The organism is Lactonifactor sp. BIOML-A5, from assembly GCF_009677585.1.
GTDB lineage: Bacteria > Bacillota > Clostridia > Lachnospirales > Lachnospiraceae > Lactonifactor.
The window spans coordinates 1-57,671 of the sequence record NZ_WKYV01000027.1 but is presented as its reverse complement, the minus strand read 5'-3'; the positions used below and the strand labels follow the sequence as shown (position 1 = coordinate 57,671).

At 45.3% G+C, this 57,671-nt stretch carries 57 protein-coding genes and 1 pseudogene (1 of these 58 running past the window's edge); 52 read left to right on the top strand and 6 right to left on the bottom strand.

Annotated elements, in window-relative coordinates:
- Positions 1-543, top strand: partial view of a TIGR02680 family protein gene (locus GKG41_RS18445; protein WP_154261316.1) — the 3' portion only. It extends 3,501 nt beyond the left edge of the window; only the last 543 of its 4,044 coding nucleotides appear in the window; its start codon lies beyond the left edge, outside the window; its stop codon occupies positions 541-543.
- Positions 533-1,834, top strand: coding sequence for a TIGR02679 family protein (locus tag GKG41_RS18440; protein ID WP_154261315.1), 1,302 nt, complete (start codon positions 533-535; stop codon positions 1,832-1,834). The genes GKG41_RS18445 and GKG41_RS18440 overlap by 11 nt, the downstream gene beginning before the upstream one ends.
- A 54-nt stretch (positions 1,835-1,888) precedes the next feature.
- Here GKG41_RS18440 and GKG41_RS18435 read toward each other — a convergent pair whose 3' ends face one another.
- The gene (locus GKG41_RS18435; protein ID WP_173015647.1) at positions 1,889-2,920 is read right to left on the bottom strand and encodes an ROK family protein; all 1,032 of its coding nucleotides are present in this window, start codon (positions 2,918-2,920) and stop codon (positions 1,889-1,891) included.
- 488 nt (positions 2,921-3,408) lie between these two features.
- Between GKG41_RS18435 and GKG41_RS18430 the strand changes: the two genes are divergently transcribed.
- The 32 genes and pseudogenes from GKG41_RS18430 to GKG41_RS18265 all read left to right on the top strand — a co-directional run bounded on the left by GKG41_RS18430 (position 3,409) and on the right by GKG41_RS18265 (position 33,185).
- Positions 3,409-5,082 (top strand): hydantoinase/oxoprolinase family protein, encoded by a 1,674-nt coding sequence (locus GKG41_RS18430; protein ID WP_173015646.1) that lies wholly within the window; start codon positions 3,409-3,411, stop codon positions 5,080-5,082.
- A gap of 47 nt (positions 5,083-5,129) precedes the next feature.
- Complete coding sequence (locus tag GKG41_RS18425; RefSeq protein WP_072849392.1) at positions 5,130-6,116, top strand: thiamine pyrophosphate-dependent dehydrogenase E1 component subunit alpha; 987 nt, start codon at positions 5,130-5,132, stop codon at positions 6,114-6,116.
- Positions 6,116-6,643 (top strand): hypothetical protein, encoded by a 528-nt coding sequence (locus tag GKG41_RS18420; protein ID WP_154261309.1) that lies wholly within the window; start codon positions 6,116-6,118, stop codon positions 6,641-6,643. The genes GKG41_RS18425 and GKG41_RS18420 overlap by 1 nt, the downstream gene beginning before the upstream one ends.
- A 51-nt stretch (positions 6,644-6,694) precedes the next feature.
- A complete protein-coding gene (locus tag GKG41_RS18415) occupies positions 6,695-7,069 on the top strand; it encodes a TnpV protein (RefSeq protein ID WP_001129922.1) in 375 nt (124 codons plus the stop codon).
- Between the two features lie 366 nt (positions 7,070-7,435).
- Positions 7,436-9,355 carry a tetracycline resistance ribosomal protection protein Tet(O) gene (tet(O), locus tag GKG41_RS18410; RefSeq protein ID WP_000691758.1) on the top strand — a complete coding sequence of 640 codons (1,920 nt, stop codon included), beginning with the start codon at positions 7,436-7,438 and terminating at the stop codon, positions 9,353-9,355.
- Positions 9,356-9,406: 51 nt separating this feature from the next.
- Positions 9,407-9,580, top strand: coding sequence for a cysteine-rich KTR domain-containing protein (locus tag GKG41_RS18405; protein WP_002779755.1), 174 nt, complete (start codon positions 9,407-9,409; stop codon positions 9,578-9,580).
- A 490-nt stretch (positions 9,581-10,070) separates the two neighbouring features.
- On the top strand, positions 10,071-10,580 hold the full coding sequence (locus GKG41_RS18390; protein WP_105116765.1) for a sigma-70 family RNA polymerase sigma factor: 510 nt from the start codon (positions 10,071-10,073) through the stop codon (positions 10,578-10,580).
- A 94-nt stretch (positions 10,581-10,674) separates the two neighbouring features.
- Positions 10,675-11,100, top strand: coding sequence for a sigma-70 family RNA polymerase sigma factor (locus GKG41_RS18385; RefSeq protein WP_000323895.1), 426 nt, complete (start codon positions 10,675-10,677; stop codon positions 11,098-11,100).
- Positions 11,101-11,183: 83 nt separating this feature from the next.
- Positions 11,184-11,658 (top strand): annotated as a pseudogene (locus tag GKG41_RS18380) (sigma-70 family RNA polymerase sigma factor).
- Between the two features lie 154 nt (positions 11,659-11,812).
- Entirely contained in the window at positions 11,813-12,838 is a 1,026-nt protein-coding gene (locus tag GKG41_RS18375; RefSeq protein WP_001170964.1) for an AAA family ATPase, read from the top strand.
- A 524-nt stretch (positions 12,839-13,362) separates the two neighbouring features.
- Positions 13,363-14,328: a MobV family relaxase gene (mobV, locus tag GKG41_RS18370; protein ID WP_001820668.1), complete on the top strand. Its 966-nt coding sequence runs from the start codon at positions 13,363-13,365 to the stop codon at positions 14,326-14,328.
- Between the two features lie 8 nt (positions 14,329-14,336).
- Complete coding sequence (locus GKG41_RS18365; protein WP_000743700.1) at positions 14,337-15,191, top strand: ParB/RepB/Spo0J family partition protein; 855 nt, start codon at positions 14,337-14,339, stop codon at positions 15,189-15,191.
- 45 nt (positions 15,192-15,236) lie between these two features.
- Complete coding sequence (locus tag GKG41_RS18360) at positions 15,237-15,467, top strand: PC4/YdbC family ssDNA-binding protein (protein WP_001206986.1); 231 nt, start codon at positions 15,237-15,239, stop codon at positions 15,465-15,467.
- Positions 15,468-15,538: 71 nt separating this feature from the next.
- Positions 15,539-15,730, top strand: coding sequence for a hypothetical protein (locus tag GKG41_RS18355; protein WP_001820669.1), 192 nt, complete (start codon positions 15,539-15,541; stop codon positions 15,728-15,730).
- 54 nt (positions 15,731-15,784) lie between these two features.
- A complete protein-coding gene (locus GKG41_RS18350) occupies positions 15,785-17,641 on the top strand; it encodes a recombinase family protein (RefSeq protein WP_001820670.1) in 1,857 nt (618 codons plus the stop codon).
- Positions 17,608-18,099, top strand: a complete 492-nt coding sequence (locus GKG41_RS18345; protein ID WP_154261307.1) for a transketolase C-terminal domain-containing protein — start codon at positions 17,608-17,610, stop codon at positions 18,097-18,099. Before GKG41_RS18350 ends, GKG41_RS18345 begins: the two co-directional genes overlap by 34 nt.
- A gap of 122 nt (positions 18,100-18,221) precedes the next feature.
- Complete coding sequence (locus GKG41_RS18340; RefSeq protein ID WP_072849396.1) at positions 18,222-18,488, top strand: biotin/lipoyl-containing protein; 267 nt, start codon at positions 18,222-18,224, stop codon at positions 18,486-18,488.
- A gap of 32 nt (positions 18,489-18,520) precedes the next feature.
- On the top strand, positions 18,521-20,293 hold the full coding sequence (locus GKG41_RS18335; protein WP_154261305.1) for a cobalamin B12-binding domain-containing protein: 1,773 nt from the start codon (positions 18,521-18,523) through the stop codon (positions 20,291-20,293).
- Between the two features lie 77 nt (positions 20,294-20,370).
- The gene (locus GKG41_RS18330; protein WP_154261303.1) at positions 20,371-21,048 is read left to right on the top strand and encodes a dihydrolipoamide acetyltransferase family protein; all 678 of its coding nucleotides are present in this window, start codon (positions 20,371-20,373) and stop codon (positions 21,046-21,048) included.
- 44 nt (positions 21,049-21,092) lie between these two features.
- Complete coding sequence (locus GKG41_RS18325; protein ID WP_154261301.1) at positions 21,093-22,103, top strand: lipoate--protein ligase; 1,011 nt, start codon at positions 21,093-21,095, stop codon at positions 22,101-22,103.
- A 2-nt stretch (positions 22,104-22,105) separates the two neighbouring features.
- Positions 22,106-23,623: an FGGY-family carbohydrate kinase gene (locus tag GKG41_RS18320; RefSeq protein WP_154261299.1), complete on the top strand. Its 1,518-nt coding sequence runs from the start codon at positions 22,106-22,108 to the stop codon at positions 23,621-23,623.
- A gap of 32 nt (positions 23,624-23,655) precedes the next feature.
- Entirely contained in the window at positions 23,656-24,321 is a 666-nt protein-coding gene (locus GKG41_RS18315; protein ID WP_154261297.1) for a hypothetical protein, read from the top strand.
- Positions 24,322-24,403: 82 nt separating this feature from the next.
- Positions 24,404-25,639, top strand: a complete 1,236-nt coding sequence (locus GKG41_RS18310) for an MFS transporter (protein WP_154261295.1) — start codon at positions 24,404-24,406, stop codon at positions 25,637-25,639.
- Positions 25,640-25,658: 19 nt separating this feature from the next.
- On the top strand, positions 25,659-25,982 hold the full coding sequence (locus GKG41_RS18305) for a cupin domain-containing protein (protein ID WP_154261293.1): 324 nt from the start codon (positions 25,659-25,661) through the stop codon (positions 25,980-25,982).
- A gap of 29 nt (positions 25,983-26,011) precedes the next feature.
- Complete coding sequence (locus GKG41_RS18300; RefSeq protein ID WP_154261290.1) at positions 26,012-27,352, top strand: hypothetical protein; 1,341 nt, start codon at positions 26,012-26,014, stop codon at positions 27,350-27,352.
- 60 nt (positions 27,353-27,412) lie between these two features.
- Positions 27,413-28,774 (top strand): dihydrolipoyl dehydrogenase, encoded by a 1,362-nt coding sequence (lpdA, locus tag GKG41_RS18295; RefSeq protein ID WP_154261288.1) that lies wholly within the window; start codon positions 27,413-27,415, stop codon positions 28,772-28,774.
- 161 nt (positions 28,775-28,935) lie between these two features.
- The gene (locus GKG41_RS18290) at positions 28,936-29,988 is read left to right on the top strand and encodes a DMT family transporter (RefSeq protein ID WP_154261286.1); all 1,053 of its coding nucleotides are present in this window, start codon (positions 28,936-28,938) and stop codon (positions 29,986-29,988) included.
- 13 nt (positions 29,989-30,001) lie between these two features.
- Positions 30,002-30,289 (top strand): hypothetical protein, encoded by a 288-nt coding sequence (locus GKG41_RS18285; protein ID WP_154261284.1) that lies wholly within the window; start codon positions 30,002-30,004, stop codon positions 30,287-30,289.
- 12 nt (positions 30,290-30,301) lie between these two features.
- On the top strand, positions 30,302-30,553 hold the full coding sequence (locus GKG41_RS18280) for a cysteine-rich small domain-containing protein (protein WP_226902085.1): 252 nt from the start codon (positions 30,302-30,304) through the stop codon (positions 30,551-30,553).
- Between the two features lie 74 nt (positions 30,554-30,627).
- Positions 30,628-31,770 (top strand): aldo/keto reductase, encoded by a 1,143-nt coding sequence (locus GKG41_RS18275; protein WP_154261282.1) that lies wholly within the window; start codon positions 30,628-30,630, stop codon positions 31,768-31,770.
- 11 nt (positions 31,771-31,781) lie between these two features.
- The gene (locus tag GKG41_RS18270) at positions 31,782-32,579 is read left to right on the top strand and encodes an MBL fold metallo-hydrolase (protein WP_173015645.1); all 798 of its coding nucleotides are present in this window, start codon (positions 31,782-31,784) and stop codon (positions 32,577-32,579) included.
- Positions 32,580-32,600: 21 nt separating this feature from the next.
- Positions 32,601-33,185, top strand: coding sequence for a sugar O-acetyltransferase (locus GKG41_RS18265; protein WP_154261279.1), 585 nt, complete (start codon positions 32,601-32,603; stop codon positions 33,183-33,185).
- 59 nt (positions 33,186-33,244) lie between these two features.
- Here GKG41_RS18265 and GKG41_RS18260 read toward each other — a convergent pair whose 3' ends face one another.
- Positions 33,245-34,081: an HAD-IIB family hydrolase gene (locus tag GKG41_RS18260; RefSeq protein ID WP_154261277.1), complete on the bottom strand. Its 837-nt coding sequence runs from the start codon at positions 34,079-34,081 to the stop codon at positions 33,245-33,247.
- A 112-nt stretch (positions 34,082-34,193) separates the two neighbouring features.
- A complete protein-coding gene (locus GKG41_RS18255; protein ID WP_154261275.1) occupies positions 34,194-35,060 on the bottom strand; it encodes an NAD(P)-binding domain-containing protein in 867 nt (288 codons plus the stop codon).
- A gap of 191 nt (positions 35,061-35,251) precedes the next feature.
- Between GKG41_RS18255 and GKG41_RS18250 the strand changes: the two genes are divergently transcribed.
- Positions 35,252-35,734, top strand: a complete 483-nt coding sequence (locus GKG41_RS18250; protein WP_154261273.1) for a flavodoxin — start codon at positions 35,252-35,254, stop codon at positions 35,732-35,734.
- 79 nt (positions 35,735-35,813) lie between these two features.
- Here the strand turns inward: GKG41_RS18250 and GKG41_RS18245 are convergent, their stop codons facing one another.
- Positions 35,814-36,740, bottom strand: a complete 927-nt coding sequence (locus GKG41_RS18245; protein ID WP_173015644.1) for an AraC family transcriptional regulator — start codon at positions 36,738-36,740, stop codon at positions 35,814-35,816.
- Positions 36,741-37,108: 368 nt separating this feature from the next.
- Between GKG41_RS18245 and GKG41_RS18240 the strand changes: the two genes are divergently transcribed.
- The 14 genes from GKG41_RS18240 to GKG41_RS18175 all read left to right on the top strand — a co-directional run bounded on the left by GKG41_RS18240 (position 37,109) and on the right by GKG41_RS18175 (position 53,350).
- Positions 37,109-38,494 (top strand): glycoside-pentoside-hexuronide (GPH):cation symporter, encoded by a 1,386-nt coding sequence (locus tag GKG41_RS18240; RefSeq protein ID WP_154261269.1) that lies wholly within the window; start codon positions 37,109-37,111, stop codon positions 38,492-38,494.
- A gap of 50 nt (positions 38,495-38,544) precedes the next feature.
- The gene (locus GKG41_RS18235; RefSeq protein ID WP_154261266.1) at positions 38,545-39,339 is read left to right on the top strand and encodes a TIM barrel protein; all 795 of its coding nucleotides are present in this window, start codon (positions 38,545-38,547) and stop codon (positions 39,337-39,339) included.
- A 69-nt stretch (positions 39,340-39,408) separates the two neighbouring features.
- Positions 39,409-40,545, top strand: coding sequence for a Gfo/Idh/MocA family oxidoreductase (locus GKG41_RS18230; protein ID WP_173015643.1), 1,137 nt, complete (start codon positions 39,409-39,411; stop codon positions 40,543-40,545).
- Positions 40,546-40,557: 12 nt separating this feature from the next.
- A complete protein-coding gene (locus GKG41_RS18225; protein WP_154261262.1) occupies positions 40,558-41,625 on the top strand; it encodes an alcohol dehydrogenase catalytic domain-containing protein in 1,068 nt (355 codons plus the stop codon).
- 19 nt (positions 41,626-41,644) lie between these two features.
- Positions 41,645-42,508, top strand: coding sequence for a transketolase (locus GKG41_RS18220; RefSeq protein WP_154261260.1), 864 nt, complete (start codon positions 41,645-41,647; stop codon positions 42,506-42,508).
- Positions 42,509-43,456: a transketolase C-terminal domain-containing protein gene (locus GKG41_RS18215; RefSeq protein WP_154261258.1), complete on the top strand. Its 948-nt coding sequence runs from the start codon at positions 42,509-42,511 to the stop codon at positions 43,454-43,456.
- 17 nt (positions 43,457-43,473) lie between these two features.
- Positions 43,474-44,628: an iron-containing alcohol dehydrogenase gene (locus GKG41_RS18210; RefSeq protein ID WP_154261256.1), complete on the top strand. Its 1,155-nt coding sequence runs from the start codon at positions 43,474-43,476 to the stop codon at positions 44,626-44,628.
- A 117-nt stretch (positions 44,629-44,745) separates the two neighbouring features.
- A complete protein-coding gene (locus tag GKG41_RS18205; protein WP_154261254.1) occupies positions 44,746-46,221 on the top strand; it encodes a sigma 54-interacting transcriptional regulator in 1,476 nt (491 codons plus the stop codon).
- Between the two features lie 299 nt (positions 46,222-46,520).
- A complete protein-coding gene (locus tag GKG41_RS18200; RefSeq protein ID WP_154261252.1) occupies positions 46,521-47,927 on the top strand; it encodes a trimethylamine methyltransferase family protein in 1,407 nt (468 codons plus the stop codon).
- Positions 47,928-47,953: 26 nt separating this feature from the next.
- The gene (locus GKG41_RS18195; RefSeq protein WP_154261250.1) at positions 47,954-49,189 is read left to right on the top strand and encodes an MFS transporter; all 1,236 of its coding nucleotides are present in this window, start codon (positions 47,954-47,956) and stop codon (positions 49,187-49,189) included.
- Between the two features lie 56 nt (positions 49,190-49,245).
- On the top strand, positions 49,246-50,430 hold the full coding sequence (locus GKG41_RS18190) for a winged helix DNA-binding domain-containing protein (RefSeq protein WP_154261248.1): 1,185 nt from the start codon (positions 49,246-49,248) through the stop codon (positions 50,428-50,430).
- Positions 50,431-50,584: 154 nt separating this feature from the next.
- On the top strand, positions 50,585-51,166 hold the full coding sequence (locus GKG41_RS18185) for an urea carboxylase-associated family protein (protein WP_154261246.1): 582 nt from the start codon (positions 50,585-50,587) through the stop codon (positions 51,164-51,166).
- A gap of 172 nt (positions 51,167-51,338) precedes the next feature.
- A complete protein-coding gene (locus GKG41_RS18180) occupies positions 51,339-51,977 on the top strand; it encodes a TetR/AcrR family transcriptional regulator (RefSeq protein WP_154261244.1) in 639 nt (212 codons plus the stop codon).
- A gap of 68 nt (positions 51,978-52,045) precedes the next feature.
- A complete protein-coding gene (locus GKG41_RS18175; RefSeq protein ID WP_154261240.1) occupies positions 52,046-53,350 on the top strand; it encodes an MFS transporter in 1,305 nt (434 codons plus the stop codon).
- Here GKG41_RS18175 and GKG41_RS18170 read toward each other — a convergent pair.
- Positions 53,309-53,818, bottom strand: coding sequence for a LysE family transporter (locus tag GKG41_RS18170; protein ID WP_347563343.1), 510 nt, complete (start codon positions 53,816-53,818; stop codon positions 53,309-53,311). The genes GKG41_RS18175 and GKG41_RS18170 overlap by 42 nt on opposite strands.
- A gap of 188 nt (positions 53,819-54,006) precedes the next feature.
- Here GKG41_RS18170 and GKG41_RS18165 point away from each other — a divergent pair, with 188 nt between their 5' ends.
- Positions 54,007-54,555, top strand: a complete 549-nt coding sequence (locus tag GKG41_RS18165; RefSeq protein WP_154261238.1) for an XRE family transcriptional regulator — start codon at positions 54,007-54,009, stop codon at positions 54,553-54,555.
- Here the strand turns inward: GKG41_RS18165 and GKG41_RS18160 are convergent.
- Positions 54,552-55,118, bottom strand: a complete 567-nt coding sequence (locus tag GKG41_RS18160; protein ID WP_154261236.1) for a DUF3795 domain-containing protein — start codon at positions 55,116-55,118, stop codon at positions 54,552-54,554. The genes GKG41_RS18165 and GKG41_RS18160 overlap by 4 nt on opposite strands.
- Before the next feature lie 354 nt (positions 55,119-55,472).
- Between GKG41_RS18160 and GKG41_RS18155 the strand changes: the two genes are divergently transcribed.
- Complete coding sequence (locus tag GKG41_RS18155; protein WP_154261235.1) at positions 55,473-56,333, top strand: tyrosine-type recombinase/integrase; 861 nt, start codon at positions 55,473-55,475, stop codon at positions 56,331-56,333.
- 424 nt (positions 56,334-56,757) lie between these two features.
- Positions 56,758-57,603: a hypothetical protein gene (locus GKG41_RS18150; protein WP_154261232.1), complete on the top strand. Its 846-nt coding sequence runs from the start codon at positions 56,758-56,760 to the stop codon at positions 57,601-57,603.
- Positions 57,604-57,671: the final 68 nt, after the last annotated feature.

The following is a 57,671-nucleotide window of genomic DNA, read 5'->3' as shown; positions in this document are numbered from 1 at the left end:
CTCACGCCGGAGGACATCGAAAGGGTTGCCTCTCATTTCAGGAGTAAGATTAAAACAGAAAAGCGCAGGCTGGAGGAGGAAGGCGGGGTGGTCAATTATATGGATCTGGTACGCGACGCGCTGGATTACCGCAAATGGTTCACCTTTCAAATGTCCTTTTACAGGAATCAGGAAGGAAAGAAGCCGCTGACCAACGCTGCATTCAACCGCTTCAGCGGCGGGGAAAAGGCAATGGCTATGTACGTACCTCTGTTTGCGGCGGTGAACGCACAGTATCAAAAAGCAGAGAACCGGGACCATCCGCGGATGATTGCCCTGGACGAGGCATTTGCAGGCGTGGATGACAAAAACATCAGCAGTATGTTTGAGCTGGTAGAAAAGCTGGAGTTTGATTATATTATGAATTCCCAGGCACTCTGGGGATGCTACGAAACTGTAAAAGGGCTGAAAATTGCCGAGCTTTTGCGGCCGCAGAACTCGCAGGTGATAACAGTCATTTACTATACCTGGAATGGACACGAAAGGATATTAGATGAGCAATAGTGGGGAATGCGGTGCTTACTTCAGGCAGCAGAAAGAGTTAAAAAGGCTGTTTGATGAGATGCGCAAAAAATGGCAGTCCTACGGGAGATGCGCGGGGACTATATGTCTGAAAAATTGCTCCGGGGAGGAGAGAAAGGCTCTGGAAAGAATGCTGGGCCAAACCTTTTGGGAGGCGGATGTAAAAATCACACTGAACCAGGTGGAAAAGGCCCTGCAGGACACCAGGTTTGCTCCAATTACCCTGGAGGAGTTACTGGAAGCCTACTTCCGGGAAAAAATAGTGACCAACAGCAATAAAAGGCAGGAGAAGATGCGGCAAAGAGAGGCTTTTTTCCATCAGGTGCAGCAATATTTCCGACAGAGAGGAGCCCACGGTGTCTGTCAATGGTATCAGAGGATGCAGGAGGAGCGGAGGTATGGGTATGCGGTGCTGAACCGGGAGCAGGAAAACAGTGAAAAAAATGCCTTTCTTCTGGCAAAATATGTGGGAGAGGCCCTTGCCTGGACCCAGGATAACACCCGGGGGGACATTCCTGTGGCGGTGTTGTCTGCAAAGATTACCGGGAATCCCCACTACTTTGACAGGGGAACCCCGGCCGGAACACTTTTGATCCATAGTCTCTGCTTTTCTCAAAGCCGGGAATATCCCGCCTCGGCCTATGAGTGGAAAGAATTGCTGACAGCGGCAGGGATTCTTCCGGATGATGTAGCCAGCATGGTAATCACATACGGCGTACATCTGAGAAAGAACGGAGGTCTGCATCCGGGGCCGGAGGTGTTTTATCATTTACAGGAGCCGTTAACTCTGACCAGTATGAACCTGATGGGGTGTGAACTGGCATTGGGGGAAAATGGACGCGCCTTTATTGTGGAAAATGAAATGGTCTTTCGCTATCTGTATGAAAAGGTGAGGAGGCAGAATATTACTCTGCTGTGTACGTCCGGGCAGATGCGCACCGCCGCACTGGAGCTGATTCGTCTTCTGGTTCAGGGGAAGACTGAGATCTATTACAGCGGGGATATCGATCCCGAAGGCCTGGGCATTGCAGACAGAATATGGCAAAGATACCCGGAAAATATCCGTATCTGGAGAATGTCGCCGGAAGATTACAAAAGAGGGTTATCAGAGGAGATGCTGGAGTCAAGAAGTATGTCACAGCTAGATACCATTCAGAATCCGGGTCTGGCTCAGACAGCTTTGCGTTTAAAAGAGATAAAAAAGGCAGCTTACCAGGAAAATCTTCTGCGGGAACTGCTGGGAGATTTGTCAGAAGGGCAGGGCAGCCTCTGAGGGCGTAAAAGGCTGCCGGACAGGAATGTTACAGAATTATAGATAAGGGATGGACTACGATTGCGAGTACGGTTCTTTATCGGTTAAAAGATTGGTGATAACACTTATGATTCCTGTCAAATATTCATCCGAAATATCCTGCTGTAAATGAAAATGGGGCAGTAACTGGGGCGGCAGTACCTTATTCACATTTTCCTGAATCTCCAGGACCAGCTCACTGGTAAAACGGAAGCCGCAAAGGATGATATAGCGGGGATCCGTAATGGTAATAATGGTAATGATGACTTTTGAAATCAGATCCACAAATGTGCTGTCGCCGGCACATTGTTCAATCAACTCTTTTCTTGAGGACACGTAAGGCAAAAAGTTGATCTCGCCGGAAAAGTTAGCGTTTCCGCGGATAAGATGTCCGTTCACCATAAAACCGGCTCCATACGTGTAATGTTCGGGCACATTTAGCAAGGCATAGTCTTTCAGACCAATATCCGAATGTGCCTGAAAATAACCAAAGGTTTTAAAATGCATCTCATTGTCAATAAATACCTTCACATGGTATTTTGTCTGTAATAAATCCCTTAAGTTCAGATGCTCCAGCTCTTCCATATCACAGTATAAAACCTCTCCGTGGACTACCATGCCTGGTATCCCCATTCCGATAACCTTAATTTTAGGCGTTTCTTCAAACTGCTTAGCGATTAAAGAGTCCAAAAATTCAAAGGAAAGCTGATGCAGAGGCTGCATGTAAGACTCTCTCGCCAGCACAGTGCCCTGGAGATTCACCGTAGCCAATTCAATTTGATTAAATTCCCCATTTGCCACAAGGGATATAGCCAAAGCCAGAGAAGTATTGGCATTGTAAATATATATTTTGGATGGGCGGCCGCCCTGGGACGGAGCCATATCTCCTTGTGAGAGTTCACCCGATTCCACTAACTCCCGGATGATATTTCCGCAGGTTGAAATACTTAAGCCTGTGAGCTGGGCTATTTCGTTGCGGGTTCCCTGGCCGATTTCCCGGAACGCAGAAATGACCAGTTCTTTATTCTGCTGTTTTAACAGCATTGTTGTTCTAATAGGTGTATTCATTTTATCCTCCAATAATAAGCCATAGAAAATACTTATGACAAGACTTATCATAAACGTAAAAACACAAATTGTCAAGACATAACAAGGCCATGTCAGATGGTTCATAGTTTTGAGTAAAATACAATAATTTAGTGTGCGCACAGGTATATGGAAAAAAAGAGACGTCGGAATACGGATTCCGGCGCTTTTTTTTGTCATGAAATCCGTAATAAATCTCAATTCATTCCAGGGGAATGCAAGTTACCCCCAGGTAAGGGCGCTGTCTCTGTACTGTGTTAAAAAGTTATCAAAAAATACAGCATTTACCAAAAATAAAAACTTTAATTAAAGTTAAAAAAACATATTGACAGAAAAGGGAGAATGAGATAAAATCTGTTTTATAATAAAACTTACGGCAAGACATAATTTAATACATAATGCAATATAAAACATTAATGGTGCCGAAAGAAAATGGACGGAAAAATTTAATAAGTCTGGAGGGTGGCAGGATGTCATATGTAGTTGGAATTGACACGGGGGGAACGTACACAGATGCGGTGTTATTGGACACAGAGATACAGGGGGCTGATTGCATTAAGCGTAAGGCGAAAGCAATTACCACTCATGAGAAGCTGGAGATAGGAATCAGAAACAGCATTGTGAGCCTGGGGTTGTCAAAGTCAGATATCAGCAAAATCGAAAAAGTGGTTCTGTCTACAACCTTAGCTACGAACGCAACGGTTGAAGGAAAAATTGGGCAGATAGGGCTTTTGATGATAGGCGGTGTACCGGTAGGGAAACTAGCTACTAATGAGTGTATCGCTGTGGAAGGCAAGGTCAATATCAAAGGACGGATTATAAGGGATATCGACAAGGAGGAGGTCAAACGGGCGGTAAAGGAACTGATGCCAAAGGTGAAAGCTTTTGCGGTATCCGGCCAGGCGAGTGTGAGGAACCCGATTCTGGAACAAAGAGTAAAAGCGGTAATCAAAAGCATCTGTGATTTGCCGGTGGTGTGCGGTCATGAACTTGTCTCAGAGCTTGGATATCTGGAGAGGACAAACACGGCAGTTGTGAATGCGGGACTTCTGCCGATTATTGATAATTTTGTGAAAGCAATTAAAACCATTCTGGATGAACAGAAAATCGGTGCACCTGTTTTTGTGGTAAAAGGCGACGGTACGATTGCTAAAATCGATGCCATCCGCAACACCCCCATTGATACCGTTTTATCCGGGCCGGCAGCAAGCATTATCGGGGCAATAAATCTTACGGGAGTAAAGAATGCGGTTGTGGTTGATATGGGCGGGACTACCACAGACATTGGGATTGTACGAAATAAAAGAGTGGAGCTTTCTAAAGACGGTGCGGTAGTGGGGGACTGGCAGATCCGGATCCGCTCTGCCCAGCTATATACATACGGCCTCGGCGGAGACAGCGCGGTAAAGATAGATGACGGGAAGATTGAGATTGGTCCGGAACGGCTGCTTCCCTCCTGCCGGGGAGGAGAACATAATGTAACCCCCACAGACGTGCTTCACTATACTGGTGAGTTTGTTGCGTGGGACCGGGTGAATGCAGTTGAGGCGATCCGGGAACAGGCTGCACTTGCGGAAACTTCGTCTGATGAATATGTGGAACAGGTGAGAGACGCTATCGCAGATAAAATCTACAACAATTTGAAAAGATTCCGAAGGATTAAATGTCCCATCTGTGCCATTGGTGCACCTGCAGAATCCTGGTATCGAATCGCCCAGAAACAATATAATTTTAACCTGATGGTTCCAAAGCACTATGAAGTGGCGAATGCGGTGGGAGCTGCAACCTCCGGTGTGAGTGTAGAGATAGAAGCAGTAATCCGTCTGGGGGAAGACAGCGGAGGATACTTAGTACATGCGGTAAATGAACGGTTTGAGTTTGATGAGCTGGAGGATGCCCTGCAAAAGGGCGTGGATGTCACAAAAGAGTATGCAGTTAGGCTGATTCAGGAACAAAATTTAGAAATCTCTTATATCAGGTATGAATGTCGGAATATGTATCTTGACGACGACCGGATTATGTATAAAGAGCTTGATGTGGACGAAGATGGAACTGTCGTAAGTGAGGATGACAGCGACTACGGTAAGTATCTGGAGACGCAGATCAAAGTGCTGGTCGGAGGAAAAATATTTGCTAATGCTTAAAGAAGGCTTTCTAGCTTTTTTAAAATAAAAATTTAAGGAGGAAGAACATGAATTTATCACACAAAAAGTTACTGGAAATGTATGAAACCATGCAGAAGATTCGCCAGTTTGAGTTCCAGACAGCGAAGAGCTTTGCAGAAGGAGATGTGCTTGGGTTTGTACATCTGTACATCGGGGAGGAAGCAATTGCAACCGGTGTATGTGCAAATCTCGTTGACGGCGACTACATCACAAGTACCCACAGAGGACATGGCCATATTATCGCAAAAGGCGCTGATATGAATAAAATGATGGCTGAGCTGTGGGGAAAAGAAACCGGATATTGCAAAGGAAAGGGCGGTTCCATGCACATTGCAGACACGGAGCTGGGAATCCTTGGAGCAAACGGTATTGTAGGGGGCGGCTTTACCCTGGCCACCGGAGCAGCATTCTCATCCATGATGCTGAAAACAGATAAGGTCTGCATCTGTTTCCATGGAGACGGGTCAACAGCAGAAGGCTCCTTCCATGAGGCCATGAATATTGCCACCCTCTGGAATCTTCCGGTTGTGTTCGTAAATGAGAACAACCTTTACGCAGTATCCTGCCGGATAACAAACGGCATGGCAAACGAGAACACCGCAGACCGTGCAGCCGGATACGCAATGCCAAGCGAAGTGGTAGACGGCAACGATATTTTAGCTGTCTGCGATGCTGCCAAGAGAGCGATCGATCGTGCAAGAAACGGTTATGGACCAACCTATATTGAGTGCAAAACGTACCGCTGGAGAGGCCATTTTGAGGGTGAACCGGAGAACTACCGCAATCCTGAGGAAGTGAAACTCTGGAAACAGCCGGATCATGACCCGATTCCAAGATTTGAAGAGTATTTAAAGGACAATGGTGTGGCTACTGATGAAGATCTTAAGGCTGTTCAGGAAAAGGTAAAGGGCATGGTAAAAGAAGCAGTGAAGTTTGCCGCTGAAAGTTCATTCCCGGCAAAAGAATCAGCACTTGAAGACGTGTACACAGATATTGTAGAGGAGGCGAGATAATGAGAAATATGTATTTTTCAGAAGCGGTAGCTGACGCAATCCGTTTTGAGATGGAGAAGGATCCTACGGTTTTCTGTATTGGTGAGGACGTTGGTTTTGTAGACGGTTCTATGGGCGCTACCAGAGGATTATACAAGCAGTTTGGAAAAGAGAGGGTTCGTGATACACCCGTGGCTGAGCAGATGATTGTTGGCCTTTCCGCAGGGGCTGCCCTTACCGGAATGCGTCCGGTAGCTGAGCTGATGTACAACGATTTTATGGGATGCTGTATGGATCAGATTATGAACCAGACTGCAAAATTCAGATATATGTACGGCGGGGGAATGAATGTTCCTATGACGCTGAGACTTACCAGCGGCGGCGGAATGCAGTGTGCCGCACAGCATTCCCAGTCTCTGGAGGCAATGCTGGTACATGTTCCCGGACTGAAGGTTGTATATCCTTCAACTCCCCAGGATGTGTACGGCCTGCTGCTGACCGCCATTGAAGATGACAACCCGGTCATGGTATTTGAGCATCAGATGTAGGACGGATTTTGCGGACATTCAAAATAAAAAAGAATGTGGAGGTAACAGACAATGGCAAAATCATTATTTGAGGAACTGGGCGGCAAATACGAAAGGCAAGGGGATTATTTGATACCGTGCTTAACTGTACCCGCCGAAGAAGAACAGGCAATAGGCATCTGGGGGCAACGGCATTTAGATTATCTAAAACAGTACCGTAAAGTTACATACACCAATCTTCTTACAAGCGGCAGGCTAAACGCCTACCTTGCCGACATCAACAGACAGGCACAGGAACGCTTTGAAAGGCTCATAGAGGGTATGAAACAGGCACAGGGCATAACGGAACAGCTAAAGGCAGAAAACGCCTTAGAATGGACAGGATGCCTCAATAACATAAGGGCTTGTGCGAGGGAGATTGTGGAAAAGGAAATTATTTTTGCATAAACAGATGATTAGTGGCAGGGGGAAATCCTGCCGCTTTTTCTGCTTTAGTTTGTCAGCTTGACAAATAAAGGGTTAAGGAATATAATTAGATTCAGTATTATACAAGGAGTTAATAAATATGCGGCAAGGTATTCTTAAATAAACTGTCAATTTGATAGTGGGAACAAAAAGTAGCAGTCCCGTTTCACTTTTAATATGGGGCTTAGTTTTTTGTACCCAGTTTAAGAATACTTTTATCATGTAATTTTATATGCCCGAAAACATATAAGTGTTTTGGGGCTATTGGAGTTATTTACCCAGTGATAGGAGTATTTATCACTGGGTATTTTTATGCCCTTTTTTGGGTGTTGATAGGAGGAAAATCACATGAAAATAATTAACTTAGGCATTCTGGCTCACGTTGACGCAGGAAAGACAACATTAACGGAAAGTTTATTGTATACCAGTGGTGCAATTGCAGAACTAGGGAGCGTAGATGAAGGCACAACAAGGACAGATACAATGAATTTGGAGCGTCAAAGGGGAATCACTATCCAGACAGCAGTGACATCTTTTCAGTGGGAGGATGTAAAAGTCAACATTATAGATACGCCAGGCCATATGGATTTTTTGGCGGAAGTATACCGTTCTTTATCCGTATTAGACGGAGCAGTATTATTAGTTTCTGCAAAGGATGGCATACAGGCACAGACCCGTATACTGTTTCATGCACTACAGATAATGAAGATTCCGACAATTTTTTTCATCAATAAAATTGACCAAGAGGGGATTGATTTGCCAATGGTATATCGGGAAATGAAAGCAAAGCTTTCTTCGGAAATTATAGTGAAGCAAAAGGTTGGGCAGCATCCCCATATAAATGTAACGGACAATGACGATATGGAACAGTGGGATGCGGTAATTATGGGAAACGATGAACTATTAGAGAAATATATGTCAGGGAAACCGTTTAAAATGTCAGAACTGGAACAGGAAGAAAACAGGAGATTCCAAAACGGAACGTTATTTCCCGTTTATCACGGAAGCGCTAAAAACAATCTGGGGATTCGGCAGCTTATAGAAGTAATTGCCAGTAAATTTTATTCATCAACGCCTGAAGGTCAATCTGAACTATGCGGGCAGGTTTTTAAGATTGAATATTCAGAGAAAAGGCGGCGTTTTGTTTATGTGCGTATATATAGCGGAACATTGCATTTGAGGGATGTTATTAGAATATCTGAAAAAGAGAAAATAAAAATCACAGAGATGTGTGTTCCGACAAACGGTGAATTATATTCATCCGATACAGCCTGCTCTGGTGATATTGTAATTTTACCAAATGATGTTTTGCAGCTAAACAGTATTTTGGGGAACGAAATACTGTTGCCGCAGAGAAAATTTATTGAAAATCCTCTCCCTATGCTCCAAACAACGATTGCAGTAAAGAAATCTGAACAGCGGGAAATATTGCTTGGGGCACTTACAGAAATTTCAGATGGCGACCCTCTTTTAAAATATTATGTGGATACTACAACGCATGAGATTATACTTTCTTTTTTGGGGAATGTGCAGATGGAAGTCATTTGTGCCATCCTTGAGGAAAAATATCATGTGGAGGCAGAAATAAAAGAGCCTACTGTTATATATATGGAAAGACCGCTTAGAAAAGCAGAATATACCATCCACATAGAAGTCCCGCCAAATCCTTTCTGGGCTTCTGTCGGGTTGTCCATAGAGCCGCTCCCTATTGGAAGCGGAGTGCAGTATGAAAGCAGAGTTTCACTTGGATATTTAAATCAATCGTTCCAAAATGCGGTTATGGAGGGGGTTCTTTATGGCTGCGAGCAGGGGCTGTATGGATGGAAAGTGACAGACTGTAAAATCTGTTTTGAATATGGATTGTATTATAGTCCTGTAAGTACCCCCGCAGACTTTCGGCTGCTTTCCCCTATCGTATTGGAGCAGGCTTTAAAAAAAGCAGGGACAGAACTATTAGAGCCATATCTCCACTTTGAAATTTATGCACCGCAGGAATATCTCTCACGGGCGTATCATGATGCTCCAAGGTATTGTGCAGATATTGTAAGTACTCAGATAAAGAATGACGAGGTCATTCTGAAAGGAGAAATCCCTGCTAGATGTATTCAAGAATACAGGAACGATTTAACTTATTTCACAAATGGGCAGGGAGTCTGCTTGACAGAGTTAAAAGGATACCAGCCAGCTATTGGTAAATTTATTTGCCAACCCCGCCGCCCGAATAGCCGTATAGATAAGGTTCGGCATATGTTCCACAAGTTAGCTTAACAGCTTGCAAAAGTCATATAAAATGAGATTTGAAAGGATTAGAGACTAATTATGATGAAATGCGAATGGATATTGTGTCCTGTTTGTGGGAGCAAAACCCGTAATAAAATTAGGAAGGACACTGTTTTGGAGAATTATCCCCTTTATTGTCCAAAATGCAGACAAGAAAGATTGATTAAAGTTGACAACTTGAAGATAACTGTCATCAAAGAGCCAGACGCTTAAGACGCAGAGCCGATGAAATTGTGGAACAATTCACGAATCATCGGCTCTTTTTGTTTCGTATTTGAAAGAACAAACTCACCAAATAAAAAAAACGATATTCGGGTGGGTTATTTTGTTATACCCTAAATTACCCTCTGAATTTGTTTTTAAATTTGGAGGGATTTTTTTATGTCCTTTTTTCGGGCAGTTATCTATCTGCTCATACGAAGCAAAATTTATCAATACATAGCATATCAGAGAACGGCAGGAAACCAGTTAAAAAAATTTCTGCCAGTGCAACGGTACTTCTCACCTTGAAAGTAGAAGTACAATCTCCATACAATAGAATTACTATTTCCTATAACCGTAAAGGTCACAGAGCCTTTGCGGTTTTTCTTTTGTCGATTTTTGTTGGAAAGTGCCGTAGGGCTGTTTCTGATATGCGGTGTCGTTCTCCGCCTCTCCATCTGGATTTTTTACATTTCAAAAATTCAGATGGGAGGTATTTATGGTGAAATATGCACCAAGAAAGGTATATATCAGAGAAAGTGGCGGCTATGTGGAATTATCCTACACGGAGTTCTGCCGTTGCAGGGAATCCGACCAGACCTATATGGACAAGCTGTTTATCCCCATTCAAGGCTGTCTGCTTGAAGTCGTGAGGGAGCAATACACAGACTTCTACCGTGACAAGGAACGGTGGCGTTATCTGCAAAAATTAGATACAAAGAATAGACTGCTATCTCTCGACGGATTTACGGACAGCGAGGGGAATCCTCTGGACTTTATCACTGATGAAGCGGTGGACATTGCAGAAACCGTTGTCAATGCGGTCATGGTGGACAGGCTGAAAGCCGCCCTGCCTTTGCTGTCGGATAGTGAACAGGAGCTGATACAGGCAATCTTTTTTGACGGACTTTCCGAGCGTGAAGTCGGGGCGAGGTTGGGCATAACCCAGAGCGTTGTAAACAAACGCAAAGCCAGAATCCTAATAAAACTAAGAAAGATAATAGAAAATTAAAATTTAAGGCGTTCAGCCCCCTTGTTTTTTCCTTTGGGAAGATGAGGGGGCTTTTCTCTGCCCTCTCAATCAATTCTGATTGGAGGAAGTAAGAATGGCATACAACCACGGACGGGAGGACAGGAAATGGCGTATCTGGAAAGAAGCGGAGGAAAAGCTGCTGCGTGAGTGCGGCGTTGATGAAGCGACCATTGAGCAGATACGCATGGCGGACAGGGCAGACTTCAATTCCAACAGGCGGTTTTACCGATGGACGAATGACGTTGCGGAATATCTTGAGGACATGGCAGGCAGGGAGCGGCAGGCGGAAGTGGGTACGGTTGCGGAGTTACTGGAAGAGATTGAGAGCGAAAATCTCTATCAAGTATTAGTCACGGTGGACGGGCGTACCTTGAAAATCGTCCTGCTGAAAATGCAGGGGTATTCCACAAAGGAGATTGCCCCGCTTGTGCATTTGACGACTGGTGCCATCTATGCGAGGTTAGACCATCTGCGGAAGAAGCTGCGGAAAATTTTATAGCTTCTAAAACAGCCTGCCATCCTGCGGGCTACTGGGTGAGGGATGGAAATCCCCTCACTCATTTTTTGCAGGAGGACAACAGGATGGCATACAGGGTTAAGGCATACACGCTTCGGGAGGAATCCACGGAAAGCGGCACAAGGTATTTTATCAGCTTTAAGGACGGGCAGGGCAAATCCCACGAGTTGGAAGTGTCGGAACAGTTCTTTATGGAGTTTCGGCAGATGGAGCGCAGGAACAGGAATCTTTTCTAATGGGACGAGCGGCACAGGGAGTTTAACGAGGTATGGGACGAAACCCTTTACAGACGGGCGTTGCGTGTGCCTAAGAGCCTTGATGAACGCATGGTTGAGGAAGAACGGAATGAAACGCTCTATAAGGCGGTTGGGAGCCTTCCAGAGATACAAAGGCGGCGTTTCCTGCTCTACTACGAGTATGAGTTCAATTTTTACCAAATCGCCGCTATGGAGCATTGCACCGCTTCGGCAATACAGAAATCTGTTGCGATTGCAAAGGAGAAAGTAAAGGCGGAAATTGAAGAAATATCTCCAACCGTGACCGACACCGCCCGAAAAAGAAATCTGTTTTTTATTTGTGTGGGATTGGCGGCATTACATACTCTCACTTTTTTCCGTGGGAGTAAATCTATTTTTAAGGAGGTCAACGCCTATGTGCAACGAAAACAAAGACACCGCCCGAAAGGAGGAAAGCCATGCAGAAGTTACAGACAGTCAACGCCGAAACGCTCCTTTATGAACCGCTTGAGAAACCATCCTTTGTGGTGGACAGCCTTATCCCGACAGGCTTATCGCTGTTCTGCGGCTCACAGAAGATAGGCAAAAGCTGGCTCATGCTGAAGCTATGCTTATGCGTGTCGCAGGGAATCCCTTTATGGGATATGCCGACAATGGAGGGCGATGTGCTTTACCTCTGCCTTGAGGACACGTTCTGCCGCATACAGGACAGGTTATTTCGTTTGACGGACGAAGCAAGCGGGCGGCTCCACTTTGCCGTGGCAAGCTGCAAGCTGTCAGACGGTCTTATCGTGCAGCTTGAAGATTATCTGAAAGATTACCCAGACAGCAGGCTCATTGTCATTGATACCTTGCAGAAAGTCCGTACAGCTTCAAAAGACAATGCCTATGCAAGCGACTATGGGGACATCTCCCTCATCAAAGACTTTGCCGACAGGCACTCTCTGGCGGTCATTGTCGTACACCACATCCGAAAGCAGAATGACAGCGACGTGTTCAACAAGGTGTCTGGGACGACAGGATTAACGGGGAGTGCGGACGCTACCTTTGTTCTGGAAAAGGAGAAACGTGCGTCTGACACCGCCAAGCTGTATGTGACGGGCAGGGACACGCCTTATCAGGAATACACGCTGCGTTTCCGTGATTGCCGTTGGGAGCTTGTGGAGCGGAAAACGCAGGAGCAGCTTGCGAAAGAAACGATACCAGATGTCCTTTTTCGGTTGGTGGATTTTATGAGGGATAAGGAAGAATGGATAGGCACGGCAACGGAACTGTTAGCCGCTATGGGGGAAACGGAAACCATACCCACGGTGATTACGAAATGGCTGAATGAATACCGCACCACATTTTTAAGCGAGAACCGTATCTGCTACCAGTACAGCCGCAGGAAAGACGGCAGGCGGATTGCCCTTGCAAGGAGGGCGGGTGACAGCGGTGATGGTGGTGACAGCGATATTAGGATACCCCCCTGTTACTGTCATTGACGCTTAAAGCCATGTAAAGCTGGCGGCTCTGCCCTGCGGGTGACAGCAGTGACGGTGGTGACAGTGATTTTAGGATACCCTGCCGCTGTCATCCCTACGGGAGAACACCCCGTAAACGCAAAATGCAGGCGTGAGATTTACTCGCCCTTTTCGGTCGTGTAAAACCACCCCTGCGGTCAGAAAAATCATTCCGATTTTTCCGACTGCGTTTACAGGGTGTAACACACTACACTTTGCCCTGCAAAGTCGTGTGCCAGACGTTCCCTCTGGACTCCCTTAAGGCAGGGCTGTGCCCTGCTATCCTACGCCTTACGGCTTCGGATAAAAGAATGGCGGCATGACGGTGACGGCTCTTGCGAGGGGGGTATCCCAAAAACACCGTCATCATCGACATGACCGTCATGCAGGGGGTGAGGGTGACAGTTGCGGCAGTCGGCAGGGGGTATCCCAAAACTGCTGTCACCACCGTCACCGCTGTCACCCCAAAGGACGGTCACCCGCCGAAAGAAAGGAGGAATCCGCCTATGCCTTATGCAATCCTGCGTTTCCAGAAACGAAAAGCGGGCGGCGTTGCGGCTTGTGAACGCCACAACGAGCGGAAGAAAGAAGCCTACAAAAGCAACCCAGATATAGATATGGAACGCTCTAAAAACAATTACCATCTCATAGCACCACCAAAGTACACCTACAAGAAAGAGATTAACCGCATGGTAGCCGAAGCGGGGTGCAGGACAAGGAAAGACAGCGTGATGATGGTGGAAACGCTCATCACAGCTTCACCAGAATTTATGAACCAGTTACCGCCCGAAGAACAAAAAGCGTATTTCCAGACGGCTCTTGACTTCATTTCGGAGCGTGTTGGAAAGCAGAATATCCTCTCCGCTGTCGTCCATATGGACGAGAGAACGCCCCATATGCACCTCTGCTTTGTGCCGATTACGCCAGACAATAAGCTGTCAGCGAAAGCTATCTTAGGCAACCAGAAATCATTATCCGAGTGGCAGACCGCCTACCATGAGCGGATGTCCTCACGGTGGAATCAGCTTGAACGGGGGCAGTCCTCAATGGAAACCAAGCGGAAACACGTCCCCACATGGCTCTATAAATTAGGCGGCAGGCTTGATAAACAGTATGAAGAAATCGTGTCTGCCCTATCCGACATCAACGCCTTTAACGCAGGGAAGAAAAGGGATAAAGCGTTAGATTTACTCTCTGCATGGCTGCCAGACGTGGAGAAATTCTCTAAGGAAATCGGGAAACAGCAGGCGTATATCGACAGTTTGAAAGAGAGAATTGGGCAGGAATCAGACTATGCGGGGCGTATGCGTGATGAAAAGTACGAGCAGGAACTAAAGGTGCAGAAAGCGAATCAGAAGATATTTGAATTGCAGAGAACCAACGAGCAGATGGGGCGGCTGCTGTCAAAAATACCGCCCGAAGTGTTGGAAGAATTGCAGAAAAATCATAGAAGCAGAGCGAAAGAAAGGTAGATATGTGAATGAAGAAACAGGATTTTAAGGTGTTAAAGACCAAAGACTTGTACCCGTTCCCCGACAATCCGTTTCATGTGGCAGAAGATGAAACACTGTCAGAGTTAGCGGAAAGCATCAAGGAATTTGGCATTGTCACGCCGATAATCACACGCCCGAAAGAGGACGGGGACGGTTATGAAGTGATTGCAGGACAGCGGCGTGTCCGTGCTTCTGAACTTGCAGGGATAAATACCGTGCCTGCGTTTGTCCTGCCCTTAGACCGTGACCGAGCCATCATCACCCTTGTAGACAGCAATTTGCAGCGTGAGAATATCCTGCCATCGGAGCGGGCGTTTGCTTACAAGATGAAATCCGAAGCCATGAAGCGGCAGGGTTTCCGCACAGACTTAACCTCGTCACAAGTTGTGACGAAGTTGCGGACGGACGACAAGGTGGCACAGGGCTTCGGCGTGGGCAGGATGACCGTGCAGCGTTTTATCCGCCTGACGGAACTGATACCGCCGATTTTGCAGATGGTGGACGAGGGGAAAATCGCCCTCACGCCTGCGGTGGAACTGTCCTTCTTGAAGAAAGACGAGCAGGAAAACCTCTTTGCCACGATGGAGAGCGAAGAAGCAACGCCCTCACTCTCACAGGCACAGCGGATGAAACAGTTAAGCCAGAGCGGGCGGCTTGACATGGATACGATATTTGCGATTATGACGGAGGAAAAGGGCAACCAGAAAGAAACCTTGAAAATCAACACAAGCAAGCTGAAAAAATACTTTCCGAAGAACACAACGCCGAAGCAGATGGAGGAAACCATCATCAAACTTTTGGAGCGTGAGTTGCAGAGGAAACGCAACCGTGACAGCCGCTAATCTTCTTTTTTCGGGAAGTAAATACAGAGAGTTGAGGTATGGAGAATGAGAGAAATCCAGTATGAAATCGTAAAGGAAATCGCAGTATTGTCTACGGGCGACAGTGGCTACACAAAGGAAATCAATCTCATTTCATGGAATGGGAAAGAGCCGAAGTATGACATCCGCAGCTTTTCCCCGAACCGTGAAAAGTGCGGCAAGGGAATCACGCTGAACGCTGATGAAGCGGCGGCACTCCTTAAAGCATTACAGAAAGAATTAAACAGCGAGGATTAATGGTATCTGATTGGCAGGGCGGGGACATTTCCAAACTCTTCCCTGCCCTGTCTGGAAAGGAAGATTTAAGTATGGGCGAGGATAAGAAAGCAGATAAAAAGAGAAAGCGTATCGTGCCAAAAGCACCAGTGCAGATGATAATCAGCCGTGAATATGTCGGCACACAGACCGTTACAGAAGCGTTTGTCCCGATTATCTCCGAGGATATTCGGAAGAAGATTGCCGAGGGCGACACCTTCGACAATGAGGGGCTGTCCGCTTAGAATGTACGCAATGGGACATGAAAACAGATAGGACAGATACGGAGGTTTTACAGTATGGCAGGAATCAAAGAAGAAAAGAAAATCTATTTAGTCGGCATTTATTGCCGCTTATCTAAAGACGATGGTACGGATAACGAGAGTGCGAGCATTGCGACACAGAAATCCATCCTCACGGATTATGTGAAAAAGCAGGGATGGCACATAGCAAAAACGTATGTGGACGATGGTTATTCTGGTACAAATTTCCAAAGACCAAGTTTCCAGAATATGATAAAAGACATTGAAAGCGGTCTGATAAACTGCGTGATTACGAAAGATTTATCCCGTCTGGGGAGAAACTATCTTGATTGTGGGTTATATCTGGAAGTTTTCTTCCCAGAGCATAACGTGAGGTATATAGCGGTCAATGACGGCGTAGATACCTTGAATAAATCTGCTATGGACATCACGCCTTTCCGCAACATTTTAAACGAAATGTATGCCGCTGACATATCTGTTAAGATAAAATCGGCATATCGGGCGAGGTTTCAACAGGGGAAATTCATGGGAACTACCGCCCCTTATGGCTATATCAAAGACCCTGCCGACCACAACCATCTGCTGATAGATGATAAAGTGGCACATGTTGTAAAAGAGATATTCGACCTTGCATTAAAAGGGAATGGAGTTGCCAAAATTTGCAGACATCTTAATAAACAGCATATCCTACGCCCTGCCGCTTATGCGGCGGAGCGTGGCGAAACAGGCTTTGAACGTCATTTTGAGGGGAACGAGGACAAACGCTATATTTGGAGTGGGAACAGCGTGAGGAGCATTTTAAGAAGCCCGATATATGCGGGAAATCTTGTAGGCTACAAACGGATTGCCGCCAATATGAAAAGCAAGAAACGCCCCTCTAAGCTGCCCGAAGAATGGGAAGTGATACCCAATACCCATGAGGGAATAGTCACGCAGGAGGAATTTGATATTGTCCAACAGCTTATTACAAGTCGTAGGCTTCCACAGAACAAGGGAGGATTTGTAAATATTTTTGCAGGCGTTATCAAGTGTGTGGACTGCGGATGTGCTCTGCGGGCAATGAACGTACACAGGAGGAAACGCCCAGAGATTATCGACTGTGTACAGTATTCATGTAATAATTATGCAAGAAACGGAAGAAGCGAGTGTAGTGCCCACAATATAGAAGCAAGGGATTTATTCAATGCCGTTCTTGCCGACATCAACTGTTTTGCGGATATGGCAGTGAATGATGAAAAGGCGGTCAGGGCCATAGAAAAGCGGCTCACGGAAACAGACCAGAGCAGGGCGAAAGCATTAGAGAAAGAACGTAAGAAGCTGAACAAACGCCTTGCGGAACTGGACAGGCTGTTTTCCTCTCTCTACGAGGATAAGGTCATGGAGCGTATTACCGAGCGGAATTTTGAGATGATGTCGGGGAAATACCAGAAAGAGCAGCTTGAAATTGAAGCAAGGCTGAAAGAGGTGACGGAAACTCTTAATGAAAGCTACGAGAAATCACGGGGAATCCGTGACTTCCTCGCCCTTATCCGAAATTATCAAGGCTTAAAAGAACTGGATGCAACAGTTATAAACGCACTCATAGACAAGATACTTGTTTCGGAGCGTGAGAAGATGGCAGACGGAACAGTGAAGCAGGAAATCAAGATTTACTATAAATTCATCGGCTTTGTCGATGAATTACATATCATACCTACAAAACGGTGGGCAGCAATGCCCGCTAAAAATTGTACGGTGTGCGGCGTTGAATATGTCCCGGGCTCTGGTGCATCAAGGTATTGTCCTGCTTGTGCCAAGAAGATACGGAGGGAGAAATCAAACGAGAGCAAACGCAGGAGCAGAGAACAGAAAAGGATAGCATGTATGAACTGTCCGCAAAAAATGACCGACTGATGTTATACCAGACAAAGGGTGATGTAGTAGACAAGGATGTATACTCCCCGATTCCTCTTGGAAGTGCGGACATTAAGAAACCCGGCAGTGATGTTACCTTAGTTGCCACCGGACTGTGTGTGCTGAAAGCTCTGGAAGCGGCAGAGGAACTGGAGAAAGAGGGAATCAGTGCAGAGGTTATTGACCCGAGAACCTTATATCCATTTGATAAAGAACTTGTTTACAAATCAATCGCCAAGACCAGAAAGCTTGTCATCGTTACCGAAGAGGTGAAAAGAGGTGCATGGTCCGGAGAATTGGCTGCAAATGTGGCGGAAGATATGTTCGAGACCCTGGATAAGGGAATTGTACGCGTGGGCGCTCTGAATATTCCTTGTCCTTATACCGTAAGTCTAGAAGATTATTACTTCCCGCAGAAGAATGATATTGTTACCGCTGTTAAGAAAGTAATGGAGTAAGCAGGAAAAAGGCCGGCCCCCGCCGGGCGCTCTGCTCCATGCCCTGCGGGCGGCCATAGGGCTTTTTCAAAAAATAAAATAAAAAAGGTCACGTTTTAAAAGATTATTTTAGGAGGATAAAAATGGTAAAGGTATTTAAGCTTCCAAGAATGGGAGCAACAATGAAAGAAGGAACTGTAGAAAAGTATCTCGTAAAAGAGGGAGACACAGTTTCTGAGGGAGACGCTTTATATGAGGTTTCCACAGATAAGATTACAAATCAGGCAGAATCTGATATGGACGGGGTTGTAAGAAAACTTCTGGTAGAAGAAGGAACCAAAATTGCATGCCAGACACCGGTGCTTATTGTAGCTGAAGATGAGAATGAGGATATTTCTGCGTATCTGTAACATACTCGGGAATCCTTAATGGAGAGAGATCTATGGGGAAACTATTAAATAAAGCGAACAGAGATTATATAGCAAGCTTAATTCCTGACAATATTCCGGACTGGAAGAAAGTCTGGCAGGAAGGATATGAGATTGGAAAAAATCTAAAGATAAAGACAATTCCTTTTGAAAAGAAATATGGTATGAAGCCAGTGGACTACCGTATGAAGCTGAAGGAAAAAGGAGAAATGTGCTGGAAAATTAACACGGGCCTCTCAAGCGTGGAAGAGCAGGTCGCGGCAATGAAAGAGGCTGAGAAGTTTAATGAAGAGACCGGCCTGAATATCAGCATGGCACATCAGCTCCCCCAGAATATTACCGGAGTTCCCAAAGATAAGAGAGAGGGGCTGCCCATTTCTCTGGGATTTATGCTGAATGAGCCGGAGGATTGGGAAGCAATTACTATGGCCTCCAGCGTTGCCCCCGTATTTGGCGATAATCACCTGGGCTGGCCAAACGCTGTGGAAACCACAATCAATTCTATCGAGGCCGGATCTCAGTGGACAGGACTGTTCAGCACCTATGTACAGGTTGCCCCGGGCTGTCCGGATGAAGTCTGGAACATGACCGAGAATGTGAAGGCCCTTGGGATCGTGGCTTCCAGATACGATGACAAAATCATTGTAAACGGACAGTCCGACGACTCGTATGGAGCCTACTTCAATGACCTTGCCACCTCACTTGCGTGGGCCAGAATGGATCAATACATTGTATGTGATCTCTGCGGCGCCAGATACTCCTACAGCTTCGGAAACTTTACTCAGGACATTATGCACAAGACGGCTCTGTGGCTTGCCGCAAGTGAAGTCTTCAGCAAAGAGGATCAGCCGGGAATCGGTTTTGTTTATCCGGATACCATCAGTCACTGGGATCATCATATACAGGCTAATTACGGTTTCCAGATTCCGGAAGTGCTGCTTCTGATTCTTGCAGAAAAGCATTTTAAGACAGGATGTGCATTCCTTTCAGTTCCTATTACAGAAAAGGTAGCGATTCCTACGGTTCCGGAGATGCTGGATATGACAGGGGCTTGTCAGAGAGCACAGGAAGTTGCCTATTACTGGGAGCCTCTGATGAACTGGGATCCCATTGAAAGACTGAGGGATCAGACCATTGAGCTGTCAGACAGGATGTTCCATTACATGCTGGACGGTCTTGCGGAAGCTGGTGTTGATATTACAAATCCCATTGAACTTATGGTTGTCTTAAAGGCCATCGATCCGTTTACGCTGGAGAAATTGTTCCATCCTTCCATTGTTGAGGACGGCAACGAGACCATCGTACCGTTAATGCCCGCAGCTTTGTGGAATGCAACCCAGAATGAACTGGCCAATCAGATTACTCTTCTGAAAGATACCAAATATCCTGGGCTTCTCAAGGATCACAGAATCTGCGTTGCCTCCGCGGATGTTCATTTTGCAGGCGCCGCAGTAATTGCAGGAGTTATGAAGGAATTTGGCGCGGATGTGATTGACGGCGGAAACCAGCTGGAAGCAATCGATGTGCTGGATCTGGCAGATGAGAATAACATTACAGATATCTGTGTCAGCCTCCACAACGGACAGGCATTGCCCTACGCAAAACTGATTGTAAAACTGGCGGCCGAGAGGGGACGCAAATACAGATTCTTCTTCGGCGGTGTGCTCCAGAGCTTTTTAAATGAAGATGATGATGTACCTTCTGACGTTACAAAAGAGATTCAGGAACTTGGAATCACAACAGTGACAACAGTAGAAGACCTTCTGGACAAAATTACACAGCAGTAAGTAGAAACGCCCTTTGGAACTGTCGGGATAAGGGTATTCTGACAGTAGAAAGGGTATGATAGAAAAGGTGAGGCAGAATGGAAAAAAAGATAAAAGTGTCAGGCATGAGAAAAATCATCGCGGAGAGAATGAGCGAAAGCTGGAGCGTATCTCCCCGTGTTGCCTTTACTCTGAGCGTAGATATGACTCATACGCTGGCTTTGCTGAAAAAGTTAAATAAGGATAATGAGGATAAAAGCCGGAAAGTCACCCTGAATCATATATTGATGAAGGTCTGTGCAAAGGCCATTACCGAATACGAATTGTTTAATTCCAGTTTTCAGGATAATGAAATCATCATACATGACCAGGTGAATATTGGTCTGGCAGTGGCTCTGGAAGAGGGATTGATGGTACCGAACATTAAGGATGTAGCGAATAAGGATATTTATACAATTGCGAAGGAAACCAACGATTCTGTTTTCAGAACCAAGAAGAATCAAATCACCATGGATGACATCACAGGAGGCACCTTTACCATTACAAACCTGGGGATGATGGGAATTGAGAGCTTTTCCCCCATTATTAACCAGCCGGAGGCTGCAATTCTGGGCGTTACAAAGATGAAAGACACCCCTGTGGTAATTGACGGCGAGATTACCGTGAGGCCTATGATGAACCTGAATCTTGTGGCTGATCACCGGATGATTGACGGGGCTTACGCGGCAAAATTCTTCAGTTATGTAAAAGAATTAATGGAGACAATGGAAATCTAGGATGTATTACCAGTCAGCAAAATACCGGAAAGCAGTGAGAAAAGATGAAATATTTAGAGACGGCAAAAGTGGATCCTTATTACAACCTTGCATTTGAAGAATATGTTTTAAAAAATTGCAGGGACGACGATTATTTAATCCTTTGGCAGAATGAGAATACCATTGTCATGGGTCTGCACCAGAATCCGTATGAAGAAATCAATCTGTCAAAGGCAGAAGAATTAAAGGTGAATATTGTACGCAGAATCACAGGCGGCGGGACAGTCTACCATGACCTGGGCAACCTGAATTATTCCTACATAACGGATTGGAATGAGGGCAGAGGCGTGGATTTCGGAAAGCTGCTTGAGCCTGTCACAGAGGCCTTTCGGGAGTATGGTCTGGAGATTGAACTGAAGGGGCGCAATGATTTGCTGCTGGATGGAAAGAAGATTTCGGGCAGCGCACAGACGTTGGCAAAGAATCGGCTGCTGCAGCACGGAACGCTTTTGATCGCTTCTGATCTGGAACTTCTGAGCGGAGTTCTCCATGTTTCACCGGATAAATTTCAGTCCAAAAGTGTAAAATCTGTGCGCAGCAGAGTTACAAACATACAGGACTATGTACCCTTTCCCATTGACATTCAGGGAGTAAAGGACCTACTCATAGATTACTGGAGCAGAGGTGGAGCGTTCGAAAATGTGCAGCTTGATGCTCGGGCGCTTGGACAGATTGAAAAGTTGGCCGACGAAAAATACAGAAGTAAGGAATGGAATTTCAGCCGATCCCCAAAATGTAATTATAAAAACCGGAAACGATTTTTGGGCGGAACGGTAGAAGTAAATCTGGACATTGCAGACGGCAGAATTGCACATTGTGTGATCAACGGTGATTTCCTGGCGCTGCAGAGCGTAAGCGCGGTAGAAAAAAAATTGACTGGTATGGCTTATGAAAAAGAAAAAGTTGTGAACGTATTGCGGGAGATACCGATACAGATGTATTTCGGCTCTATTACGGCAGAAGAAGTAACAAGCTGCTTCTTCGAGGAAAAAAGTGATTTTGGAGGTAAATGTTAGGCATGAAGTTATTGATTGGTCTGGATCTGGGAACGACGGCTCTTAAAATTGCACTATTTGACAATAAAGGAGGTCTTTTAGCTGTATCCACTCAGGAATATAGTCTGATGACTCCAAAAGTAAATTTTGTAGAAGAAGACGCAGAGGTTTATTGGAAGGCATTCTGCGCCGGCCTGGCTGATTTAAAAACACAATATCCCATAACTGCGCAGGACAGTGTTGCGCTGGCAATATCTGCGCAGGGGGAAACCATGATCTGTATTGACAAAAATGGCCGGCCGTTAAGGAATGCTATTGTCTGGATGGATAACCGGGCAGTTGATGAAGCAAAAGAAATGACAGAGCGTTTCGGGGATGATACGTGCTATCAGGTAACCGGACAGGTGAGCTTTGAGCCCTGCTGGCCGGCGGCAAAGATCTTATGGATTAAGAAAAATGAACCGGAAATATTCCGGCAGACGTATAAGTATTTATTGATTGAAGACTATTTTATCTATAGAATGACCGGATTATTCGCCACAGAGGGATCCTTAGTCTGCTCCTCTGCTTACTGGGACATTACCACAAAGAAATACTGGCCTGAAATGCTGGAGTTTATCGGAATAAAAGAAGAACAGCTGGCGCCTGTACGTGAGTCAGGGGAAGCCGTGGGGAGAATGCTTCCTGACATACGGGCAGAACTGGGGCTGGGAGAGGATATTACCATATGCACCGGTGCCCTTGACCAGGCGGCGGGCGCCATCGGCGTGGGCAATGTTCACCCGGGTATGTTCTCTGAAAATATTGGATCTGCGCTGGCGATCTGTGTACCGGTGGCAGAACCCACCTTTGACCCCAACAGGAAGATGCCTTTGCACTATTTTGCCATACCGGATATGTATATGATGCATACCTTTACCACCGGAGGAATGGCCCTTCGATGGTTCCGAGATAAGTTCTGCCAGGATGAGATGGCGGTTGCAGCCATATCCACAGAGGATGCTTACGATTTAATGGGAAAAGAAGCAGACAGCGTTCCTGCCGGAGCCGAAGGACTGCTGATGCTTCCTCACCTGTCCGGATCCCTGGCGCCGGATGTAAATGCCAAAGCCAAGGGAGTGTGGTTCGGGTTTACTATGAAGCACACAAAAGCACATTTTGTAAGAGCTATTTTTGAGGCTGTGGGCTATATTCTGCAGCGAAATATTGATACCCTCTCCAAGATGGGAATTGAAGTAAACGAAATCCGTTCCCTGGGGGGAGGCTCTAAGAGCGCTGTCTGGAGCCAGATTAAATCTGATATTACAGGTAAGCGGTTACTTACCACAAAATCAAAAGAAGCGGCATGTCTGGGTGCGGCAATTCTGGCCGGGAAAGCAGTGGGCATATTTGACAGCATAGATGGTGCGGTAGACAGCATGATCGATATAAAAACTGTCTTTGACCCTGATCCGGAAAACAAAGAGGTTTACGGGGAGGGATACGAAATGTACCGCAGACTGTTTTCTGATTTGACTGGATGCTTTGACCAGACCATGTAACTATATATAAATAGAAGAAGGAGATCATTAAAATGGTTGAAAAATTAATTGTTATGCTGACACATCATGATGTTACAGTGTCAAATGCAAAAGAAGTATTTGAGAGCTGCAGGGATCTGCCTGTGGTAAACTGGGGATTTAAGGACGTTGGCATGCCGCCTGCGCAGATGAGAGAGTTATGTCAGCTGATGAAGCAGGCCGGGAAAACTACATTTTTGGAGGTTGTTACATATTCAGAAGAAGAATGTATGCGCGGTGCAAAACTGGCCGTAGAGTGCGGCTTTGATTACCTTGCGGGTACAATCTTCTATGACAGTGTACTGGAGTATATCAAACAGCAGGATCTGAAATACTGTCCGTTTGTGGGAAAAGTCTCCGGCAGTCCCAGCGTTCTGGAGGGAACTGTTTCCTTCTGCCTGGAGCAGGAAGCGGAATACAGAAACAAGGGGGTTTTTGGTGTTGACCTGTTAGGCTATCGTTACTCACAGGGGGATCCGGAGGTATTTTCTGCAGACTTTATCAAGAATTCCAAGTTACCGGTTATCATGGCAGGAAGTATTGATTCTCCGGAACGGATCGAGACGGTACGTAAGATGAATCCGTGGACATTTACAATGGGCAGCGCACTGTTTGATAAAAAGTTTGCTGCAGATGGTACATTCCGGGAAAATCTTGAGAAAGTTGTTTCACTTTTGTAAAAGCGGCAGCGGCAATAAGGCAGCCAGGGAGAAGGTTACTTATTAGATAAAATGATCTTGAACGGAATGGAGGGTGTAAAAAATGAATGAAAAATTAGTCAACCCGAGTAAAAAGCAATGGTTTATGTTAGTTTTATGTGTGATCGCAGGCTCTATCGCACCATTTTTCCAGTATTGTCACGGAACACTTTCGGATTACATTATGGAAACCTACAGTATTTCTTATTCCCAGTTAAGTATTATTAATACCGCCTATTCCTTTGCCTGCGGCATTGGTTTGTTTATCGTAGGTGCCATGGTGGAAAAGAGAGGATGTAAATTCTTCACCATGCTTGGCATTGGCATTATGATTGTGGGCCATGCAATGTTCTTCTTTGCTCCATCTTATGCAGTACTTATTATCTCCAGACTGGTGAGCGGTTTTGGAAATGCCTGTATCTATAATGCGGCATATACGCTTGCGGTTCACTGGTTTAATGGAACGAATAAAATGGGAGTTGCCACAGGAGCAATGACAGCAGCAGACGGCATTGGTACCTTCTGTGCACTGTATATTTTTTCACTGCTGCTGGAACGTCTGGGTATCTCAAGCGGAAATATTTCGGTAATCGTTTTCGTAGTAGTTGTACTTGTGATTCTGATTCTGATTTTAAAGGATCCAGGAATTATGGATATAGATGAAGCCTCTTCCGCGGCAGATGAATCCAATAAATACGATAAGGCAATGAACAAAAACACCATTGCACATTGTATTGCCGTTACAGGTGTACTGGGGGGATTGGGAATTGCCAATTATTGGGGACCCAGTATGTTAGTGGATCTGGGTATGTCAAGTTCCAATGCAGGATTAGCCTCTACCTTATTTACTGCAGTAGGTATTGTTTCCAGTCTGCTGTTCGGTGCAATTTCTGACAAAATGGGCAAGAGAAGGCCAACCATGCTTATCGGCGGCGTGGGAATGGTAGCGGGATATCTGCTTATGATCTTCGGCAACCAGGGCGGAATCGTTTCTATTGTTGTGGTTGGTATGATCTGTACAGGATTCTGCGCTTACGTTGTATATCCTATAGGGTTTGCACTTCTTTCTGATACCACGCAGTCATCCAAGATCGGACCAGCCAATGGCATTATCCAGGGTGTATCATTCCTGGTAGGTATGTTTGTCTTCCAGCAGATTGTGGGCGTTGTGAAGGACTTTACAGATTCTTACTGGATTGGTCTGGCGTTCTGTGCCGTACTGACCTTATTCACAAATGTTATTCTGGTTAGAATTTTTATCCGGGAAAAGGACGAGGTTGCAAAAGAGTTAGCAAAATAAGAAGGGATTGGAGAGAGCTATGCAAATTATTAGAAAGGCTGCAGCTAAGGTCAGCCTGGATGGACCGGAAGTAGTGAGAGATTACTGCAGAACGGATAAAATCTGGTTTGGGACATCTGAACTGCTGCCCGGACAGACAGGCGGAGTGGATCCGGGGCATCCAATCTCCCATGAAACTTTTTTCGTCAGCAGAGGGCACGTAATTGTGCGGAACCCGGAGACAGGATGCTGCTATGAATTATTGGAAGGGGATTTGCTTCTTATTGAAGAAGGGGAACCTCATGAAATCACAAATATAGGGACCGAGGCTGCACTGATTTCCTGGTGCGGCGGTCCGGTTTAAACTTTTTATAAATGATTGGAGATGATCAAATGAACAAAGCAAAAATGGGTTTAGTAGGACTTTGCAGTCCCGTAGAAAGCGGCGGACAGAGATACGATGAGTTGATCAACAATGCGGCCAAGGCAATGACAGATGCAGGGATCGATGTGGTTGTGGCGAACCGTTCCGTATGGAACTCCACGGATGCACTGAATGTCTGCGACCAGTTTAAGGCAGAAGGGATCGAATCTGTGGCCATTATGGATGTAACCTGGGTTACGGATTCTCTTAAATATCTGTTTATTCACGAGTTAAAGGTTCCGGTGGTGTTCTGGGCTGTGCCTTATCCGGAAACATTCTCTATTGGCTGTGTGCAGAACTTTGGATCCGCCTTAAAGAACCCCGGAATACATTTCGAGTATGTATATGGTCTTGCAGACGATGAAGCCCTCATCAAAAAGATTAAAAATGTGGCACGCGCCGGACAGATTATTGATAAAGTAAAATCTATGCGTCTGGCTCTGGTAGGTCCCCGCCAGACATGGAGAGTTGCAGGTCCTCAGGATATGAGTATTGAGGAGTGGGAGTTTTCCACGACTTTGGGCCCTACAATTATTCACTTTGAAATGGAAGAAATTACAGATGCCGCTGAGAAGATCTGCGATGCAGAGGCGAAAAAGACCCTGGAAGAATTAAAGGATCGCACAGGGACGGTTAAGTGCAGCGATGCGTGTATGCTTTGGATGGCAAAAGTGTATATGGCCACAAAAGCCATGATAAAGGATACCGGACTTAACGCCATTGCAGCGGAATGCTATCCAAACTATGGGGGGCTGATGAACCAGACAGCTTCCTGGCTGGCTGATGAGGATATTATTGTAGATACAGAAGGGGATATTGCCCATGCTGTGATCCAGTATATTTTAAATCTTGCTTCCGACGGCGGCACATGCGCACTTGGTGAGATTGGAGCCTTTGACGATGAAGCTGATTATATGACGATCTGTCACGAGGGCAGTTCCGCGGCCTCTCTGGCTGACAGCATTGATAAAGTTGTCACGAATCCGTCCGGAGAGATGGGAGCCTTTATCGGAGTTCCGTTAAAAGCAATGGATAAGGTTACTTTCTGTGACATGCAGGGAAGTGCCGGAAATTACCAGGTTCTGATCGCAGAGGGCGAGACCCTGCCTGTGAGCCACGAAGAGTGGGTAGACGGCGGCGAGAAGCTGGTTCTTAAGCTGAGAGCTGACGGACAGAAGCCGAGCCGGGTAATTGATCAGATGATTAAAGCAGGACTGCACCATCATGTAGTCATCAAAGAGGGCAATTATACAGACATTGTAAAGCTTGTATGTGATTATATGGGCATTCAGAAGGTGATTCTTAAATAATTACCTTTCTATAGAAATGCTTTGTGCCCTGAGGGATACAGAGGAATGGAGATATGTAAGATGAAAGCAGATATTATTGTATTAGGCGGCGGTCCCGGCGGTTATCTGGCGGCGGAGCGCGCCGCTGCGGCAGGAAAATCGGTTGTATTGATTGAAAAGCGGGCGCTGGGAGGTACCTGTCTGAATGAGGGATGCATCCCTTCAAAAGCCATGCTGAATTCTGCCAAGCTTTATCAGCATGCGCAAAACAGCAAAGGATTCGGCGTTACGGCAGATAACGTAGAGATTCATCAGGAACAGGTAATTCAGCGCAAGAATCAGGTGGTTGGCTCACTGGTAGCAGGTGTGAAGGCAATTATGGACGCCAATCAAGTAACCGTCGTATCTGCCATGGGCTATGTGGAGGGCAGAACTTCAGACGGATTCATGGTCCGGGCAGATGACAAGACGTATATTGGAGAGAAATTAATACTCGCTTGCGGCTCGGTGCCGGTGATTCCCGGCATACCAGGACTGAAGGAAGGAATCGCTTCAGGTTACGTGATGACGAATGCCGAGGCGCTCAGCAGAACCAATCTCCCCGAAAAGCTGGTGGTGATAGGGGGCGGCGTCATTGGCCTGGAAATGGCATCTTATTATGCTATGGTTGGCGTTGAGGTGACCATCATTGAGATGCTGGATAAAATTGCAGGCCCTACAGAAGCTGAGATTTCAGAGATTTTGCTGAGGGCATATAAGAGGAAGGGCATCAAATTTAAGCTGGGCTGTAAGGTAACCGGGGTTACCGGACAAGGTGTTTTGTACGAACAAAAGGGCAGTGAAAAAATTGCTGAAGCAGATGCTGTTCTCTGTGCAATCGGCCGGCGGGCCTATACAGAAAATATGGGATTAGAAAACCTGGGGCTTGAAATGAACCGCAGTGCGGTGGTAACCGACGAACATCTCAGAACTAACGTGGAAGGCGTGTATGCGGTAGGCGATGTAAATGGAAAAATAATGCTTGCCCATACAGCGTACAGAGAGGCAGAGGTGGCGGTAAACCATATTCTTGGAATTGAAGATACTATGGATTATTCCAGGATTCCATCCGTAATCTATACGGATCCGGAAGTGGCAGGGGTTGGAGAAACTGAGGAAAGTGCAGCTGCCAAAGGAATGAAGGTAAGAAGTATCAGCGTTTCTATGAATTACTCCGGGAGATATCTTGCAGAGGTAGAAAGAGGCGACGGTATCTGTAAGCTAATCGTGAATCTGGAGGACAATACAGTGGTTGGTGTCCATATGATCGGCAGCTACGCCTCTGAAATCATCTGCGGTGCAGAGATGATGATTGCATCGAAAAAGCCGCTCGCTGAATTACAAAAACTGGTATTTCCCCATCCCACTGTGGGTGAGGTAATCAGAGAAGCATTATTTATGTAGTTTTATTGATTCATCATTAGAGTAATCCTCCGCCCCCTGTAATGAAATGGCAGTTCAATCTATAAATTACAGGGGGCATTTAATTAGAAAATCAGGTGCCGGGGTCTATGACTGCTATCATAGCGTAAGGCATAAATATATAGAAAGCGATAGGTATTTTTATGGATACTTTCAGTGAGAATGCGAAAGCAAAAAAAATCTATGAAGACAGAAAAGTCAGGTTAGCAATGCTGGGACTGGGTCTGGCCTGGATCTCTGCCCTGTCATTGGTTATTTTCCAAAACTTCAATGTGACAGCTTCGGATCGGATCAGTCAGTCCTTTCCAAATGTAATTGTCTTCACTTATGTATTAACTCTTGTGATACTATCTTTCTGCGAGCTTTGCGGAGGGATCCTAATGATACTTTTTAATACCATACGGGGAATCCCCCTTGCAGAATATCTGAGAATCTGGAGGGTGAAATCTTCAAGAACTGTATTAGGAGCTTCTATTCTTGGGGGACCGGTGGCAACCGCCTGCTCCATCGTGGGGATCAGCTTTTGCGGGTCTACTTATGGGAATTGCATCATTGGGTTAACCCCTGTAATAACGGCAATTTTAGGAACAATATTCTTGAAGGAAAAGACGGGAATCCGTGTTTTTGTTGGAATTATCCTTACAGTTGCCGGTGTGGTTATTGCAAGTATCGCCCCTCCCGAAGGGGTCAGCCATTTCTATCTGGGCCTTATCATAACAGCGGCGGCGCCGATCGGATATGCCATTGAAGCAATTATCAGCACACATGCCATTGATGTGTCAGATCCTCTTATTGTATGCCCCCTCTACCGTATGATCGGCGGTTCTCTTATAGAATTGCTGTGCGCACTTATCGTCTGTGCGGCAACCGGTCATGTAAACTGGATTACGCAGATCTATGCAGTGATTTTTTCAGAACCGATCATTTTACTGTTCTTGTTTATGTCTATTATTTTTCTGACAATCCAGTACAACGGAATTTATGTGGCGTACAGTTACTGCGGAGCGACCAGGGGGTCAGCAATTTTATTTTCCACTCCCATATGGAGTATTCCCATAGGAATTGTAATGTCTAAGATGGGAATTATTTCTTTTTCGGTGACAGCTCTGGGGATTCTGGGAGCCTTTGTCATTGTTGTAGGAATATTGATTGTGCTGGCAAAACCATCGGAATTGTTTAATCTGAGAGATGTGTAGATAAGGAGATTTTATGAGACTGCCCATTAAGTCAAGAGTTTTAGAATATGCTATTTTAAAAAATAGTACCTTTTCTTCCGAGGAAGTGGCTAAAAAGCTTCAGGAGGAATATAAGGGGGAGAGAACAACCTCGGTAAAAAACATAGAAAAGATTATCAGTACCTACTGCGGAGTGGGAATTATGAAAGCTGCGGCCATTGGGATGGCCGCAGATGGCAAACTTAACATAACCTATGAAGTAACTGATTTTGGGAAGTCGTGCAGAAAGATGATCCCGGCGTCCGATTGTGAAGAGAATTGAGAGGTGTAGTACGTGGAGAATTCATACAGATTTTTTGCCAATAAGAGCTGCAAATATTATCCGTGCCACAGCGGAATCGAAGAAATGAACTGTCTGTTCTGCTATTGTCCCTTTTATATTTCCGAGAAGTGTCCTGGTAAACCGAAATATTTGAAAGCGAAAAGCGGGGGGAGGATCAAGGACTGCACGAATTGTACATTTCCCCATCAGCCTCAAAATTACGATAGTATCATAGACTGGCTGTCAAAGCAGACTATAAGATAAAACAAGAAAGAGTGTGGATAATATCGTAAGAACAGGGAAGCGCGGAACAGCATAATACGAAAGGATAAATCAATATGAGATATCGACAATTGGGTAATACAGGCTTGTGCGTGAGTGAAATCGGTTTGGGAGCAGAGTGGCTGGAGCGGCACAATGCAGAGGAAGTGGAGGAAGTCATTGACTGCTGTGAGTCGAATGGAATTAATATTCTGGACTGCTGGATGTCGGAACCTATGGTGCGCACCAACATCGGAGCAGCACTGAAAGGAAGACGGGAACGGTGGATCATACAGGGACATTTGGGCTCTACGTGGCAGGATGGCCAGTATGTGCGCACCCGTGATATGGCAAAAGTCAAAGAAGCCTTTCAGGATCTTCTGGATCGCCTGCAGACAGATTACATAGATTTGGGAATGATACATTTTGTGGATGAGGCTGCAGAATTTGACCGGATTATGACAGGGGAGTTTATAGAGTATGCCCGTAAGCTGAAAGAACGGGGGACGATCCGGCATATCGGAATGAGCACTCATAATCCGGATGTGGCAAAGATGGCGGCCCGGTGCAGTGAGATAGAGATGATTTTGTTCAGTATCAATCCTGCCTTTGATCTGATGCCTGCCACAGAGGATATGAATGAGTATTTTGCAGAGGATTACGATGAGACACTGAGGGGAATCGCTCCGGAGAGAGAGGAGCTTTACCGGATCTGTGAGGAGAGAGGAGTAGGTATAACAGTAATGAAAGGTTATGCCGGAGGCCGTTTGTTTTCCGCTGAGACATCTCCCTTCGGGGTTGCACTTACGCCAGTGCAGTGTCTGCACTATGCACTCACAAGACCCGCGGTGGCAAGTGTTATGGTGGGGTATGATACGCCGGAGCATGTGGCTGAAGCAGTTGCCTATGAAACTGCCTCTGAGGAGGAGAAAGATTACGCCAGTGTGCTGGCAGGGGCACCCCGCCATGCCTATTTCGGACAGTGTACTTATTGCGGCCATTGTGCTCCATGTCCCCAGAAAATAGATATTGCTATGGTAAATAAGCTCTATGATCTGGCTGTGATGCAGGAAGAAGTTCCGAGTACGGTAAAAGCTCATTATGGGGAGCTGTCCTCCAATGCGGCAGACTGTATTGGATGCGGACTGTGTGAAGAGCGCTGTCCCTTTGGGGTTCGCGTGGCAGAGCGTATGGATAAAGCTAAATTGCTATTTCGGTAATGATATATCCTATGAAGCATAGAGAAGCGGAATTGAAAAAGTTAATAAACGCCCAAGAGACCAAAACAAAGGGCGTAAGAATTGCAGCATGCCAGATAAATAATGCCGGGGTGGTATTATTTATACATAACATAGTGATATATGCAGATCCATTTTGCCATGATAACTTGGATAGATATCAATGTGCAGATCCGAAACTGGAGGATACTGCTTTCGCGGGAAAGGCTGAATTATTACTTCTGACTCACGAGCACAGTGATCACTATCATATGGAAAAAGTCATAGCGTTTGCAGAGAAAAACAAGGATCTCATCCTATTCGCCAATGAAAAGATTACAAAGGAATTAAGGGGCCGTCTGCATAATACGATTCTGACGGTAAGCCCTGGGGACTCCGTTTCATACAAAGTAAATTCCGAACTGGAACTATATTCTTTCTGCTGCCTCCATATGGGAGAACAGTACCGGGATGTGGACAATATTTGTTATTATCTAAAAACCAAATATGGCGCCTTGCTGCTTACCGGAGATGCCGAGCCCCAGGCGCTGCTGGCACATGCAGAACGGAGCAGGCTGCAGGTGGACTATCTAATCTGCCCCTTTACTTACGTCACGCTGGCCCGGGCGAGGGAACGGCTGCACCCTATCAAAACAGTAATAGCAGTACATTTTCCGGATCCGAATAAAGATGACGGGGGGTGGATCGCATGTTTTGAATCGGTGGTAAGAAAGAAGCAGGTAGTCCCCAAAGTACTATATAGCCTGAAGCTTGGGGAATATTTTGAACTATACCCGGAGGCAAGAGACTGAAAAAGAAAAGAGGAGTACTTTATGAATGATTGGGAAAAATTACAAAATGGTTTATTATATAACGACGTTGCCCCTGAGCTGTTTGCGCGCCGTGTAACAGCCAAGCAGCTCTTCCGCAGCTATAACGGGACGGATGACAGCCAGGCAGCATACCGCAGGGAGCTGATGGTCAAGATGTTTCATGAGGTTGGCGATGAGGTGCTCATTGAACCAATGTTTCAGTGCGAGTTTGGTGTGAATATCACCATCGGCAGCCATGTGTATATAAATTTTGGATGCACCATACTGGACTGCGCAGAAGTAACCATAGGAAACCATGTGTTAATCGGCCCCAACGCTGGAATCTATGCGGTGAACCACTGCCTGGATCCGGAGGAACGGGCAGACGGAGGGTGCTTTTCTAAGCCGATTCATATAGAGGATTACGTATGGCTGGGAGGCAATGTGACGGTACTGCCCGGTGTTACCATAGGGGCCGGAGCGGTTATCGGAGCGGGAAGTGTTGTTGTGAAAGATATCCCTCCAAGGGTTGTTGCCGCGGGAAATCCCTGCCGGGTGATACGGGAACTTACGGATAGGGATAAAACTGGTTTTGTAAGAGAGTAGATCTGCTATGTAAAAAGGTCACCTGTGATTGCTGCTTACTCACAGGTGACCTTATCCTTTTATTTTATTTCCCATTCCTCTGCCAGGAAACGGGCTACACCGTCATGGTCACAGTCGGCCAGTACCTGGGTAACCATTTCCTTTACCTCATGCAGAGCATTTTCCGGGGCATAGCTTCTGTCAGCAATTTCTATCATTGAGATATCGTTCAGATTATCGCCAAATACAACCAGTTCGCTGCATCCGGTCATTTCCTTCAGCTTTAAAAGCGCATTTCGTTTACTGGCTTTTTGGCTGAAAACCTCAAGGCAATACAGACCGTTATAGACATTGAGATAAAAAGAGTACGCAATCCCTTCTACACGCTCCAAATCTCTGCAGACAGGTTCCAGCAGCTTCTTTTCTCCGGTGTATGTAATATACACAGCCTTTCCGCTTCCGGCAGCCCCTTTCAAATTCTCTGTCAGCTCCACTTGTGCACACTTTTCTATGGCGCGATCACTGTAATACTGGGTCTGCTCCTCCAGCTTTTTATGGCCGTAACAGATGGAAATTCCCTGAGGGCCATAGGTATAGACAAAACAGGACAGGCCATTTTTCTGAAAGATATCTACAACGGTTTCTGCACTTTGGGCTGGGATCTCTTCCGCAGCTATGATCTTTTCAGTCTGAAAGTCATACAGGAATACGCCATTTGTCAGTATCCCTGGGGCATTGATACGGATATCCCGGAGTCTGTAATCGCATCCATAGGGCATGCGGGCAGTGGCAACGGTGAAATTCATTCCCCGTTTGACGCATTGGTTAATCGTATCGGCGGTGTACTTCGTCACCTGCTTCTGCCGGTTCAGCAGAGTGCCGTCCAAGTCCGATACGTATAATGTTTTACTGGTCATAAAGTAAGCTCCTTCTTAAAATAATAATCCGGGCAGGACTGTGGGCCGGAAATGGCCTGCAGTCCTGCACCGGAAGTATATCATACCGTACCGTGATAATTCAATACACTAGTTACATTAACTCATTGACGATAGCGACCACATTCTTAGAACTGTTGCCGCTTTCTATCCCCTTCTGGAACAGATCCAGTATGGCGTCACCGCAGGGAGTTTTTACTCCCGCCGAATGCATGGAATCTAAGATGGTTTTCATAGCTGTAGTTTCAATTCGCAGGGTACATTCAGAAGCGTCCTCAAAACTGCCGGTATAGTTGCTGCATTCATCGGAAAATGCCCGGTAATTACCTGCCAGCATAATTGGCAGAATTTCTTTGGCCTGCTCTATAAAGGATTCTACCGAATACTTATACTTAATGCAGTAAGCAACAGACTCCGCCAAAGTAGCAATAGCACCGAAATGGACATCCAGAACCGCGATATCAATTACACTTGCGCCTATAATATCGGGTCCCAGATATACTGCCTTTCCGATTGCTTCCAGTACATTCCTGGCAGCGTCAAATACCTGTCTGCACCCAGAATAGATTAGATAAGCTTTATCCGAGCCAATGTCGCCTGGATAGTTTTCGATTTTGGCATCGAGATGCATCATGCCCATGTCTTTGGCAAGTTGATCCATGGCAGAAACTTCTTCAGGACTAGAGGTAGTAGTATTAATTAACATTTTTCCATTCAGGCGATCTTTATTGGCATTGGATAAAACTCCAGAAGCAATCTTGTGATTTGGTAAATTGACTAAGATACAGTCGTTATCGCCGGCCTCGTCCAAACTGGCATAGTATTTAGCTCCCCGGCTGATAAATTTTTCTGCTGCATTTTTATTGATATCAACAATTGTAACCTTAATATTGGCATTCAGCAGCGCGTTAATGATGGAACCTCCCATTACTCCACATCCGACAACAGTAATTTCTTGCATAATCTTCTCCTTTATGTTAAAATATTATTTATGATAACTCATATCGTAAGTAATATTATAATATAACAGCAACCGCGATTTGTCAAGACAAAAATACGGATTTTGTTGTATAATGTCCCTATAGGAACTGTTTAATGTCTGCCCTTGGGGAGACCTGCATTTAATAAATAAAAGCATAAGGAGGAATAAAAATGGGAAGTAAGAAGTTGGTTGCATATTTTTCTGCCAGCGGTGTTACGGCTAAGTTGGCTAAGGAACTGGCAGAGGCAACAGGAGCTGATTTGTATGAGATTCAGCCACAACAGCCTTACACAAGTGCTGATTTGGACTGGACGGACAAAAAGAGCCGCAGCAGCATAGAGATGAGTGATCCGGATTCACGCCCGGCTATTTCCGGTAATGTGGAAAACATGGAGCTGTATGATACCGTATTTGTGGGCTTTCCTATCTGGTGGTATGAGGCCCCTGGAATTATACATACATTTCTGGAGAGCTATGATTTCTCTGGAAAGACGCTGATTCCTTTTGCAACCTCGGGAAGCAGCGGAATGGGAGAGACTGACAGCATATTGAAAAAGTACTGTTCGTCAGAGACAAAGTGGAAGCCTGGCAAGCGCTTTGGCAGTGCTGACAAGGGGGCCCTGAAGTCTTGGATTGACAGCCTTGGATTATAACCTTAAAGTGTTCAGTATAAATATCCCCCGGGAGGCAGACGGAAAATGAAGTGCGGATGTCTGCCCCCGGGGGATTTTATTATTCATTTCGTTTTTTGGTCCTATAGGTCTTAGGACTTACCCCATACTGATCTTTGAATTTTTTAGAAAAATAACTGGTGTTATTGAAGCCGGTCATAAAGCAGATATCCGACATGCTTTTTTCTGTGGTTAACAGAAGCTGGGAGGCCTGCAGCAGACGGAACTTATTAACATACTCTACAGGTGTCATTTTTGACAATTCAGAAAAGCACCTGAAGCATTCACTTTTACTGATATTGGCAGCGCCGGCAACGTCCTGTATGGTGATTGGCTGTATATAATTTTGATGTATGTAATCAAGCATATCCTTCATACGCTGTTCTCTGAGCAGCTTGCCGCTGTCCTCGGGATCTTTGCTGGGTTTGGGAAGAATGCTCAGCAGATTACGCCATATTCCGATAAGATTTTCCAGTAAAAACAGTTCATACGTAAAATGCGTGCTCTCAGTATAGTACATCCTCCTCATATACTCCAGAATCTTGTGGCCCTCTTTGCGTTCCGGGGTTATCACAAGAGCTTCCGGACGGCGGGTAGTCAGAGGCAGGGTATAATTTTCACAATTGGCGCTCCTCATGAGGTTAATCAAAATCTGAGGCAGCAATACAATGTCATATCCGATGGTACCCCCGGACAACTCTCTGGCCAGATGTATGGCTTCAGGTGCAATGTATATAGCACAGCCCTCTTCCACCACGTAGGGTGTCCCGTTTACCTGATACTCCGCACTGCCTTTGAGAACAATCTGCAGTTCAAGCTCATGGTGCCAGTGGCTGGGAAAGCTCCCGTCTGCAAAGGTATCGAAATGGTCTATAAATTCTGAGATTGGGAACATCTGATTGGGGTGCGCCAATTCCTCCATCATCTTGTGATTTATAACAATACTATCCATAGAACAATCCTTTCCCTTCTGTTTATTCCAAAACATCCATAGATACATCCTTTGACAGGGTAAAAAACTGCATAAAACAGGTGCTTGTATACTTTAATATTTTACTATATCCATAAATAAAAATCTAGAAATATCGGATTGCTGAAGGAACTCTTTGTGTATATTGCTGTTTTACACACTGGTTTCATCAGTATATAAAGGCGATATCAATAAAAATGCAACAATATTCCCAGGAACCTGAGAAGATTGTTTTATTATTAGAAACGAAACTGGCTGAACTGATTTAGAAAAGATAGTACAATACCACTATAAATAAGTTGTCGACAATTTACAAGGCAGTAAATAAAAAGGAAATGGATGCGGAATAAAACAAATTTCGGATCGAAAAGAAAGGAGTTAAGAAAATGGACGACGCTTCTAAAAACCGCCGGAGCAGGGAGGATCATGTTGTCAGCTTCCGCGAAAAAATTTGTTACGGCCTGGGCGATTCGGCGTGCAACGTCGTATACGGACTATGCAGTACGCTTCTCACATTCTTTTACACCGACTATGTGGGGATTAATGCGTTTGTAGTTGGAATGATCTTTTTGATTACCCGTCTCTTTGACGGTGTCTCAGATATTATTATGGGATTTATTACGGACCGGACAAAGTCCAAATACGGAAAGGCGAGACCTTGGATTCTGTGGATGTCTGTACCTTATGCGGTTACCTTCATCCTGCTCTTCCTGGTTCCGGCAAATGCGTCACAAACGATACAGGCAATCTATATTTTTGTAACCTATAACCTGGTGAACACCATCGTTTATACCGCATTGAATCTGCCGTACTCCACCATGGCATCCCTGATAACACGGGATCAGAAATCACGGGCCTCAACCCAGGCATGGAGGATTTTCTGCGGACCAATGGGGAAGATGGTAGTAACGGTTTCCACACTTCCCCTGGTCAAGGCTCTCGGGGACACACAGAGAAGCTGGATCATTGTTTCCTGTATTTTTGCGGCTATCGCCCTGGTTCTGCTGCTGGTCTGCTTTTTTAACATTGAGGAACGGGTGGTAATCGAAGCAGCTCAGAACCAGAAGGTATCTGTGGGAAAAAATCTGAAGGCGCTGTTTTCCAATCAGTACTGGGCAATCTGTCTGGGCCTGTGGGGTATTATGGTTATGATGAGTACAGTCAGCGGAACCATAACGACCTATTACTGTAAATACATACTTGGGAATCAGGAGCTCTACAGCCCGATCTATGCGGCGGAGCTGATTGCCCAGAGCATTGTGGTTTTAATAGTACCGTATTTTGTCATGCGGTTCGGCAAACGCAATCTTACCCTTGCCGGTATCCTGCTGGTGATTGTGGCGCAGCTGGTATGGATTACCAATCCTATGAGTGTAGGCGTGGCCATGACAAGCGCTATACTTCGGGGAATTGGCGTGGCGCCTCTGTGGGCCTGCGTATTCCCCATGATTGCGGACTGTGCAGAGTTCGGCCAGTGGAAAACACATGTCAGGCAGGACGGCATGATTTTCAGCGCCGCGTCTGTGGGCTCAAAGGTGGGCGGTGGTCTGGCATCCGCAGGAATCGGGCTTTTGATGGATTCCGTCGGCTACGATGGTCTCGCTGCCGTGCAGAGTGCGGAGGCTATGGGAATGATCAAAGCTATCTGTATGTATGCGCCAATTATTTTCTCTGCAATTATTGTTGTGCTCTGTCTGCTGTATAAGCTGGATAAGCTGTATCCTCAGGTAATAGCAGATCTGAGAAAACGGGACGAGCAGGGCATTTTATAACTGCGGATGTCCTGCTCCCAGAGGCAATTAAGAATAGAAAGGAAGCAATTATGATTGATTTTGCGATTAATATCGAACCGCTGTATCCAGGCATGGATATCTGCGGGAAAATTGAAAGGGTCAGTGCGGCCGGCTTTCAGGCTGTGGAGTTCTGGAGCTGGGATGACAGGGATATTTCCCGAATAAAAGAAACCTGCAGAAAACACGGGGTAAAGGTAAGGGCGTTCAGCGGCACAAAGTCATATTCCCTGTGTGACGGAGAACACAGCAAAGAATATATAGAGTGGATAAAGCGGTCTATAGAAGCTGCCAAGATACTGGACTGTGATACCCTGATTCTGTTTCCCAATCATTTCACTCCCTGCGGCTGTGCGGATTTCCGTGACAAGTACAGCCGCGGGGCGATGATTGCCAACATAACGCATACACTCACATGCCTGGCGCCCCTTCTGGAGGAAGAAGATATGACAGTGCTTTTGGAGCCTCTTTGTAATCTGGGGGCCGATGCGGGCATGGCTGTGACGGATACGGTGCTGGGAGCGGACATTGTGAGGGCTGTTGACTCCCCGAAGGTAAGACTTCTGTGTGATGTGTATCATATGCAGGTAATGCATGGAAATCTGCTTCAGAATATTACAGACAACATGGATGTTGTGCCTTATCTGCACCTGGCAGATGCACCGGACCGCCACGAGCCCGGGACGGGGGAGATTAATTTTAACTTTCTGTTAAGAAAGATTAAGGAGAGCGGTTATGACGGAACGGTCTGCTTTGAATATTTTCCCGCAGGGGAGACCGAAGCAGGATTTTCTTCCATAAAAGAAGCAGGCAAATTACTGCTTTAACATACGGCAAACGCCGCGTGATTGCCGAGGGGCTTACAGTTAAAATAACATTTCAGGAGGATGAAAAAAATGGTGAAAGAATTAAAGTATGGTATGGTAGGCGGAGATTTGAAAGCACTGATTGGCGAGTGCCACCGCAAGGCGCTGGGTCTGGATCCCAGGGCAAAGCTTGTATGCGGATGCTTTTCTGCTATTGATGAGCTGAATGATGAGTGCGCAGAAGCCTACCACGTAGATAAATCAAGAGTTTACTATGATGCCGAAAAAATGGCGGAAGCAGAGGCCGGGAAGATTGATTTCGTCTCCATCTGCACCCCTAATTTTGTACACTATTCAGTGGCAAAAACATTTCTTGAGCATGGCATCAACGTAGTCTGTGAAAAGCCGCTGACCCTGAAGGTTGAGGAGGCGGAAGAATTGTCCAGACTGGCAAAAGAAAAAAATCTGGTATTTGCAGTGGATTACTGCTATTCCGGATATGTTATGTGCAAGGTTATGAAGCAGATGATTGCCAGAGGCGATATCGGCGAGATTATTTCTGTGAATGCAGATTATATGGAGGGCTGTTTTTTGGAACTTCTCTCTGAGAAGGAACAGGTTAACTCCAGAATCTGGCGTACGGATCCCAAATACAGCGGTATCTCCAATACCTGCGCGGACGACGGGACACATGTAGAGCATCTGGTGCACTATGTAACCGGACTGAAGATTAAGAGACTTTTGGCAACTGCAGATACGTTTGGCAAGAAGCTGGATCTGAATGACAATATTATTCTCGAATATGAAAACGGTGCACATGGCGCATATTGGTTCTCCCAGGTTGCGTGCGGATCCCCCAATGAGATTAATCTGCGCATATACGGAACCAAGGGATCCCTTGAATGGCATCAGACCAGACCGGATGAGGTCCGTTTTGCAAAGGCGGGTGAGGCAGCCCAGCTGCTCTGCAGGGCAGGGGATGGCATCGATGTGCCGGCCGGCAGTCTGGCGCGGGTTCCTTTCGGGCATCCGGAAGGCTATTATATTGCAATTGCCAATATTTACAGGAATGTTATTGATACAATTCTGAAGCTGAAAAACGGTGAGACACCTACCGAGGAGGATCTGGATTTCCCCGATGTGGAGACTGGCGTCAGCGGCGTAAAATTCTATTACGCAGTTATGGAAAGTGCACAGAACAATTCAAAATGGGTTGATGTAGAGTAGGAGGGAAGCAAAATGGCTGACACACAGAAAGCTATTATTTATAAAGGACCGGGAGAGTTTGCATATGAGGAGCGTCCGGTCCCGGAAGTGGAACAGGGGGATGATGTCAAAATTAAAGTATATGGCTGTGCCGTCTGCGGCACGGATGTGAATATCTTTGCTACGCCCCAGAAACATCCCTGTAAGAAGGACATAATCTTCGGTCATGAGTTTTGCGGTGAGGTTGCTGCAGTGGGGGCACAGGTTACGAAGTTGAAGCCTGGGGATAAGGTTATCATAGATCCCCACGGTCCCTGCGGCCGCTGTGACAATTGCCTGGCAGGACTTCCTGAGGCCTGCGATGAGGTATTCCTTGGTCCGGACTCCGGCTTTGACGGTCAGGCACTGACGATGGGGGTATTCGCTGACGGCGGTCTGACAAACTATGTGGTTCTGCCCCAGAAATGTGTGTACAAGGTAGGTGCGGATGCAAAGCCCGAGTTGATGGGCATGGCAGAACCTCTGGCCGGGTGCGGATATGCACTGGAAAAGCTGAATGTGCATGTGGGAGATACCGCATGTGTGCTAGGTGCGGGGCCTATCGGTCTGATGTTCACAGCACTTCTCAAGGCAAGCGGGTGCAGAAAGATTATTGTCTCAGAACCCATTGAATACCGCCGGAAGAAAGCGCTGGAAGTAGGAGCGACCTGCGTGGTGAACCCGGAGCAGGAAGACGTGGGCAAGATAGTTTTGGCAGAGACGGAGAATCTTGGAGTAGATCACTGCATTGAAGCAGTGGGGGGATTGATACCGGACTGTATTGAATACGTACGTCCCCGGGGCAAGGTTCTGCAGTACGGGCATGACGAACTGGTACGGCCTGAGATTCCGGTGGGTACGCTTCTTAAGAAGGAAGTAGAGATTCACGGCGGGTTCCTTGGGAAATATTACATGAGAAAGGTAGGCCAGATCATTGAAGACGGTGTACTTCCCCTGGAGAAGATCCTGACCCATGTAATTCCTGCATCCAGATATAAAGAGGCAATTGAGCTGGCATCCAGCTATCAGTGCGGAAAAATATTTGTTTCCATAGATTTTTAGGAAAGGAGCGTTTGAGAGAATGGCTGATAAGAAAGAAATTTTACGTTTACAGGAGCTGGCCCACCAGGCCCGGTACGATCTCTGCAATCTGTGCGGATCTTACGGCGGAAATATTCATATGGGCGGAGACATGTCAATGATTGATGTACTGACCTGTCTTTTCCAGCATACCATGCGGGTGGCTCCCGAACTGCAGGAAGATCCCGAGCGCGACCGTTTTATCCTCAGCAAAGGCCACGGCGCGGCATGCATGTACATTGTTATGGCATTGAAAGGATTTTTCGACTATAAAGAAATCTGTGAGACCTATGGCCAGATAGGCAGTAAATATGGCCAGCATCCGTGTAAAACCAGACTGCCTATGCTGGAGGCATCCACAGGTTCCCTGGGGCATGGGCTGCCCATCAGTGTAGGGCTGGCGGCATCCGCAAGGCAGCGGGGACAGAAACACCGTGTCTTCTGCATGATGGGGGACGGGGAGACTTGTGAGGGTTCTGTCTGGGAGGCGGCTATGGCAGGCAGAGCACAAAAGCTTGGAAACCTGGTGGCGGTTGTGGATCGCAACAGGCAGCTGATGACCAGTTTTTCCGAGGAGTCGGTCATAATGGAACCATATGCGGATAAGTGGCGTGCATTTGGATGGAATGTAATAGAAATAAGTGACGGGAACGATATGAGGCAGGTTGCGGAGGCATTCGACGGACTTCCTGACAGCAGCGGGGAGACCCCAACTGTAATAATAGCGAATACTGTAAAAGGAAAGTATGTATCCTTCATGGAGCGCCAGATAAAATGGCATGCGGGAAGCCTGAATGAAACGGATTTAAAAACAGCTTTAAAAGACCTTGACACGGCTTTGGAAAAGCAGAGAAAGGAGTTATAAATGAAGCAATCATATACACTTGACGAATATAATTCAGCAAGATCTGTGGTTGGAGATACCATAGCGGAGCTTGGAGGAAAAGATAATCGGGTATGGCTGCTGACTCCGGATATCGGTTTCGGCTGCAAAGATTTCAAGGAAAAGTATCCGGACCGCTTCCTTGACACGGGGATTGCGGAACAGAATGTGGTTGGCATCTCATCTGGGCTGGCTTACGATGGGAACATACCGTTTATTATCGGGATGATGCCCTTTATGAGTATGCGTGCATTGGAACAGGTGCGCACAGATATCTGCTATCCCAACCTTCCGGTGAGAATTATTGCAAATTATGCGGGGCTGACGGGAAATGGCGGATCTACTCATTATGCTATGGAGGATATGGCGCTTTATTCTTCTCTGGTCAATATGACAGTCTGCGCCGCATCCGATCCGGTGCAGCTGCGTCAGATTATAGAGAAAAGTATGACCTATGACGGTCCTCTCTCCATCCGTATTGACCCGGGTAAAGAGAACCGTATCTTATATCCGTCAGATGCGGACTTTGAAATTGGAAAAGGCTTTACGGCCAGAGAAGGCAGGGACATTGCGGTAATTGCCTGCGGGGAAATGGTTGATTACGCACTTCAGCTGCACCATGCGGCAGAAAAAGAGGGGATCAGCGTGCGGGTGATTGATATGTTTACAGTAAAGCCTCTGGATGAAGAGATTGTACGAAAAGCTGCCTCTGAGACCGGCAGGATTATTGTCTGGGAGGATCACCTTATGAAGAATGGGCTGGCCAGTGCGGTTGCGGATGTACTGTGCGACCAGGGAATCAGCGTAAAATCCTTTAAAAGATTTGGGGTTCCCCAGGTATACCCGGGATTTGGAAGCCCAGAAGAATTATATCATCAGTATCAATACGATCTTGAGGCAGTCTTGTCCTATGTGAAAAGTCTGTTCTAAGGAAAAGGAGTAATAGTATGAGTGCTTACATGTGGAATACATTTTGTCCGACACTCTTTGGAACGGGTGCGTCCAAAGAGGCCGGAAATAAAGCCAAAGAACTTGGAATGCACAGAGTGATGGTTTGTACGGAACAAGCGTTATGTGAATTCAAAGTAGCCACCCAAGTGATTGAGGTATTAAAAGAGACGGGGCTGGAGGTTTTTATATTTGATAAATGCAGGGCGGATGCACCCAGCGATATCTGCGATGAAGGTGCTGCGTTTGTAAGAGAGCATGAAATTGACGGCATTGTGGCAGTGGGGGGAGGCAGTACCCTGGATACCGCCAAGGCCATCGGGATTATCATCAGCCAGAATGGTTCGACCATCCGTGACTACTATGGGATCGGGGAAGCAGAACATGAGATAAAGCTGATCACGCTCAGCACTACCTCCGGCACAGGCAGTGAGATTTCCCAGTGGGCGGTCATCGGAGATACGGTAACCGGGGCTAAGGAAATGCCCATATACAAGCCAGACATGGCTATCGTGGATCCGGTTCTCACCTATTCCCTCCCTGCAGGCCCCACGGCTGCAACGGGGATGGATGTGCTTGCCCACTGTGTGGAGGCAATCACCAACAGAAATTATAATCCTTACGGCTATATATTGGGTAAAGAGGGAATAAAGCTTACCCTTAAATGGCTGCCTGCTGCGGTAAGGGAGCCTAAAAATGCAGAGGCCAGGGAGATGATGTCTTTGGCGGCCAATCTCGGGGGGATGGCTATCTCGGCCTGCGGGTGCCAAATCGGGCACAGCTTCAGTCAGACCTTCGGCGCCCAAAACCATATACCCCACGGTCTGGGCTGCGCCTGGGGACTGCCCGGGGTTATGATTTATACAGCAAAATACGGTGAAAGAAAGAACCTCGAGGCTGTGGCGGATGGGATGGAGATTGCATATACACAGGATATAGATACGATGCAGTTGGCTGAGGTCCTGGCGGACAGAGTTGTTAAACTGATGAAAGAACTAAAGATTCCATCCATTCGGGACTCTGGATATACGCTGGAAGACTGCCTGCTTGCAGCGGACAGATTTGCCCATGACGGTGCCTTCGGGAATTCCCCGGGCAATCCGGGTAGAAAAGAGATCGAAGCGTTTATTAAATATACCTATGATGGGTACTAATGCCGTAAAAGTCCTCTGTCACTCATAAAATTATAAAAAAACTCTTCCCACATTTTTTATATATTGCTATAATTAATCTGTCAGATACAGGTGTGTCAAGTCAGAGGAGGATTAAGCATGATTGGGTACAAAGAGTTGATACTGGAAACCGGTATTTGTTTTGACGTTTTCGACCAGATGCAGGATGAAATATTGTTTTTTGATGTGAATGCAAATTTAGTATATTTGAATCAATCTGCAGAGCATTCAGAGGGATATACTTTAAAGGAATCGTACGGGAAATCTCTTTTTGAGCTTTATGACTTCCAGAATGATGTCAGAAAGGACACAAGCCCGGCTTATATTGCTTTGACGGAAAAACGTCCGGTCCGCGATATGATATGTGTTTATTATACCGGAGGGCTGAAAAAGACAAAAACCATTGACTCTACGCCAATCTATAAGGGCAGAGAACTTATAGGGGCTTTTAATATTCAGCGTGACTTAACCCAGCTTTCCAATATGATTGACGAGAACCTGGAGTTGCAGAGTAAAATTAACCGGCACAGGTCATGCCAGACTGGAAGAGATGCTGCTCCTTTTGCAGAGCTTATAGGCAGCAGCGAGACCTTCCGGTACAGCTTAACGCTGGCTAGAAAGGCTGCCAAAACGGACTCCTCTGTACTGCTGATTGGGGAGGATGGCTGCGGAAAAAATACGTTTGCCCGGTCTATTCATGAAAGCAGTTCCCGGTCTGACGGGCCTTTCCTTTCTATCAATTGTGCATCTATTCCTGAGAACCTGCTGGATGGCTTGCTGTTCGGCACACAGAATAAGCATTATCCCGGTCCGGATTCGGAAGGCATTCTACGTCAGGCCAGCGGCGGAACTCTTTATCTGGAAAATGTAACGTACCTGCCTCCTGCGATACAAATGAAGCTGCTGCATGTTCTTGAGGAACATATGTTTATAAGGCCGAACGGGAGTGAGGCTATTCCAGTCAATATACGTATCATCTGCAGCAGCAGTGAACCGCCTGCGGAAATGATACGCAACAACCGTCTGCGCATGGAGTTCTTTTACTGCATTTCTGTTGTGCAGATTCCCATTCCTTCTCTGGCAGAACGTACAGAAGATATTCCATTGCTGACAAATTACTTTATCAGGGAGTTTAATCGCCGGTTTCATAAAAGAATTCAGGGCGTGGACAGTGAGGTGATGTCATGGTTCAGAATCTATCACTGGCCGGGAAATGTCCGCCAGTTTCGCTCCTGTATAGAAGCAGCTATGAATTTTACAGAAGATGGTCATGAGATCCATGCAGACGATCTGCCTGCCAATGTTTTTTATGAGACCCGGACGTCCAGAACACATTTTAATTCCGGCAATGAACCGCCTGAGATACAGACAGGAGGATTTGCGGATAGCAGTGCCGTGAAGCAGGACATGTATTTCAGCAAAAGAAAGCTGTATCTGGAAGCCCAGGAAAAAGAGCAGGAGGAGATTATCAAAGCCTTAAAACAAACCAATGGGAATATTTCACAGGCTGCCCGTATCTTGGGGATCAGCAGGCAGCTGATGCATTATAGAATGAAAAAATATCATATAGAATGAATCAAACATTCAGGCCTTCTTTCAGAGGGCTTTTTTGTTTTCTATGTCTGTAGAGGCTGTACATGCCGGAGTGTGTTAGACAGCCGTAACATTCGCAGGAACACTTTGTTCTCAAGGCACAGATTTTGGTTAGAACATGTAAAAAAGTGTAAGGGAGAAAAAAAGAGAAAAAACTGTAAAAAAATAATTTTACAATGAATTTTCAGATATTTACGTTGACTGTGCCTGATATATCGTGCAATAATACATATAACAAATGAAATTTATTTATACAAGGAAGTATAGGAGGGTGTATGATTATGCAGAGATATCAAGCAGTTAATCAAACAGATCTAAACAAAATTCATGAAACGTCTCTAAAAATTTTGGAAGAAGTGGGCGTCATTATGACATACGAACCAGCATGTAATCTTCTTGCAAAGCACGGTGCAAAAATTGACGGAAAAAAGGTATTATTTCCCAGGAGGCTGGTGGAAGAGAGTTTGAAACTAGCTCCTTCCTCCTTCACTCTGTACGCAAGGAATCCTGAAGGAAATGTTATATTCAATCTGGAGGATACACACTACTGCGGCCCGGGCGGTTCCTGCTTTGTTGCGGATCTGGATCATGGCCGCCGCCCAAGTAAAAAAGAAGATTTTATTAACCTGATAAAACTGTATCAATCCATGGATCTTATTGAAATGCATCATGTTCCCTGTGAGATGACAGATGTGGATCCGGCAATCAGAAACAAAGCGGTTGTCTACGAGACCATGAAGTACAGCGACAAACCGCTGATGCCTTTTATGTTTACCTATGAAGAAGCAAAGGAATGCATAGAGATGGCAGCGGTGCCCTTTGGCGGCCTGGAGGCCGTTAAAAATAAAAAACCGGTTCTGCTCGCGGATCCCTGTACAGTAACCCCTCTATGCTATGACGACAAATCGCTGGCTACTCTTATGGCCTTTGCAGAGTATGGTCAGATTCAGCTTATCAATTCGCTGGCAATGGCCGGGGCGACGGCACCTGTAACACTTGCCGGAAACGTTGCAGTACAGAATGCAGAGATACTGGCCGGTATTGTCTTAGCTCAGTGTGTCAATCCCGGAACACCTGTCATTTATTCGGCATCAGGATCTAACGCAAATATGCGTACCTGCTCCTTAACCATAGGTTCTCCGGAATGCGCGTTAATGTCTCTGATTAACGGACAGCTGGCTAAGTTCTATCATCTGCCATGCAGAATCAGCGGCGCAATTACTGACAGCAAATGCTTTGATCCTCAGATGGGCTATGAATCCATGATGAATCTTATGACTGCCGAAATGGCAGGGGGAAACTTTATCCTGCACGGGGGCGGCATTATGGCCACGTATGATACGGTTTCCTTTGAAAAATCAATGGTTGATTATGAGCTCATGGGGCTTGTAAGACGCATACACCGGGGAATAGAAGTAAATGAGGAGACACTGGCCTATGATGTTATCAAAGAGGTAGGTCCCCGGGGCCAGTTCCTGACAGAGGAACACACCTATGAACATTTTCGTGACGCACACTATTCACCATTTATTAGTGACTCTTTGAATGTGGCCCAGTGGGAAGCCGGCGGGAAGAAGACAGTTGCGGATCGGGCAAATGAGAAGTGGAAAAAAATGTTGGAAGAGTATGTGCAGCCTGATTTCCCTTCTGAGCTTGACGCAGAGTTAAGAAAACATCTCGAACCGTAAATCATGCTGAATGGAGAGGACTGCTTATGAAATCATTAGGAAAAGAGAAACTAATTGTTTTTATTATACTCAGTGCAACGGTTGCGCTGGCCTATCAGCTCCCGTATATGAAATATACCTTCTATGATCAGATGATGGAGGCGCTGCAAATCAATGATACACAGATGGGAGTTCTGGGTACTTGCCTGACCCTGGTTAACACCTTGTGTTATCCTATCGGCGGCTTTTTTGCGGATCGTTTTCCAATGAAAAAGCTTATCTGCATTACCCTGGCTGCCTTTGCTTTTTTGACCGGACTTTTTGCATTTACAACGAATTATATTGTTTTAATTGGAATTCATGTATTATATGGTTTTTTTGGTATTGCAACCTTATGGTCAGCGTACCTTTCGGGTATTCGGAGCCTTGGAGACGAGGCGTCTCAGAGTGCAATCTTTGGAAGCAGCGAATCCACACGCGGAATTCTCCAGACTATTACGTCCTTTCTCTTTCTGGGGATCATGAATATTGCTGCAACGCCTGTTCTTGGGTTCCGGTTTGTCATGATTGCAGGTGCGGCGATTACAGGGCTCTTCCTGGTTCTTGCTCTGATTTTCCTGCCTGCGGAGACCGCGGCGGAGCAGGAAAAGGAGAAAGAAGAAAAGGTTCTGCTGAGAGAGGTGTTAACCAATAAGGGGGTATGGATCACCATTTGGGTTATTATGTGTTCTTACGTTTCCTGGACATTGGGGAATGGATATCTGACGACTTATACAGTTCGGGTTCTGGGTATTTCCTCTTCTTTAGCATCCACCATTGGAATTGTCAGAAGTTATGTCATTGTGCTGGCGGCGGGCTTTATCGGGGGATGGATATTGGATAAGTTTACCTACAAGGGAAAGGGATTCATGGTATTCCTGTCTGTTACCGTGGTCACAACACTGGCAGTAATGTGCACAAGTAAGGTGGTTCCTATCTGTATCGGACTTACGCTGTTTCTTGCTTTAATGGCTAATATCATGAAATCAACCTATTGGAGCATAATGGGGCAGGCAGGCATACCCTTGAAAATGACCGCAATTGCCACAGGGGTGATTTCCTTTATTGCATTTATTCCTGATTTCATCGTGCCGACGATCTGCGGGATATGGCTGGATGCTGCAATAGAAGCAGGTAATATCGCATCAGGATTCAATAAAATATTTATACTGCTGATTGCATTTTCGGCGGTGGGAATTGTTGGGGCGGCATTGCTGGCGAGGCAGACAAAATCACATACCTAAGGCGCCGCCGCCTCATTATTAGGGGCAGTATAATATGCAGGAAAAGGAGGTATTACATGGCAGAGGTAAGTGTGGAGCAGATAAGAAATTACAGGCTGTGCGCCCATCATTTGGACGCTGAGTACAGGGAGGAAGACATTATCCAGCTTGCAGGTGCATGCGGGCTGCAGAATACGCCTCCCGGTGCATGGGAGACTGCTCTTTATAACCGGGCTCCGGGCTGCAGTCTCCAGAAGATGGAGTCTCTGCTGTACAAAGAGAAATCGCTTCTCCAGGCCTGGAGCCTGAGAGGAGCGCCCTTTGTATTCCCTGAGGAGGAAAGCGGTGTTTTTCTGTCTGCACTTCTTTCCGAGGGGGATGAGCCATGGATTTACAATCAGGGGATAACACTGGCCCTGGATTTTCTGCAGATGTCTTTTGAAGAGTTGTTTTCTATATTAAAAGAGGTTATGCCAAAGCTGGACAGGGAGACTATTGTGAGCAAAACAGCCTTAGATCAAATTCTCGCAGACTGGATGCTGCCACTTCTGCCCGTCAGAAAAAGAGAGCTATGGACTCAGCCGTCAATGTACGGGAATCCGGACAGGCAGACTGTGGGAGGCGCAGTGGTATCTTTCATGCTACGTCCCTGCGCCTTCAGCGGACTTGCAGTCTTTGGAGAGCGCAAGGGAATCAGCCAGGAGTTTACTTCCTATAAAAACTGGACGGGCCATGCCATGAAAGCCGGCAAAGCCCCCCAAAAGCAGCTAGTGCGCAAATTCATTCACTGCTATGGACCTGCAACTGCAGACAGGCTTACGTGCTGGCTTGGGTGCTCTGGAAAACAGGGCAGACGTATGTGGAATTTAATTGCAGAGGAATTAGAACCAGTTACCGTATCCGGGAAAAAAGCCTTTATCCTATCTGGTGACAGAGAACGGCTCTTCTCACCGGCGGCCTGTAAAAGAGAGCTGCTTCTTCTGGGAGGTCATGATCCATTTCTGGACCAGCGTGACCGAAGTGTATTGCTGGAGGATAACTCCCTGCACAGGGAAATATGGAAAACTACAACAAATCCCGGGGCTATTTTGTACAGGGGAGAAATTATTGGCATCTGGACCAGTAAGAAGAAGAGCAAGGGAATGGAGTTTGCAATAAACCTGTGGAAGAATTCTCAGGAAAAACAAAAACTTTCCACTCTCGCAGAACAATATGCTGCCTTCCGGCAGCAGAAACTGGTGAGCGTTCATATTAATAGCTGACATACCACATGTTACTTCTGTACTTTCCCCAATCCTTCATAGTATTGACGGTTTCTGCTGATTTTGTTATGTTTTAATTGTATTTATCTGGGGCCTAACTGTCCCATTGTTTATCAAATATGTTAGCGATAAATCGGAATATAAGGAGGTAACTATGGAACAGGAATATATTATAAACGCTTGCAGCGGTCAGGCGATTGACGTGGTAAAAGGGCAGACCATAACCGTCATTGATATGGAAGGCGGGCAAGTTGTGGACTTTTTTGCTGAACTTTCGGATAACCCGAAGGAGTTTTTATCAACTGGTGTTACAATTGACTGTAATGAGTCTTTGAGATTAAGAGTAGGGGACTATATTTACTCCAATCTTTATCGTCCTTTATTCAAGGTGATATCTGACGACGTAGGAGAACATGATTTACTGCATCCTTGCTGCCGCCCAGAGATGTATGATTTTTTTTACCATAATGGAAAAGATCATCCCAATTGTCTGGATAACATAAATAAAAGTTTAAAAGAAACCAGGCAGATTATTTACCCTGTAAATCTATTTATGTACACAAAGGCAGATAAGAATGGAGATATAGAGGTCAAAAGGCCTCTATCAAAAGCGGGAGATAAAGTGGTTTTGCAGGCAGAAATGAATATGCGTTTAGGGATTGCTGCCTGTAGTGTATCTGAAAGTGACTGCAATAGTAGAAAATGTACGCCAATAAGGATTGTTGTTGCTGATTGATTAACTTTAGTATACCGATGTACCTATCTGGGTGAGGACCCTGAGGGTGTTTGGGAAAATAGATAGCTGTAAATGTGTCTATCGAAGATACATACACTATGTATTTATATCTTGACGGTTTACTTATTACATGGTAGTATAAACATACAAAGTGTATGTAAGAGGTGATTGTATGCCAAGAAATAAATATCCTGAGGAAACAGTTCAGACAATTTTAGATGCTGCTTTTAAACTTTTCACGGAAAAGGGATATGAAAATACTACTGTACTGGATATTGTGGATCAGATGGGGGGCCTGACTCGGGGCGCCTTCTATCATCATTTTAAATCCAAAGAAGAAGTGATGAGTGCTCTCACAGAGCATATGTTCTATAAGGACAACCCATTTGAGAAAGTAAAAGGGGAAGAGGCGTTGACCGGTCTGGAGAAACTCCGGCAGATTATGAAGAATTCACTGGTGGATTCTGATTCCAGAAGAATTAGTATCCAGGCGATTCCTCTCCTGAAGAATCCCAAATTCCTGGCAGAGCTTGTTGAGAGTAACCGGGATATGATAGTGCCTGCCTACCAGGAGTTAATAGAAGAGGGGATTGCTGATGGCTCGGTCCATACCAGTTATCCAAAGCAGGCGGCTGAGATTCTTTCATTTCTAACTAATTTCTGGCTGGCCCCGACGATTTTTCCCTTTGACAGGGAGGAGGGGATTGCACGTGTGCGTATGATTAGAAAAGTTACGGATGATATGGGAATTCCTATTTTTGATGATGAGATAATGTATCTTATAGAGGCTATGTTAAAAGAATTAGAATAGAGTTGCCTGAGAAGGCAATTTTATTTTAAATAAATACATACATACAACATGTATAAAAGGAGGAGTTTATGACACAAAAAGAAAGAATAGTGAATACAAGATTGTTTAGCAGAAATTTTGCACTACTGGTACTGGGGCAGATTAGCTCTCTGTTTGCAAATACTGTATTAAGATTTGCCCTGTCTATGTACATTCTGGAATTAACAGGTTCGGCAGCAGTTTTTGCCGGACTGCTGGCGGTATCTATGGTTCCAACAATTATCCTGTCTCCGTTGGGAGGAATTCTGGCAGATCGGGCAAACCGGAGAAATATTATGGTAGCTTTAGATTTTTTGTCAGGGGTTACAGCACTTATTACCGTTCTCCTGATTCGGGATTCCAATGCGGTTTGGGTGGCAGGGGGTGTCCTGATAATGCTGTCTGTTCTTGGGGCTTTTGAATCCCCGACCGTTCAGGCGGCAGTCCCGCAGATGCAGCGGGGGGATAATATCATCAGAGCAAATGCAGTGGTAAACCAGGTAGCTGCCCTTGCTGCCCTGATTGCGCCCTTTCTGGGAAGTGCCTGCTATGTTGCGTTTGGCCTTAAACCGGTACTTATAGCCAGTGTGTTCTGCTTTTTTCTAACAGCAGTACTGGAAGTATTCATACAGCTTCCCTTTGACAGGGAACCTCACAGTATGAAGTGGAAACAGATGATTAAAAACGATTTGAAAGAAAGTCTGTCCTTTATCACAAAGGAAAAACCTGGGATCTCAAAAATGCTGCTCTCTGTGTCGGCCGTCAGCTTCTTTCTTATGGGGACCGTGAATGTGGGAATGCCGTTTATTATCCGGACTGTATTAGGGCTGAATGCGGAATATGTGGGAATTGCTGAAAGTATATGCGGGGCGGCAGCTATAGGGGGAAGTGTCATCGTAGGAATTGCCGTTAAAAGTCTTAAGGCATCCGGGATGTACAGATATCTTAGTGGGGTAGGGATCTGTATGATTCCAATGGGGCTTTCTTTCCTGTCAGAGCACGTTATGGTGATCTATGGAATTATAGTGGTATCCATTGCGTGTATGCAGATTTTGGTAAGCATATTTTCCATCTTTTGCCTGTCTCTGATTCAGCAGCAGACCCCGGATGCGATTCTGGGGAAGGTGATGGCGTATGTTGCTACCATAACTCTGTGTGCACAGCCTTTCGGGCAGATGCTCTACGGTATTTTGTTTGATATATTTAGAGAAGATATTATGTGGATTATGATTGCTTCAGCATTCTGTATTATACTACTTGGCCGTGCAGCAAGGAAAACCTTCCATGGGATTACCTCAGACTCTTTTGCATGTTCACGAGAGGAAGAGGGAGAATGCGCAGTAGACCAGCAGTAAGGCCATGACAGTGTTGACCATACGGGCGTGCCTGGAGAACAGCCATTTAAACCCGGATCCAAAAGCAGACCATAGTAGTGTAAACACAAAACCAATAAAAGCAAGCAGCAAGGCAAAGCCGAAAAGCAGAAGTGACTGACCGGCATAATAAGGAAGAATATAAGCCTCCATTGACATAATGCAGTAGATATATATTTTAGGATTGATAAATTGCAGAAGTAAGCCGGGTAAAAAACCGTCATGGGAATGGGACGATTCCACAGAAGCAGAACTGCGGAAAGTTTCCCAAGCGAGATATAACATATAGCAGGCCCCTGCCAAGAGCATAGGTAGTTTGATTCTGGGAATGAAGGAGGACAGCAGACTACAGAAGGCTGTACATAATAGCATCACGAGAGAAAATCCTGTCAGGATTCCCAGATTAAAGGGCAATGCACCGCGAAATCCCTTTCGGATTCCGTTGGACATAGACATAATATTATTTGGGCCGGGTGTCACAGCAGTAATTATGGCATAGGTAAGAAAAGAAAACCAGGGAAACATCATTGACCTCCTCATTCATGGTGTGATAAGATGATGGAAAATAGTGTAATATAATAGAATTCTTTTATATTGTACTTTAAGTTCATTATAATGTCAAGGAGATGAAAAAAAGTATGGAAGTTACTAAAATTGTAGCGGCTAATGTAAAAGATATAAGAGAGAAAAAGAAACTGACGTTGGACGCAGCAGCCGAGACCACAGGGGTTTCCCGTAGTATGCTGGCGCAGATTGAAAAGGGGGATGTAAACCCTACCATATCTGTTCTGTGGAAGATCGCCAATGGTTATAAAGTTTCATTTACTACACTGGTGAAGGAACCGGATGAACATGCTGTTATGATAAAGCGGGCGGCAGCCTCACCATTCGCAGAGGATAACGGGCGGTATCTTAATTACCCTGCTTTTGGATTTGACGAACAGAAGTTATTTGAGAGCTACCGGATTGTTATAAAGCAGGGGGGAAGTCTTTCCGCCCAGCCCCATGTGGCGGGAGCAGAAGAATATATTACTGTATTCTATGGAAACGTTAAGATTACGGTAGAGGAAGAGACATACCATTTGGAGCAGGGGGATTCGATACGGTTCCTTGCGGATGTATCACATGCTTATGAAAATGTGGGAGAAGAGGAAGCCAGTTTAAGCATGCTGATTTACTATAACTAGTCCGTTTCTTTTTTCTTTGGTTTTCGGTTAAGTTTTAAAGTGATAGTTTGGTTTTGAGCGGTTTCCCGGAAGAGTTTTACTGCCAGCGTGGCTCGCTCCTTAAGGGGCAGATTATCCTTTTGGGTCTTTGCTGTAAGCTGTTCCATAACCGTCCTGCAGTCCTCTAGATCCAGAAGGTTAACGGCCAGGCAAAATAAGTTTTTCTGGCGTCCTGCATTGTAGTTTTCAAGTAAATGGCGAAGGATTGCACTCTTTTCTTCCAGATTAGTTAGATATTGTGCCAGGCCTATGGATTGGGCTTTGGCAAAGTCCTTTTTTTGATGGCTGTGGGTAATAAAAGAATCAAATTCATCTATTTTGTCATAATAGACACAAGGATACTCCCTGCACTGAAAACAATATTCTACATTTTCATGTTGCATGCTGCATTTTGCAATCTTGCAGGATTGATTGCCGTCTCCCCCTCCGCATCCGGGGCAATAGTGATCCAGATACATAGGGCAGAGCGCACAGTTTAATCCGCATAGGGAAAACAAGGTGGATTCTCTGGCAAAATTCTTCATATAATATCTCCTTGTATAATAGCAACTCTTTTTGATTCAAATTGGGGTACTTCTTGAAAGTTTGATTACGGATGTCCTGACTCAGAACCTACCGGTTTCTATGAAAATTTTATCGTATAAGATTGTTTTGCCAATCAGTAAAAATATCTGTCAAAGTAAGCTACTTGTATGGTATTATTGTAACATGTAACTTTTTTCAGGTGGATGGTTGGCTGTTCTGGGTGATTTAATTTTACCATAAACCGGTGCGGAGTTGCTATATTTATTACAAAGATAAAACTCGTAAGTATGCGGGCTTTGGCGTTTCATAAACAAATAAATAATTATTTCGTAAAAAGGAGGAATATATTAAGTATGAAGAAATCTATATTGGAAATGAAAACTTTAAGAAAATATAAAGAGTATTTGTATGAAGAAGAGCGCAGTCAGGCTACGATCACAAAATATATGCGGGATGTTATGCAGTTCTATCATTACCTCCCGGAGGGGTATAAAGTGATTACAAAAGAGGTTTTGGTCACATATAAGAACAGCCTGTCTGATAAATATAAAATTTCCAGTATCAACAGTATGCTCGCTGCATTAAACGGATTACTGGATTTTATGAAGCTAAGCTATCTGAAATTGAAACTTCATAAGATTCAGCGCTCGGTTTTCTACGAAGAGGAACAAGAACTGACAAAAAACGAATATAAGAGATTATTGGACTGCGCGTTGAGAAAAGGTAATAAACGTCTTTATATGCTGATGCAGACAATTTGCGGTACGGGTATCAGAGTATCGGAACATCAATATATCACAGTTGAAAGCTTGAAAGAAGGCAAAGCTGTTGTAAAAAACAAAGGAAAAATAAGAATTATATTTATACCGGGGAAGCTTAAAAAAATGCTGAAGGACTACTGCCGGAAAGAAAATATTATCAGGGGAGCTGTATTTATCACTAAGAGTGGAAAACCCATGGACCGAAGCAATATATGGAACGCAATGAAGAAACTGTGCAGGGAAGCAAAAGTAAGTGATAAAAAGGTATTTCCCCATAATCTTAGACATCTGTTCGCGTTAACCTACTATCGAATGCAAAAAGATGTTGTAAGACTGGCAGATATACTTGGACATGCCAGTATAGAAACTACAAGAACCTATACTATGACAACGGGTAAAGAATGTCAGAAGTCTCTTTCAAAGATGAATCTGGTAGTCCCTATATATACGTAAAAAACCACATAATATGTATTATGTGGTTTTTTTAATGAACAAAAAACAAGTTCTATTTATTTTTAGTTCATTATATAGTATTTGGTAAAATTTTACAATACATTTTTCTACAAAAAATAAATAAAAGATGAAGGGCTGCAATACATATGTTACAACGGAATAATATAAAAGGTGAAAATACCGTTTCTGTGCTGGGACGGCAGACACTGTAACAGGTATTAATACATTATTTTATGTCGGAGTAACAAATTGTTTGACAAACCTACATATTTTACAATAAGTAAATAAAAATTTATATATGTTATTGCTCACAAGTCAGTGTCCAGCAAAGGGTGTTGCTGTACAAGGTTTCAAATTAAGTATACAATAACTCCCCTGCACTACCACATAATACATATTATGTGGTAGTGCAGGGGAGTCGGTAATGATAAAGAAAACTAGTAACTTTCGAAAGAAAACGCCATCGTTATTTCTTGCTGTAATAATTTTATTGTCAGCTGTTTTTTCTTCTACGGATAATTTGATGGCATATGATGAGTCAAGCGGATATTGTTTTCAAGTAGCAGAGAATGAAGAGGGCACTGAGGCAGATATTAAAGGAGATAGCACTAAAATTTATGAAGGGGTAGAAATAATAGAAATTCTGGACCCTGATGGAAGGGCCATGGACTTAGACAATATTTCTTATCATGTCACCCAAAATGATGTGTATTTATTTCAAATATTTTTTAGATCACCCGCTGGGGAGCAGAAAGAGAATATTTCAATTTCCGTAAATTCATTATTGGATTCAGACACAAAAACAAATAAGGCAGATGAAAGTTCAGATCCAGAAACAAATATAGATAATGCGGGTACAGATGCAGACCCAGAAGCAAATGCAAATAAAACGGATGAAAATTCTGCTTCAGAAACAAAGACAGTTGGTGAATTGAAGGCGGCAGGAAAGCTAGAACAAAAAGCCTCAACGCCTTTTCTCATTCCCATGCATATTGAGGGGGAAGATACATCTCAGGGAAACTATTCTTTCTCGGGCGGAGATATTGTAAATATTGAGGAACAGACATTTAATGGGCTGCCATATAAGTTTCAGCAGGCAGTGATTTTAATCATGGAGGGCGGTGATGCAAAAACATACCCAATAAATTATTATGATGAAATTAATGGCATAAAGTATTATGCATTGTCAGGTAATGACAGCTCGCCACAGGATTTTGAAATCGCTTATGAGGTACCGGAAGGAGCAGACATTTTTTTTATCTTACTATGAAACAAAAACCATCGGATAGCCAAAAAAGCGCATACTATCCCTATTAAACTTTTAATCGTCCATTTTGA

What these genes read in the sequence shown, in the direction of transcription:
- GKG41_RS18440 (WP_154261315.1), top strand. Translation starts at nt 533, where the DNA reads ATGAGCAATAGTGGGGAATGCGGTGCTTACTTCAGGCAGCAGAAAGAG.
- GKG41_RS18435 (WP_173015647.1), bottom strand. Translation starts at nt 2,920, where the DNA reads ATGAATACACCTATTAGAACAACAATGCTGTTAAAACAGCAGAATAAA.
- GKG41_RS18430 (WP_173015646.1), top strand. Translation starts at nt 3,409, where the DNA reads ATGTCATATGTAGTTGGAATTGACACGGGGGGAACGTACACAGATGCG.
- GKG41_RS18425 (WP_072849392.1), top strand. Translation starts at nt 5,130, where the DNA reads ATGAATTTATCACACAAAAAGTTACTGGAAATGTATGAAACCATGCAG.
- GKG41_RS18420 (WP_154261309.1), top strand. Translation starts at nt 6,116, where the DNA reads ATGAGAAATATGTATTTTTCAGAAGCGGTAGCTGACGCAATCCGTTTT.
- GKG41_RS18415 (WP_001129922.1), top strand. Translation starts at nt 6,695, where the DNA reads ATGGCAAAATCATTATTTGAGGAACTGGGCGGCAAATACGAAAGGCAA.
- GKG41_RS18405 (WP_002779755.1), top strand. Translation starts at nt 9,407, where the DNA reads ATGATGAAATGCGAATGGATATTGTGTCCTGTTTGTGGGAGCAAAACC.
- GKG41_RS18385 (WP_000323895.1), top strand. Translation starts at nt 10,675, where the DNA reads ATGGCATACAACCACGGACGGGAGGACAGGAAATGGCGTATCTGGAAA.
- GKG41_RS18375 (WP_001170964.1), top strand. Translation starts at nt 11,813, where the DNA reads ATGCAGAAGTTACAGACAGTCAACGCCGAAACGCTCCTTTATGAACCG.
- mobV (WP_001820668.1), top strand. Translation starts at nt 13,363, where the DNA reads ATGCCTTATGCAATCCTGCGTTTCCAGAAACGAAAAGCGGGCGGCGTT.
- GKG41_RS18365 (WP_000743700.1), top strand. Translation starts at nt 14,337, where the DNA reads ATGAAGAAACAGGATTTTAAGGTGTTAAAGACCAAAGACTTGTACCCG.
- GKG41_RS18360 (WP_001206986.1), top strand. Translation starts at nt 15,237, where the DNA reads ATGAGAGAAATCCAGTATGAAATCGTAAAGGAAATCGCAGTATTGTCT.
- GKG41_RS18355 (WP_001820669.1), top strand. Translation starts at nt 15,539, where the DNA reads ATGGGCGAGGATAAGAAAGCAGATAAAAAGAGAAAGCGTATCGTGCCA.
- GKG41_RS18350 (WP_001820670.1), top strand. Translation starts at nt 15,785, where the DNA reads ATGGCAGGAATCAAAGAAGAAAAGAAAATCTATTTAGTCGGCATTTAT.
- GKG41_RS18345 (WP_154261307.1), top strand. Translation starts at nt 17,608, where the DNA reads ATGTATGAACTGTCCGCAAAAAATGACCGACTGATGTTATACCAGACA.
- GKG41_RS18340 (WP_072849396.1), top strand. Translation starts at nt 18,222, where the DNA reads ATGGTAAAGGTATTTAAGCTTCCAAGAATGGGAGCAACAATGAAAGAA.
- GKG41_RS18335 (WP_154261305.1), top strand. Translation starts at nt 18,521, where the DNA reads ATGGGGAAACTATTAAATAAAGCGAACAGAGATTATATAGCAAGCTTA.
- GKG41_RS18330 (WP_154261303.1), top strand. Translation starts at nt 20,371, where the DNA reads ATGGAAAAAAAGATAAAAGTGTCAGGCATGAGAAAAATCATCGCGGAG.
- GKG41_RS18325 (WP_154261301.1), top strand. Translation starts at nt 21,093, where the DNA reads ATGAAATATTTAGAGACGGCAAAAGTGGATCCTTATTACAACCTTGCA.
- GKG41_RS18320 (WP_154261299.1), top strand. Translation starts at nt 22,106, where the DNA reads ATGAAGTTATTGATTGGTCTGGATCTGGGAACGACGGCTCTTAAAATT.
- GKG41_RS18315 (WP_154261297.1), top strand. Translation starts at nt 23,656, where the DNA reads ATGGTTGAAAAATTAATTGTTATGCTGACACATCATGATGTTACAGTG.
- GKG41_RS18310 (WP_154261295.1), top strand. Translation starts at nt 24,404, where the DNA reads ATGAATGAAAAATTAGTCAACCCGAGTAAAAAGCAATGGTTTATGTTA.
- GKG41_RS18305 (WP_154261293.1), top strand. Translation starts at nt 25,659, where the DNA reads ATGCAAATTATTAGAAAGGCTGCAGCTAAGGTCAGCCTGGATGGACCG.
- GKG41_RS18300 (WP_154261290.1), top strand. Translation starts at nt 26,012, where the DNA reads ATGAACAAAGCAAAAATGGGTTTAGTAGGACTTTGCAGTCCCGTAGAA.
- lpdA (WP_154261288.1), top strand. Translation starts at nt 27,413, where the DNA reads ATGAAAGCAGATATTATTGTATTAGGCGGCGGTCCCGGCGGTTATCTG.
- GKG41_RS18290 (WP_154261286.1), top strand. Translation starts at nt 28,936, where the DNA reads ATGGATACTTTCAGTGAGAATGCGAAAGCAAAAAAAATCTATGAAGAC.
- GKG41_RS18285 (WP_154261284.1), top strand. Translation starts at nt 30,002, where the DNA reads ATGAGACTGCCCATTAAGTCAAGAGTTTTAGAATATGCTATTTTAAAA.
- GKG41_RS18275 (WP_154261282.1), top strand. Translation starts at nt 30,628, where the DNA reads ATGAGATATCGACAATTGGGTAATACAGGCTTGTGCGTGAGTGAAATC.
- GKG41_RS18270 (WP_173015645.1), top strand. Translation starts at nt 31,782, where the DNA reads ATGAAGCATAGAGAAGCGGAATTGAAAAAGTTAATAAACGCCCAAGAG.
- GKG41_RS18265 (WP_154261279.1), top strand. Translation starts at nt 32,601, where the DNA reads ATGAATGATTGGGAAAAATTACAAAATGGTTTATTATATAACGACGTT.
- GKG41_RS18260 (WP_154261277.1), bottom strand. Translation starts at nt 34,081, where the DNA reads ATGACCAGTAAAACATTATACGTATCGGACTTGGACGGCACTCTGCTG.
- GKG41_RS18255 (WP_154261275.1), bottom strand. Translation starts at nt 35,060, where the DNA reads ATGCAAGAAATTACTGTTGTCGGATGTGGAGTAATGGGAGGTTCCATC.
- GKG41_RS18250 (WP_154261273.1), top strand. Translation starts at nt 35,252, where the DNA reads ATGGGAAGTAAGAAGTTGGTTGCATATTTTTCTGCCAGCGGTGTTACG.
- GKG41_RS18245 (WP_173015644.1), bottom strand. Translation starts at nt 36,740, where the DNA reads ATGTTTTGGAATAAACAGAAGGGAAAGGATTGTTCTATGGATAGTATT.
- GKG41_RS18240 (WP_154261269.1), top strand. Translation starts at nt 37,109, where the DNA reads ATGGACGACGCTTCTAAAAACCGCCGGAGCAGGGAGGATCATGTTGTC.
- GKG41_RS18235 (WP_154261266.1), top strand. Translation starts at nt 38,545, where the DNA reads ATGATTGATTTTGCGATTAATATCGAACCGCTGTATCCAGGCATGGAT.
- GKG41_RS18230 (WP_173015643.1), top strand. Translation starts at nt 39,409, where the DNA reads ATGGTGAAAGAATTAAAGTATGGTATGGTAGGCGGAGATTTGAAAGCA.
- GKG41_RS18225 (WP_154261262.1), top strand. Translation starts at nt 40,558, where the DNA reads ATGGCTGACACACAGAAAGCTATTATTTATAAAGGACCGGGAGAGTTT.
- GKG41_RS18220 (WP_154261260.1), top strand. Translation starts at nt 41,645, where the DNA reads ATGGCTGATAAGAAAGAAATTTTACGTTTACAGGAGCTGGCCCACCAG.
- GKG41_RS18215 (WP_154261258.1), top strand. Translation starts at nt 42,509, where the DNA reads ATGAAGCAATCATATACACTTGACGAATATAATTCAGCAAGATCTGTG.
- GKG41_RS18210 (WP_154261256.1), top strand. Translation starts at nt 43,474, where the DNA reads ATGAGTGCTTACATGTGGAATACATTTTGTCCGACACTCTTTGGAACG.
- GKG41_RS18205 (WP_154261254.1), top strand. Translation starts at nt 44,746, where the DNA reads ATGATTGGGTACAAAGAGTTGATACTGGAAACCGGTATTTGTTTTGAC.
- GKG41_RS18200 (WP_154261252.1), top strand. Translation starts at nt 46,521, where the DNA reads ATGCAGAGATATCAAGCAGTTAATCAAACAGATCTAAACAAAATTCAT.
- GKG41_RS18195 (WP_154261250.1), top strand. Translation starts at nt 47,954, where the DNA reads ATGAAATCATTAGGAAAAGAGAAACTAATTGTTTTTATTATACTCAGT.
- GKG41_RS18190 (WP_154261248.1), top strand. Translation starts at nt 49,246, where the DNA reads ATGGCAGAGGTAAGTGTGGAGCAGATAAGAAATTACAGGCTGTGCGCC.
- GKG41_RS18185 (WP_154261246.1), top strand. Translation starts at nt 50,585, where the DNA reads ATGGAACAGGAATATATTATAAACGCTTGCAGCGGTCAGGCGATTGAC.
- GKG41_RS18180 (WP_154261244.1), top strand. Translation starts at nt 51,339, where the DNA reads ATGCCAAGAAATAAATATCCTGAGGAAACAGTTCAGACAATTTTAGAT.
- GKG41_RS18175 (WP_154261240.1), top strand. Translation starts at nt 52,046, where the DNA reads ATGACACAAAAAGAAAGAATAGTGAATACAAGATTGTTTAGCAGAAAT.
- GKG41_RS18170 (WP_347563343.1), bottom strand. Translation starts at nt 53,818, where the DNA reads ATGTCCAACGGAATCCGAAAGGGATTTCGCGGTGCATTGCCCTTTAAT.
- GKG41_RS18165 (WP_154261238.1), top strand. Translation starts at nt 54,007, where the DNA reads ATGGAAGTTACTAAAATTGTAGCGGCTAATGTAAAAGATATAAGAGAG.
- GKG41_RS18160 (WP_154261236.1), bottom strand. Translation starts at nt 55,118, where the DNA reads ATGAAGAATTTTGCCAGAGAATCCACCTTGTTTTCCCTATGCGGATTA.
- GKG41_RS18155 (WP_154261235.1), top strand. Translation starts at nt 55,473, where the DNA reads ATGAAGAAATCTATATTGGAAATGAAAACTTTAAGAAAATATAAAGAG.
- GKG41_RS18150 (WP_154261232.1), top strand. Translation starts at nt 56,758, where the DNA reads ATGATAAAGAAAACTAGTAACTTTCGAAAGAAAACGCCATCGTTATTT.